Below are 57,671 nucleotides of genomic sequence, written 5' to 3' on the forward strand. Positions count from 1 at the left end.
GCGGCTGTCGCGGTGGGAACCCTGTCAGGTCCGGTACCCACCATCTCGGGAACCAAAACCGTGGGAAGTACCCTGACCGCAGTTTCCGGGAGGTGGGGTCCGGCGCCGGTTACGCTGGCGTATCAGTGGTACCGCGGCAGCACTGCCATCACCGGCGCCACCGGACCGACTTACAAGCTGGTGGCAGCGGACAAGGGAGCTGCCATCAAAATACGCGTGACCGGCACCAAAACGGCCTACACTGCCCTGGCCCGCTACTCAGCGGCCACCGCACTGATCGGCTGATCCGCCTGTCCGGGGCCACCTGGAACGGCATTGCGGTAACCACCGGCCCCCTTTCCTATCCCGGGAAGGGGGCCGGTGGCGTTAAGGGGCCAACGGGAAAGTACCCAGCCTGGCGGACTATATTGGGCCTGTCAGCCCATCAATTCGATTGCGGGAGTGTGCACGCATGGCCAAGGAAATCGCCACCCAACTTATTGAACAGCTGCAGGCTGCCGGAGTGCAGCGGATTTACGGGATTGTGGGCGACAGCCTGAACCCCATCGTGGACGCTGTCCGCAAGACCGGGGGCGCCAGCCAGGGCGGCATCGACTGGGTCCATGTGCGGCATGAGGAGGCCGCCGCTTTCGCAGCCGCGGCCGAAGCGCAACTGACCGGCAAACTCGCCGTTTGCGCCGGCTCCTGCGGCCCCGGAAACCTGCACCTGATCAACGGCCTTTACGATGCCAACCGGTCCGGCGCGCCCGTCCTGGCCATCGCCTCGCACATCCCCAGCAAGCAGATCGGCAGCAGCTTCTTCCAGGAGACCCACCCGGACCGGCTGTTCAATGAATGCTCCGTCTACTCGGAACTGGTCAGCACCGCCGAACAGGCACCGCGCGTAATGCACAGCGCCATCCAGCATGCCATGGGCCTGGGCGGCGTCGCCGTCGTCACCTTGCCCGGTGACGTGGCCGGGCTCGAAGCCACCACCCCCACGCCGCTGCCGGCAACTTTCCGGCGGGCCAGCCTGGCGCCGGATCCGGCCAGTGTGCAGGAACTCGCGGATGCCATTAACGACGCCGTGAAAGTCGCCATTTTCGCCGGCGCGGGGGTTGAGGGGGCCCACAGCGAGCTGATCGCCCTTGCCGAGCGTGTGCATGCGCCCATCGGCCACTCACTCCGCGGCAAGGACTTTGTCCAGTACAACAACCCCTATGACATCGGCATGACCGGGCTGCTGGGCTACGGCGCTGCGGCAGAAGGCATCGACGACGCGGACCTGCTGGTCCTCCTGGGCACCGACTTTCCCTACGATCAGTTCCTGCCCGGTACCCGGACCGCGCAGGTGGACCGGGCAGCGCACAAAATAGGCCGCAGGACCGACGTCGACATCGCCGTGCACGGCGACGTGCTGCCCACCCTGGCTGCCCTCCTGCCACTCCTGAAGCAGAAGAAGAGCCGCCGCTTCCTGGACCAGATGCTGAAAAAGCACGACCGGCTGATGAACAAAGCCGTGGGTGCCTACACCCGGAAGGTGGAGAAAAAACAGCCCATCCACCCCGAATACGCGGCATCGCTCCTGGACCAGCTGGCCGCTGAGGACGCCATCTTCACGGCCGATACCGGCATGTGCAACGTGTGGACGGCCCGGTACATCAACCCGCTGGGCACCCGCCGGCTGATCGGTTCGTACCTGCACGGCTCCATGGCCAACGCCCTCCCGCACGCCATCGGCGCGCAGGCCGCGTTCCCAGGACGGCAGGTCGTCTCCGTATCCGGCGACGGCGGCCTCTCCATGCTGATGGGTGAACTCATCACTGTTGCGGCGCACAAACTGCCGGTCAAGGTGGTGGTGTTCAACAACTCCACCCTGGGCATGGTCAAGCTGGAGATGCTGGTGGACGGGCTGCCGGACTTCGGTGTGGACGTCCCCGATGCGAACTACGCAGAGGTTGCCCGGGCCCTGGGGTTCCACTCCGAACGGGTCACGGACCCGGCCCGGATCGAGTCCGCCTACCGCGAAGCCTTTGCCCACCCAGGCCCGGCGTTGGTGGAGCTCATCACCGATCCGAACGCGCTGTCCATCCCGCCAAAGATCTCCGGCTCGCAGGTGCTGGGCTTCGCCACCGCCATGTCCAAGGTGGTCCTGAACCGCGGCGCCGGGGAAGCGGTGAGCATGGCCCGCAGCAACCTTAGGAACATCCCGCGCCGCTAGGGCCTGCATTCCCTGGCCGAGGAGATACCAACGCCCCCGCACCGATGTGCGGGGGCGTTGGAGTTTCCAGCCGGTGCGGCCTGGTTAGCGTGCGCCGCCCTGCCAGAGCGCGTCGAACGGCGCTCCGGAGGCAACCCGGTTTTTGATGCCGGCCGTGACGAAGGCTTTGGCCGTCCGAGCCGCTGCCAGGGGCGAGGCACCCTTGGCGAGTTCAGCGGTGACAGCTGCGGCCAGGGAGCAGCCGGCGCCGGACACCGCCACCTCACCGACTTTGGGGGCGCTGAGCACTTCGAGGGTGGAGCCGTCGTAGAAGACATCCACGGCGTCCGCACCGGCCAGGCGCACTCCGCCCTTGGCCAGGACTGCTGCGCCGCTGATTTCGTGGATGCGGATGGCGGCGGCCTTGAGGGACTCGACGTCGGTGATCACCAGACCGGACAGCGACTCCGCCTCGAAATGGTTGGGCGTCACAAACGTGGCCAGCGGCAGGATATGGGCCTTCAGCGCCTGGTCGGTGTCAAGCGCGTGTCCCGGCTCCTGGCCCTTGCAGATCAGCACCGGGTCCAGCACCACATGGCGGAAAGCGTTGGCCTTCAAGGCGCCGGCAACCGTGGCGATGGTGGCCGGGCTGCCCAGCATGCCGATCTTCACGCTGTCCAGCACAGACGGCGCGCCCGACGCCGGGCCGTACGCCGCCGTCGTCGCCTCCAGCTGGTCAGCAATCACCTGCTGGTCCACGGGCACAAAGCGGTGGTTCCAGTTGTCCGTCGGATCGAAGGAGACAATGCAGGTCAGGTTGGCGATGCCGAAGACGCCCAGTTCCTGGAAGGTCTTCAGGTCCGCCTGCGCGCCGGCGCCGCCGGTGGCTTCGGACCCTGCGATGGTCAGGACAACTGCGGGGGCAGCGGGCTGTGCTGCGTCAGCGGAAACGGAAGTCATGGCACCATCCTGCCATCCGGCGTCGTCCGTTTTCCTTGTGTTTCTGAACAGGGCACTCCGGTAGTATGTGTTCACCGTTACAATGGGCGGCAGCCGGGCGCGGCCAATGGGAGAATTGGGCGACAGTGCTAATACAGCCGGCCCGCGAAGCATCCGCGACCGAGCGAACCACTTTGAACGGACCTCCCATGCCTTCTGCCCCGGGCCCTGACGCCCTCCCCACCCACGCGCGCGGCGCAGCCCCAGGCGAGGCGGCCAGGTTCGCTTCGATCGGCTCGCCGTACTTCGGGATCCTGCTCGCAGCCATGGCGGTCATCCTGATCCTGTCCAACATTGGCGCGTCCAAGGGCGTGGCATTCGGCCCCATCATCACCGACGCCGGCTTTTTCCTTTTTCCGCTGGCCTACATCCTGGGCGATGTGATCAGTGAGGTCTACGGCTTCAAAGTGGCCCGCAAAGCCATCCTCACCACTTTCGCGCTGTCCGTCTTCGCATCGTTGAGCTACTGGGTGATCATCGCGCTGCCGGGATTCGACGACGACTTCGGCGCGTCCAAGCAGGCTGCGCTGGAAGGCGCGCTGGGACCCGTCCCGCAGATTGTGCTGGCCTCGCTGCTGGCGTTCCTGGCCGGGCAGACCATCAACTCATGGATCCTGGTCCGGATGAAGGCCCGCTCCGGCGAGAAGTCGCTGTGGGCCCGGCTGATGGGCTCCTCCGGCGCCGGCGAGTTCGTGGACACCCTGATCTTCTGCAGCATCGCGGCCTCGGTCATCGGCATCACGGACTTCGGCATGTTTGTGAATTACGTGGTGGTGGGGTTTGTCTACAAGACCCTGGTGGAATTCCTGTTTGTGCCGGTCACCGCCGTGGTGATCGGCTGGATCAAGAAACGCGAGCCCAGCTACCCGGCCTAGGCCCATGTAACCCGAAACGCTGGAACGGTGCGGGGACGCTGTTCCGGGTCAGCGTCCCCACACCGTTCCAGTGATTTCGACGCCGGGAGGCCGACCGGGCACGGAAACAGGACTAGCGTCTTAGGGCTGTGAGCACGCGTTGTTTGAACTCCTGCTCCCGGAACAGGTCCTTCCATTCCACCCGGACAAAGAACCAGCCGTCCTCGGTGAGCGCCTTTTCGCGGCGCCGCTCCTGGAACAGGACTTCGGCAGTGGGCTTGTAGTCGAAGTACTTGACCTTTCCGTCGAATTCGAGGGCCACTTTCTTGTCCTTCCAGGCGAAATCGAGCCGGTGCCAGCCCGCGCGGCTCCGGACCTCCACCTGGGCCTCGGGTTTGGGGAGCTGCAGGCGGGTGATGAGTTCGCGGGTCAGCGTTTCCCCGGCCGACTCGGCGCTGGCATCTGCGTTGGCCAAAGCCGCCCGGAGGTTGCGTATCCCGCGCTGCCCTGCCAGCCCGTCCGCCGCTGCCTGCATGAGGGAGGTATCCGCGCCGAGCCGCAGCGCGTTGTCCATAATGATCAGCGACTGGCGGTAGCTAAGCATCAAGGCGCAGTCCACCGTTGTGCGCTCAAGGGTGGTAACGCGGAGCGTGGCCCGGGTTATGACCTCTGCGTCCGAATACGGCCGGGTGTGGCCACGGATGTCCTTGCCGAGGCGCTCACAGGACGGCCGCACCCGGAACAGCAGGTGGATCAGGTCGTCAACATCCCAAAGGAAAAGGCCATGGAGCCTTGCAGCCGAGGTGTGGCTGTACACGAAGCCGCCAGTCGACGTCGTCAACGTCCCGTAAGCATGGGCATGGATCAGCTGCACACTGCGAAGCGAAGCGGACTGCTTCTCCCATAGAGCGCCCCGGATATAGCAGCCGTACCGGAGCCGGACCAGTCCGCCGCTGCTGACGAGCTGGCGTACGGCCCGGGAGTTCAGTCCCGCGGCCCGCAGCTGGCCGGTCCGCCAAAGGTTGCCTGCTGCGGGGAGCGGCGGGAGCTGTGTCATCCACCCAGCTTCGGATGGGCTCCGCGCGTGGGCCAGGTTCCGCCGTCGTTATGTGGAAAACAACCGGGACGCTGGAACGGTGCGGGGACGCTGTCCCGGTTCGGCGTCCCCGCACCGTTCCGGCGATTCCGACGGCGTCGGGCTCAGGAGTAGTACTGCCCCAGCGTCTCGGCTTTGAAGTCGAAGAAGGTGCCGGCCTCGATGGCCAGCCTGGCGTCGTCCACCATCTTCACCACAAAGCGCTCGTTGTGGATGGAGATCAGGGTTGCGGAGATCATTTCCTTGGCCTTGAACAGGTGGTGGATGTACGCGCGGGAGTAGTTGACGCAGGTGTAGCAGTCGCAGCCGTCCTGCAGCGGGCCGAAGTCGCGTTTGTATTTTGCGCCGGAGAGGTTGAACCGGCCCTGCGGTGTGTAGAAGGCGGAGTTGCGGGCCACCCGGGTGGGGGAGACGCAGTCAAAGGTGTCCGCGCCGTTCTCGATGGCCGTGAAGATGTCGTCCGGCTCGGAGATCCCCAGCAGGTGCCGTGGTTTGTCCTCCGGCAGCTCCTCATTGCACCAGCGGACAATCGTGCCCAGGTTCTCCTTCTCCAGCGCCCCGCCGATGCCGAATCCGTCAAAGGGCATGGCGCCCAGGTCGCGGCAGGCCTGGCGGCGGAGGTCCTCGTACTGCGCGCCCTGGATGACGCCGAACAGCGCCTGGTACGGTTTCCCGACGCGGGTGGAGGTGAGCCGGAAGTGCTCCTCGATGCAGCGCAGCGCCCACAGCCGGGTGCGTTCCAGCGACTCCACCTGGTAGCCACGGGAGTTCTGCAGGGTGGTGAGCTCGTCGAAGGCGAACATGATGTCCGCCCCGATCCGGTGCTGGACCTGCATGGAGATTTCCGGGGAGAACCGGTGCCGGTCGCCGTTGAGGTGGCTCTTGAACCAGACGCCGTCGTCGTCGATATGGGCGAGGCGTTCCTTGCCGGGCGCCACGGCGTCGTCAGGTCCGGAGGAATCAACGGACTTCATGTCGATGACCTTCTTGAAGCCAGAGCCCAGGCTCATGACCTGGAACCCGCCGGAATCGGTGAACGTGGGGCCGGGCCAGTTCATAAACGCGCCGAGGCCGCCCGCTTCGTCCAGGATGTCAGCGCCCGGTTGCAGGTAAAGGTGGTAGGCATTGGCCAGGAGCGCCTGCGCCCCAAGGTCCGCCATGGATTCGGGCAGGACGGCTTTGACCGTCGCCTTGGTTCCGACGGCGATGAACGCCGGCGTGCGGATCCCACCGTGCGGGGTGGAGATGCTGCCGGTGCGGCCCAGGAATTCACCGCCGTTTTCCGAGACCTGGGCGCCGGAAGGACTGCAGGAGTCCGACAGCCGGGTACCCACTTGGAAGCCGAACTCGGCCTGGACGGCAGGCTGCCCGGCCGTACCGTCAGTGGCGGCTTGCTGGGACGGGGCAGGGGCGGGGTTGGCTGGCACCGTACCAGTGTGCCAGCATTCCCCGCCGCTCCGTCAGCTGGCCGGTTCCGATGTGGGGTAGTTCTCAGCGCGCCAGTTGTCCCACCCCGTACGGATCGACTCCAGCCGGTGGGCGCCCAGCCCGTACGTTGAGGCAATCACCAGGGACCCGCCGTCGGGCCGGATGTCCTCGATGACCGGCTGGTCCGTGACCACCAGGAGGCCCTCGCCGTGGTCGGCGTAGTCATGGACCGTGAGCCCCACCTGGTGGTTGGACCGGTACCAGACCTTCCCGGAGATCTCCTCGCCGGTTCCCAGCGTGAGCCGGTAGTCCCCGCCCGGCGCCGGGACGTCGGCCAGGCCCAGCTTTTCGATGGCGGAGCCCGGACCGCCCGGGAGGTTCAGGAACAGTGTGTGGCGGGAGCCGCGGGGGTGGCGCTCCAGCACAAACCGGAGCTGCTCGAGGAACGTGAGCCAGCCCTGGGTGATGTCCTCATCCCAGGCAGCCCATTCGGAGTTGTGGTCCAGCGCGGCGCGGGTCACGCTGACCCGGGTCCCCGTGGGCACGGGGTGGAGCTCAAAGACGTCCCCGCCGTGAACAGTGAGGCTGGTGTGGTCCGGTGCTTCCTGCACGTCGTCGGAGAAGTAGATCTCCTTGATTTCGGCGTCCAGGTCCTCGGCCTGCCAGCCGTGCCACTGGGCAACCTTGGCGGGTTCGCGCAGCATGGTCCAGACCTGCGGCGCGTCGGCGTTGATCACTACGCTCAGATTGTTGGTCATGCCCCGAATGTACAACTCCCGCCCCGTCCCGGGTAGGGGGCAGTTGCCGGCCGGCGCTGTCCCGCGCCGGCCGGGTGGATTCTCAGGCGCGGACGGCCTCAAGTTCGTTGCTGATGCGCCGCTTAAGTTCGCTGCCGCCGATGGTTTCCGAACCGCCGTGCGCGCGCAGGAACAGCAGTGATTCGAGCCGCAGCAGCCGCCATTCCCGTTCGGCGTCGTGGTTGGAATTGTCGATGGCCCGGAAAATTTCCTTGTCGTACAGGTTGGGCTCATTGAGCGAACGCTGCCGCACCTTGGCCGCCATCCGGGCCTTGAACGGGTCGGTTTCCTGGTTCTCGGGAGTCCGGATCAGCTGCTCGTAGACGGCGGCCCGGCGGTCCTGGCCATCCTGCCGGCAGATGTAGCTGGCCAGGGCGAGGGCCGCTTCCACGGACGTCCAACGGCCGGGGTTGCCGTCAAAAGGCAGGACCGTGATGAGGTCCGCGACGAGGAGCGCGTTCTCGGCGTCCTTCAGGGCCACAAACAGTTCCTGGGCGAGGTCGCTGAGGTCCTTCAGGCAGCTGCCCGACTTGAAGTTCACGCCCTTGGCCAGCCGGTCCGCCAGCAGCATCACGCCGATGGCATCCGGGTGCGCCTCCGCCGCGGCTTCCACAACGGACTCCGGGGTGCCGGCGGCGGTGGGGATCAGGGCGAGTTCCTCGTCGCTGGGTCCCTTGAAGGCCGGTGGTACGGGCGGCAGCGGGGGAACCACGACGGCGGGCGCCGCTGCGGCGGGCGCAGCAGTTCCGGCGGGCTGCTGCTGCCGTGCTTCAGCTGGTTGTCCGGCCGCCTCGGGAAGGTGGGTGACGGCGTCGGCATGCTGGTCCACCACGGTGACTGTGGTGCCCACGGCGATGCGCAGGGTGCCGCCGCCGGAAAGGCTGGCGAGGACCAGGGCGGGCGCCCCGAAATCGTCGCGCTCCACCTCGATCTGATGGATTTCTGCGGTCCCCCGGCCGTCCGGCAGCAGGATGTGGTGTCCGCTGCCCAGAGATCCAGCCTGCTGTTCGCTGTGGCGCCGTGCGGCTGGTGTTTCGGTCATGGAAGTCCTTAAATTCTTGTGCGGTCCGCCCAACAGTCTACAAAGGCGGGCACCGGAAATCGGGGACCCGGCGGGTGGGGTGCGGGTGTCAGTAGCCCACGCCGGCGAAGGCCAGGGCCTGCCGGATGAGCCCGCCGCGGCCGCCGACGAACTCCAGCTGCACGCCGGGGCTGAGGACCTCGTCCGGGGTCATCCAGGTCAGTTCCAGGGCGTCCTGCCTCGGTTCGCACTCGCCCGTGACCGGGATGACGTACGCCAGGGACACCGCGTGTTGGCGTTCGTCGGTGAACCCCGTCTGCGACGGTGCGGGGAAGTATTCGGCCACGGTGAAGGGCACCGGGCTGATGGGCAGCTGCGGGAAGGCCAGCGGACCGAGGTCCTTTTCCATGTGCCGGAGCAGGGCGGCGCGGATGGTTTCGCGGTAGATGACGCGGCCCGATACAAGCGACCGGACCATGGTGCCGTCCTCGTCCGCTTGCAGGAGGGTCCCCACCTCGTTGACGAAGCCCAGCGGGTCCAGCCGAACGGGCACCGCCTCGACGTACACCATGGGCAGCCGCCCGCGGGCCTCAAAAAGGTCTTCTTCGGAAAGCCAGCCGGGATTCGGGTCAGGTGTGCGCACGTTCATGGTTAAGTTCTACCCCATGGGAGGGCGCCGGGTGATCCACAGCTCTCCGGGGGCAGGGGTGGCGGTTCCGTCGACGGCGCCGCCCGCCGTACTTTCGCCGGCCCCTTGTCCGGCTGTAGCATCCGTCCCGGGCGCGGCGTTCCCACCGGCGCCAGGCACGGTGCCCTTCCCGGTGCCAGGCCCGGCGTCCGGGTGTGGAACCCGCAGGAGGCTGCCCGGTCCGTCCGGTCCCTGGCCGGCCAGGGCAGCGGCGAAGCCGGCGGCCTGGAGCCGCCCGCACAGGGCGGCCAGGTCGCCGTCGTACTCAAAACCAAGGCCGGAGCGGGCCGGGCCGTGTCCCTGCCTGACCAGGATGACGCCGCCGTTTTTGGCCGTGAACGCAGAGGCGTCGGCGGCGGCATGACCGGTCCTGGGCCGGGCACCGATCCAGCCCAGGGTCCGGGCCGCTGCGGATGGGTCTTCCGTGAACCAGAGTCCCACAACGGCCAGAGCCGGATCCGCGCCCACTGTGGGTACGGCAGGGTTGGCGGTCGCCGCCAGGAAGGAAAAGCCGTCCGGGGCGCTGATGCCGCAGCTGGCGCCGTCGCCGGACATTACTGCCGGGATCCGGCCGTCGCCCTGGGCGTCGAGGTTGGTGCGGCGGGCAAACTCGGCCAGGACGCGCACCTCGAAGCCGAGCTCAGCCCGCCCGGCCAGGCCGGGGAGGGCAGGCTGCAGCGAGATCCTGCCGGATCCTGCGTCGAACGTGCGGCCGTTACCCGTGGCGGGGACCATGCCCAGGGCAACGAGCAACCGTTGCCACTCCAGGAGCCTGGCGGTGTGCTGAAAGGGCCGGACGCGGAGCATGGCGGATCCTTGGGGTGCTGGCGGATGGTGACGGGACGCCGTGCCCGGCTGGGCGGTGGGCCGGAGACCGGGCGGCAAAGCTCCCGGTGCCCCCAGCCATCCTGTCACGGGCGGGACGTGGCTGCGGCGGGTGGCGTTGATGGTGTCGCAGCGATGGTCTGCACGGCAGAATGGTGCCATGGCGATCGAACTCGAGGAACTGCTGGTGCCGGACGCTGCCGCCTGGCGGTCCTGGCTCGAGGCGAACCACGCTGACAGTCCCGGGGTGTGGCTGGTCCTGCACAAAAAGGGCGGGACGGTGACTGGGATCAACTACGCCGCGGCGTTGGATGAAGCCCTGTGTTTCGGCTGGATTGACGGCCAGGCCAGGAAGCGTGACGCCGAAAGTTCGTTCCAGCGGATGACACCCCGCGGCCGCCGCAGCGTCTGGTCCGCCCGGAACGTCACCTACGTGGCCCGGCTGGAGGAGGAAGGCAAAATGACCGGCGCAGGCAGGGCCGCCGTCGACGCCGCCAAAGCGGACGGCCGCTGGGCCGCTGCCTATGCCGGGCAGGCAACCGCGGAAGTTCCGGCTGACCTGGCCGCTGCGATCGCCGCCGTTCCCGCCGCCCAGGCCATGTTTGACGTCCTCACCAGGTCCAACCGGTTTGCCCTGATCAACCGCACCAACAGCGTTAAACTGGCCGCCACCCGCGAGCGGAAGATCGCTGGTTTTGTGGAGATGCTGGCCCGGAGCGAAGCGCCGTACCCGCAGAAGAAGCGCCCCGGCGACGCCTGAACGGCGCCCGGTCGCTTACGTGTCGGCCGGAAACGCGACGCCCTCGCCCACAACGCGCAGGCACAGTTCCATGCCGGGCCGGGCAATGGACGCGTTCCAGTGCCGGATGGTGATGACTTCGCCGCCGCCGGGATACCGGTGGTCGGACGTGCCTGCGAGCTCCGGCGGGACGGCCAGTTTCAGCCGGACGGTGGTTTCTGGGCCGAAGTAGTCGGTATCCACCACAACGCCGCGGATGGGACCGTCCTCGGCGATGCGGATCTGTTCCGGCCGCAGCATCAGCTGTACCCGGCCCTGGGCCGGCGGCCTGCGGACGGGGATCCCGCCGAGCGAGCAGGTGGCCAGGGAGCCTTCCAGCCAGGCGTCGAGGATCACGGCGTCGCCCAGGAACTCGGCGGTGGCCCGGTCTGCGGGCCGGGTGTAGACCACAAACGGGTTCCCGATCTGCGCCAGTTTCCCGCCGCGCATCACCGCCACCTGGTCGGCGAAGGACAGGGCCTCGGCCTGGTCGTGGGTGACCAGGATGGTGGTGACGCCGGCGTCGCCCAGCACCTTGGCCACGGCCCGGCGGGTGGCCACCCGGAGGCCCGCGTCCAGCGCGGAGAACGGTTCGTCCAGGAGCATCAGGCTGGGTTCGCGGGCCAGCGCCCGGGCCAGGGCAACTCGCTGCTGCTGGCCGCCGGAAAGCTGGTGCGGGCGCCGTTTGGCCATGGCCGGGTCCAGGGAAACCATCTCCAGGAGGTCGCTGACCCTTCCGGCCACCGCGGTCCGGCCGCCCTGCAGGCGGGCCGGGTCAAGGCCGAACGCCACGTTCCGGCCCACGCTGAGGTGCGGGAAGAGCGCACCATCCTGTGCCACGTAGCCCACGTGCCGTTTGTGCGCGGGAATCCAGACCCCGTCGCCGGCAACCTGGCTGCCGGCCAGCGTGATGCTGCCGGTGGCGGGGTGTTCGAAGCCGGCGATCAACCGCAGCAAAGTGGTCTTGCCGGATCCTGAGGGTCCCACAATCGCGGTGGTGCCGCCCCGGGCCACCGATAGGTTGACGCCCTTCAGGACCGCCTGGAACCCGAAGTTTTTGGTCACGTCCGACACCACCAGGTGGCTGTTGGTGCTGGATGCGACGGACGATGCGATCCGCGGTTCCGGCAACCGGGAGGGGGCTTGTTCTGTCACTGTCCGGCTACTTTCTTGGACTGCTGGAAGAGCAGGTAGGTCATCGGGGCGGAGAGCAGGATCATCAGCAGCGCGTAGGGGGCGGCGCCGGCGTAATCGATTTCGCTGCTTTTGCTCCAGAATTCGGTGGCGAGCGTCCGCGTGCCGTTGGGCGAGAGCAGGAGGGTTGCCGTGAGCTCGTTGGTGATGGCCAGGAACACCAGTGCGGCTCCACCGGCGGCGGCAGGGGCCATCAGCCGCAGCGTGACCTGGACAAAGGCCGTCAGCGGCGGCTTTCCCAGGGCCTGCGCCGCCTCATCCAGTTCCTTGGGGGCCTGGGCCAGTCCGGCGCGGAGGTTAACCAGCGCGCGGGGCAGGAACAGCAGGACGTAAGCCGCCACCAGCACCCCGGCGCTTTGGTACACGCCCGGCACCAGCCGGATGCTGACGGTGACGAAGGCCAGCCCCACCACAATGCCGGGCAAGGAACTGGTGATGTAGTTGGAAAGCTCCAGGGTCTTGCTGAACCAGCCCGGGTGCCGCACCGCGAGATAGGCCATGGGGAAGGCCACCACAATCGTGGCCGCGGCGCCGGCCAGGCCGTAGCCCAGCGTGGCAGCAAGGGCCGGAACAAATTCCGCGGCGGCCCAGACGGCCGGGCCGCCGGCCGCCACCCAGCGCAGCACCAGGAACAGCGGCAGGCCGAACGCCAGCACCGTCAGCGCCAGCAGGAAAAGCTGGGCCGGCAGCTGGTACCCGCGCAGCGGCAGGCGCAGGGCCCGCGCCTGGGCACCGGGACCAATCCGCGCGTAGCGGGCTGATCCCCGGGTCCGGACCTCCGCGAGCAGCAGGAGCAGGCAAAAGAACACCAGGACGCTGGCCAGCATGTTGCCGGCTGCACCGTTGAAGGTGGACTGGAACTGGACCATGATGGCGGTGGTGAACGTGTCGAACCGGATCATGGCGAACGCGCCGTATTCAGCCAGCAGGTGCAGGGCAACCAGCAGCCCGCCGCCAGTGAGGGCGATCCGCAGCTGGGGCAGAACCACCCGGAAGAAGGTGCGCCAGGCGCCCAGCCCCAGGGACGCCGCCGACTGTTCGATCGCCGGGTCCAGGCGGCTCAGCGCCGCAGCGGCCGGGATGTACACCAGCGGAAAGTAGGAGAGCGTGGCGATCAGGACGCCCGAGCCCAGGCCGGCCAGGGACGGGACGGCAGACACCCACGCGTAGCTGTTGACAAACGCCGGGATGGCCAGCGGCGCTGCCAGGAGCACCGCCCACGTCCTGCGCCCGCGCAGCGCCGTGCGCTCCACCAGCCAGGCGCCCGCCACCCCCAGCACCAGGCAGAGCGGAACGGTGATCACGGTCAGCAGGACGGTGTTCAGCAGCAGCTCGGCCACGCGGGGCCTGAAGATGAGCCCGACGGCGGTGTCCCACCCGGTTGCCACGCTCATGTAAAGCACGTACCCCAGCGGCACCAGGGAGAAAAGCGCAATCAGGACCGCCAGCACGGACACCGCGGAAACGCCGAAAGGCGGGCGGGGGCTGCTGCCCCGGCCCGCCGCCGTCGTGCGTCCCTTGGGGGAGGCCGAAAGTCCGGGTGTCACGGAAATTAGAGGAGTCCGGCCCCGGTCATCAGTTCGGTGACCTTTTCGGAGTTGAGCTTGGCCGGATCAACGGTGGGTGCCTGCAGGTCCGTGAGGGGGACCAGCTTCTCGTTGGCCGGGATGTCGGAGGCGATGGCGTACTCGAAGGAGGTGCCGTCCTTGAGGACTTCCTGGCCCTTTGCCCCGGTGACGAACTTCAGGAACGCCTGTGCCGCTGCGGCGTTCTTCGCGGTCTTCAACACGCCGCCGCCCGAAACGGAGACAAACGCGCCCGGGTCCTGGTTCTTGAAGTAGTACGGCGTGACGTTTTTGGAGTTTTCGCCGGTCTTGGCCTGGTCGCCGTAGTAGTAGTAGTGGTAGATCAGGGCAGCGTCCACTTCGCCGGCATTGACGGCTTTCATGGCTGTGCTGTTGCCCTTGTACGCGGTGAAGTTTTCCTTCATACCGGCCAGCCACTCCTTGGTGGCGTCCTCGCCCTTGAGCTCAAGGAGGGCTGAGACGATGGCCTGGAAGTCAGCGCCGGTGGGCGACGCTGCCCACTTGCCCTTCCACTCCGGCTTGGCCAGGTCCAGCATGGACTTGGGCAGCTGGTCCGCGGACAGCTTGTTCTGGTCATAAACCAGCACGGTGGAGCGCGCGGCAATGCCGGTCCACTTGCCGGTGGAGGGCCGGAATTCTTCGGGGACCTGCTCCTGGGTTGCTTTGTCCACGTCGGCGAAGAGGCCTGCGTTCTCCACCTGCGCCATGGCCGGGGAGTTTTCGGTGAGGAAAACGTCCGCCGGTGAGGCCTGGCCTTCCTGGACGATCTGGTTGGACAGCTCGGTGTCCGAGCCCTGCCGCAGGGTGACCTTGACGCCGGTTTCGGCGGTGAAGGCATCCACCCATTCCTGGGTCAGGCTCTCGTGCTGGGCGTTGTAGACCGTGATTTCGCCGGAGACCGGCTGGCCGGCGGCCGACGAGCCGGACGTGGTGGGGGCGGAACTGCCGCCGCAGGCGGACAGGCCGAGGGCTGCGGTGGCGGCAAGTGCGATGCCGGCCAGCGCGCGGGTGCGGATCTTCATGGCGGAACTGCTTTCTGGGGTAAGGCGGGGGAGCTGCCTATGGGCCGGGGATGCCCACCTGAGGAACTTTAGGCCAGCCAATCCTAACCAACAGTCGCGAAAACGGTTAAAGTGATGAGGCTCACACGTATTTGCCGGAGTGTTGCGCGCAGCCGCGGCCGCCGGCTCAGCTCCCCGCAGCCACGTCCGCCGCTGCCGCCAGGACCATCCAGGCCTGCAGTTGCGTGGAAAGTTCGACGGCGGTGCCCGGGGGATACGTCCCGGCTGCCGGTTGCGCGGCATGTTGGGAGAAGACGCTGGCGCCCGGGTGCCCGGCCGCGTCGTGGCCTGCTGCGCCGTTGCCTGCTGTGCTGTGGCCTGCTGCGCCGCGGCCCGGCACCGCGCTGCGGCCGGCCCAGAACGCGGCCGCAGTGTCGGTGACGAGCCGGGCTGCGGTGGTCCGGGCTTCCCCGGGCAGCCTGCCGTCCGTGGCTGCGAGGGCCAGGTAGCGGCACAGGATTCCGGTGAAGAGCCCGGCGTCGCCCGCTCCGTCGCACCGCAGCACTTTCGTCCCGTGGTTCGCGTCCGGCCCGCTGGGTGCGGCCGGAGCGCGGGTCAGCACCCGGTCCACGGCGGCTATCAGGACGGCCGCGCGGGCCAGGTTCGCGGTGCCGCCCAATTCCAGCAAGGCACCGAGGATGGGGCCCTGGTTGTAGGTGTAGATGTTCCGCTCCACCTGCACCGCACCGTCCGCACCCCGGCGGGCGCCGTCCAGGTACAGGCTCTGGCCGGCGTCGAAAAGGGTGCCGTCCAGCCAGTCCACCAGCCCCTGGGCTTTGGCGGGCTGGCCGGTCCTGGCGTAGAAGAGTGCCACGGGGGCCGTGGCAGGGGTGTTTTTGAAGTCCCGCTGCTTGCTCCAGAAGACGCCGCCGCCCAGGTCGTCGCTGCAGGCGGCATCAAACTGCCGGGACAGGGACTTCCGCACCCCGGCGTAACGTCGCCGCCCCGGCTTGCCGGTGTCTTCTGCCAGCCGGGCCAGCCTGAGGGTGGCCAGGGCCAGCCAGGCCATGTCGTCGTAGTAGTTGTTGACGAACGTAAAAGTGTTGCGGAGCCGGATGCCGCGGAGCAGCCGGGAGGCGAGCCTTCCGGCGCTGGCGTGGTCCGGGCCGTTGAAGCGGGCCGCAGGGGTGGCGCCGTCCGCCAACTCCTGGCGGCCGGCGTCCACCAGGCAGTCAAGGTAGTGGGCCTGCCACCAGTAGTGCCAGGGGTCCAGCAGGCTGCCGCGGAGGCGGCGCGCGGGGCCGGACAAGCCACGCCACAGGGCGCCGGAGCCGGGTCCTGCGCCCTGGCCGGGCCCGCCGTCCTGGGATGCAGCTCCGTCCGTATCCCTTGAATCGGGCAGGCCGGACCAGCTGACCGCGGCGAGGTGCGTGCCCGGAAGGTGCAGCAGCCGCCGGCCGAACAGCGCGGTGACGGAACGGGCCGCATGCGTGGCGCGCTGGTTCCAGTCCGGCAAGGCATCGTCCGCTGTGGTCATGGACTCCAGCTTAGGCGTGGGCTTGGCGCCGCGGGCAGACCGGCACCGGTGCGGGTGGTGCACGCGGCGGCAATTTCAGTTAACATTCACTAACTGATGAACCGCTGTCCTTCCGCGGTCCGCAGCACGCATCAAGGAGGATGTATGGACGTCAACGGCTCTGTTGCCCTGATTACCGGGGGCGCTTCCGGGCTGGGGGCCGCCACCGCCCGCCAGCTCTTCCGGGCAGGCGCCTCCGTGGTGCTGGTGGACCTTCCCTCCTCCGCGGGGGCCGCGTTTGCTGCGGAACTTGCCGGTACCGCCGAAGGCCAGTCCGCAGTCTTTGTCCCCGCTGACGTGACGGACGCGGCCCAGGTGCAGGCCGCCGTCGACACCGCCGTGGGACTGGGCCCGCTCCGGATCGTGGTCAACTGTGCCGGGATCGCCACCCCCGGAAAGGTGCTGGGGCGAACGGGGGTCCTCCCGCTGGCGGACTTCAACCGCGTCATCCAGGTCAACCTGATCGGCACATTCAACGTGCTCCGCCTGGCCGCCGCGGCCATGGTGGAAACCGAACCGGCGGAAACTCCGCTGGGTGGGCCGGAGCGTGGCGTTATCATCAACACTGCTTCGGTGGCCGCGTTCGACGGCCAGATCGGCCAGCCCGCCTACGCCGCCTCGAAGGGTGCTGTGGCGGCCATGACGCTGCCGCTGGCCCGGGAGCTGGCACGCTCGCTGGTCCGTGTGGTCACCATTGCCCCCGGCATCTTCGAAACACCCATGATGGCAGGGTTGCCGCAGGAGGCGCAGGATTCCCTCGGGGCGCAGGTTCCGCACCCTTCCCGGCTGGGTAAACCGGATGAGTACGCCAAGCTGGTGGCCCATATTGTGGACAACGCCATGCTCAACGGCGAAACCATCCGCCTGGACGGCGCCATCCGGATGGCACCGAAGTGACCGGCCCGGCCCCCGAACTGCCCACGGCAGACTTTTTCGGCTACGAATCACAGCTCAGCCGGCCCGAGCAGGCCAAGCTGGCCGAACTTCGGGATTTCCTGGCCGCGGAAATCGCCCCCTACGCGGGGGACTGGTGGAACAAGGCGGAATTCCCGGCGCATATCCTGCCCAAACTCGCAGCACTGGAGCTCAGCACGCCTGCCCAGCGGGGCTACAGCCACCTCTTCGCCGGGTTGGTCATCGCCGAGATGACCCGCGTGGACACGTCCATCGCCACGTTTTTCCTGGTCCACCACGACCTCTTTGTGGAATCCCTGTACTCCTTCGGCTCGGCGGAACAAAAGGAACGCTTCCTGGCGGCCGCGTCGGAACTGCGCATCACCGGGGCCTTCGCCCTGACCGAACCACAGCACGGTTCGGATGTGGCCGGTGGCATGGAAACCCGGGCCCGGCGGGTCCCGGCGCAGCCCGGGACAGGGGCGGGAACCCTGCAGGGAGCGGCCGGCGGCGGCGACACGTGGGTGCTCAACGGCGCCAAGCGCTGGATCGGCAACGGAACGTTCTGCGACTACATGCTGGTGTGGGCGCGGGATGAAGCCGACGGGGCTGTGCGCGGCTTTATTGTGGACGCCACCCTGCCGGGTGTCAGCCGCACCCGGATCGAGAACAAAATCGCCCTCCGCACCGTGCAGAACGCCGACATCGTGTTCCGGGACGTCCAGGTGGCGGAAGCTGACCGGTTTGCCGGCATCAACTCCTTCGAGGACACCAAGGAACTGCTGCGCGGGTCACGCATCATGGTGGCCTGGCAGGCCGTGGGCCAGCAGCTGGCGGCCTTCGACGTGGCCCGGCAATACGCGGTGGACCGACACCAGTTCGGCCGGCCGCTGGCACAGTTCCAGCTGATCCAGCAGCAGCTGGTCACCATGCTGGGCAACGCCGTGGCCAGCATGGCCATGATGGCCGGTCTGGCCCGGCTGCAGGACGACGGCGCCGCGGACATGGCGCGGGTGGCCCTGGCCAAGTCCTACCTCAGTGCCCGGATGCGCGAAACCGTGGCGATGGGCCGGTCCATCCTCGGCGGTAACGGCATCGTCACGGACTACCGCATGGCCCGGATCTTTTCCGACGCCGAGGCCATCTACACCTACGAGGGCTCCTTCGAGATCAATACCCTGATTGTGGGCCGCGCGGTGACGGGGATGTCCGCCATCGCCTGAGGCGCTGGCCTTAGGCTTCCCGGTCCTGGCCTTCCGGTTCGGCTGCGGCCGGTGCCGTGTCGGGCGGGAACGGCAGTTTCTCGCCGGCCTCCACCCGGACGTCGAGGCTGTTGTTGCGGACGGGCATGGGGCAGGTGCCGTACGGGCTGAAGGCGCTGGGGTAGTTGATGGCCCGGTTGAAGTCCAGGACCACGGTGGCTGTGCCATCAGCCCCGGGCCGTGGCCGGGGTGCGGACAGTTTCCGCCAGTCGTCCGTGGTGTCGCCGTTGGTGCCGTCGTGGAACGTCAGGGTGAGCGCCCCAAGCTGTTCCTCTTCAGCCTGCAGCCGGAACTCGTGGCCGCTTCCCGGAACCCGGAACACCACCTCGCCGGCAGTCCGGTGCACCCCGTCCACCAGCGGGTTGGCGGTGGCGATCGGCACATCCACTGGCTCGGGGTAGGGGTGGTAGGTCGCGGTGATTTCCCAGGCCTGGTTGTAGGCGTAGGTGGGAACGCCGCGGAAGCCGGTGAAAACCGGGGAGGCCGCGTCCCTGGTGCGGATGGCGTACTTCCCTGCCCGTTTCGCCAGCTCCACCACCACCTGGTCCCCGTTAGCGCCCCCGGACCTTACCCACAGGAGGGATTCCTCGTCGTCGAGCGTTGCCCTGATGGTCCCCGCCACCGGTTCACCGGAATCCACCAGCGACAGCCCGTCGGCGGGCACCGCGGTGAGTTCCGCCGTCGTGCCGTCCGCTGACCACAATCCCGGGGCCAGGTCGACGGCGGCGGGGGAGTCCGCCAGCCACTGGAAGGATGTCAGGGTGAGCCAGCCGTGCGGGGCCGCGAGGGCTGTGTCGCGGTTGGCGCGGAAACGCTGCCAGCGTTCCAGTTTGGCGGCGGGGGTGGTGGCCATGGTTCCTTCCGATGGTGCCTGCCACGGTACAACGGTGGCAGGCGGGGTTTTCATCCCGCCGGGAACCCGGCATCCCGGGCTGCGGGGTCCTATTGGAAGCGACACTATCTGAGACGGATTGCCACGTCCCGCCGCGCTGCGGGTAGCATCTATAGGCAGTAACGTGGCTCACAGTATCCAGCGCAGTGTACGAGCCAAGTCCGAACCCTCGAAAGATACGCTTCCATGGCTCACACTGCAGCACATCCCGAATCCGATCTTGCCTCCGAACTCAGGGCAGACGTCCGCCGGGTGTCCACCCTCCTGGGCGAATCGCTGGTCCGCCAGCACGGCCCCGAGCTCCTCGACCTCGTGGAGCAGGTCCGCCTGCTGACCAAGGAATCCAAGGAAGCGGCCCGCGGCGGAGCCGACGCCACCGGCCCGTGGAGCGCCCATGACGTGGTGGCCCAGGTCCGCGAACTCCTGGGCTCGCTGCCCATTGAGCAGGCCACCGACCTGGTGCGCGCCTTCGCGTTCTACTTCCACCTGGCCAACGCCGCCGAGCAGGTCCACCGCGTCCGCGGCCTCCGGACTCGGGCGGAAAAGGACGGCTGGCTCGCCAAGGCCGTCAATGACATCGCCGGCCAGGCCGGTCCGGAGGTACTGCAGGACGTGGTGAACGGGCTGGATGTCCGCCCCATCTTCACCGCCCACCCCACCGAAGCGTCCCGGCGCTCGGTCCTGGACAAGATCCGCAAGCTGTCGGACGTGCTGGCCGAGCACACCACCGAGGGCACCACGGCACGCCGGCGGCAGGACCGCCAACTGGCAGAGGTGATCGACCAGATGTGGCAGACCGATGAGCTCCGCCAGGTCCGGCCCACCCCCGTGGACGAAGCCCGCAACGCCATCTATTACCTGGGCAGCATCCTGACGGACGCCATGCCCGAAATGCTGACCGAATTCTCGGAGCTGCTGGGCGAGCACGGCGTCAGCCTTGCCGCCAAGGACGCCCCCATCCGCTTCGGCTCCTGGATTGGCGGTGACCGGGACGGCAACCCCAACGTCACCGCCGGGGTGACCCGGGAAATCCTCCAGATCCAGAACCAGCATGCGGTCCGGATCAGCATCGGCATGATCGACGAGCTGATCTCCATCCTTTCCAACTCCACGGCGCTGGCCGGGGCGGACAAGGAACTCCTGGATTCCATCGACGCGGACCTCGCGAAGCTGCCCGGCCTGGACAAGCGGGTCCTGGAACTGAACGCCCAGGAGCCTTACCGGCTCAAGCTGACCTGCATCAAAGCCAAGCTGATAAACACCGGCAAGCGGGTTGCGGCCGGGTCGAACCACGAACACGGCCGGGACTACAGCGGTACCGACGAGCTCCTGGCGGACCTTGACCTGCTGGAACTCTCGCTCCGGAACCACTCGGCCACCCTTGCCGCTGACGGTGCCCTGGCCCGCGTCCGCCGCGCCATTGCCTCCTTCGGCCTGCACCTGGCCACCTTGGACATCCGCGAACACGCAGACCACCACCACGACGCCGTGGGCCAGCTGATGGACCGGCTGGGCGGGCCCGGGGTCCGGTACGCCGAACTGAGCCGCGAAGAGCGGTTCGAGGTGCTCGGCTCCGAGCTGGCGTCCCGCCGGCCGCTGTCGGGTCACCCGATCAAGCTCGACGGCGCCGCCGACGGGACCTACGACGTCTTCCGCGAGGTCCGTCGCGCGCTGAAGACCTACGGGCCCGACGTCATCGAGACCTACATCATCTCCATGACCCGGGGCGCTGACGATGTCCTGGCCGCCGCAGTCCTGGCCCGGGAAGCCGGCCTGGTGAACCTTTTCGGGGAGAATCCGTACGCCAAGATCGGCTTCGCCCCGCTGCTGGAGACCGTTGAGGAACTGCGGGCCTCCGCCGAGATCATCGACCAGCTGCTCTCCGTCCCCTCCTACCGCGACCTGGTGCGGCTGCGCGGCGACGTGCAGGAAGTCATGCTGGGCTACTCGGACTCCAACAAGGAATCCGGCGTCATGACCAGCCAGTGGGAGATCCACAAGACCCAGCGGAAGCTGCGCGACATTGCCGCCAAGCACGGGGTGCGGGTCCGCCTGTTCCACGGCCGCGGCGGATCAGTGGGCCGCGGCGGCGGGCCCACCTATGATGCCATCCTGGCCCAGCCCAACGGCGTCCTGGAAGGCGAAATCAAGTTCACCGAACAGGGTGAGGTCATCGCGGACAAGTACTCCCTGCCCGAGCTGGCCCGGGAAAACCTGGAACTGTCCCTCGCCGCGGTGCTCCAGGGTTCGGCCCTGCACCGGGATCCCCGGACGTCCGCCGGGCAACGCGAACGCTACGGCCAGGTGATGGAAACCGTCTCCGACGCAGCGTTCGAACGGTACCGGAAGCTTGTGGACCACCCGGACCTGCCCGCCTACTTCATGGCCTCCACCCCCGTGGAGCAGCTGGGTTCCCTGAACATCGGCTCCCGCCCGTCCAAGCGGCCCGACTCCGGCGCCGGCCTGGGTGGCCTCCGCGCCATCCCGTGGGTGTTCGGCTGGACCCAGTCCCGGCAGATTGTGCCCGGCTGGTTCGGGGTGGGCTCCGGCCTCAAAGCTGCCCGGGAGGCAGGAAATGCCGGGCACCTGGTGGAAATGATGGAGCACTGGCACTTCTTCCGTTCAGTGCTGTCGAACGTGGAGATGACCCTGGCCAAGACGGACCTGGACATCGCCGGCTACTACGTGGCCACCCTGGTTCCGGAAGAGCTGCACCACATCTTCCGCACCATCCGGGAGGAATACGAGCTCACGGTGGCCGAGATCCAGATCCTCACCGGCGAGCACCTGCTCCTGGACGCCCAGCCCACGCTCAAGCGCTCCCTCGAGATCCGGGACCAGTACCTGGACCCCATCAGCTACCTGCAGGTGGAACTGCTGCGCCGAGTCCGGGCCGAAGCCGGCACCATCAGCGGCGCGGAAATCGACGAACGCCTCCAGCGGGCCATGCTCATCACCGTCAACGGTGTTGCAGCGGGCCTGCGCAACACGGGCTAACGCTAACCCCCCACCCCTCCCGTTGCGCTATCACCCATGGTCCCCATCCGGGTCGGATAGGGACCGTAGGTGATAGCGCAACGGGGGTTGGATAGGGTTGGGGCATGCCTTCCTTCCAGACCCGCCTCAAGATCACCGGGCTCCGGCCAGGGAACCCGCCGGAGTCCGTGATGGACGCCGCCGTGGAGGCGCTGGGCACCCGCCACCACGTGGAATCGCACCAGCTGCAATTGGCCGGAGGCGTTCCGCAGCTGCACCTGCGGTTCCTGGTGGAGCCCACCGAATACAGCGGCGAGAACCAGCAGGCGCTGCAGTCGGCCGCCATGATGCGCGACGCCGTCGAACGCGTGGCGCTGACCGGTGCGCTGCTGGTGCTCCGGCGCAACCGCGGCCGCTGGGCGCCCGTCTGACGCGCCGCCCGGATCAGGCCAGGGGGCCGGTTTCCTCCACGGGGGAGCGGTCGCCGCGCCGCCGGGTCACAATGATGCCGACGACGGCGCCGATCACCAGGCCCAGCGCTACACCGATCAGCGAACTTGCCCAGAACGGCAGGCGCGTGGCCGAACCCGTGAAATAGCCCAGGCCCACCAGCCAGAACGCCCACACGATGGCGCCCAGGCCTGCGCACAGGCTGAAGCCCCGCAGCGACACGTTGGCGATGCCTGCCGCCGCGCACGTGGCCAGCCTGCCGCCAGGGAGGAACCTGGCGCCGATGATGGTGCCGTAGGTGGAGGACCGGCCGGCTTTCGCCAGGCCCTGGTGGATGCCGCGGTGGACCTTCCGGCCCCACTTCCAGCGGTCCAGGATGTGGCTGAGCCGCTGGCGGAACAGCTGGAACACCACCATGTCGCCCACCCAGGATGCCAGGGCGGACAGGGCGGTAATCAGGAAGAAGTTGGCGCGGCCGTCAGCCGAGAGGGCACCGGCGGTGATCACCACCATCTCGGAAGGGATGGGCGGGAAGATGGCGTCGCCAAGCACCGCGGGGATGATCCAGAAGTAGATCGCCGCCCCCCAGCTGTCAGCGCTGCCGAAGTCCATTGCCACAAGGTACCGCACTTTGGCGGACTGCCTCGCTGAGTTCGCGGCCGCTGCGGTATTCCACGGCTTTGGCGGTGATGGGATCCACGAACCTGATGCCGCGGGCCAGGAGCTGCAGGGGCCGGGAGTAGTCATCCGGCGCCTTGTCCAGCAGGTCAGGGTAGAAGGAGTCGTTCACGATGCCCAGTCCCAGTGAGGCCATATGGACCCGGAGTTGGTGGGTCTTTCCGGTGTGCGGCTCGAGCCGGTATCTGGCCAGCGGCGCACTTCCGGGGGTGCCGCCGTCGAACGTTTCCAGCTTTTCGATGCGGGTTTCGGCGTTCGGTTCGCCGTCAACAACCTCGGCCAGGAGGTAGCTGCGGGACTTGGTCATCCGGTTGCGGACCACCACGGGAAAGTCGACGGCAGGATGGCCCGGCGCCGGCTGGGCCGCGGACACACACTCGTAGTCTTTCTGCACCTGCCGCTTTTCGAAGAGGACCTGGTATTTGCCGCGGGTGTCCGGGTTGGTGGAAAAGAGCAGCACGCCGGCGGTCATCCGGTCCAGCCGGTGCATGGGGATCAGGTCCGGCAGGTCCAGCTGGTTCCGCAGGCGCACCAGCGCCGACTCCTGGATGTAGGTGCCGCCGGGGGTGGTGGGGAGGAAATGCGGCTTGTCCACCACCAGCAGGTGCCCATCCTGGTGCAGGATGTCCAGCTCCACAGGAATCCGGGTCTCCGGCGGGAGCGTGCGGTAGTACCAGATGAAGGTGTGGTCCCGAAGCGGCGTGGTCCGGTCCAGCGGAACGCCCCCCTCGCCGACGATTTCGCCGGCGTCGAACCTGTCCTCGATGCCCTGCGGGTCGATGTGGCCCCACCGGTGCATCATGTAGTCCATGGCGGTCTCCCACGGGCCCCCGTCCGGGAGGCGCAGGCGGGTCGCGTTGACGCCGTCGCGCACGGGGAGGGGGGATTGCATCACCTGTCCATTCTACCGGCGGGCCAGGCCGTTACCGAACAGAAAAAAGTTCTTGACAATAAAAGTTGTCGGAAGGCATGCTGGAACCATGTTGGACATAGCAGTGATCGAGGACCCGGCAACCGCCGAAGTGTCACTGGACCCCATCCGGACGCGGATCCTCCATGAGCTGGCCGAGCCGGGCTCCGCCACGCAGCTGGCCGGCAAGGTGGGGCTGCCCCGGCAGAAGGTCAACTACCACCTCAAGGCCCTGGAGCGGCACGGGCTGGTGGAGCTCGTGGCGGAGCGGCGCAAGGGCAATGTGACCGAGCGGGTATTCCAGGCCACGGCCGCCTCATACCTGATCTCGCCCCAGGCGCTGGCCGCCGTGGCCCCGGATCCGCGGCGTTTCACCGACCACTTCTCGGCGTTCTGGCTCCTGGCGCTCGCCGGGCGGATGGTTGAGGAGACCGGCAAGCTGATCGCCGGCGCCGCCGCCGCCCGCCAGGCCCTGCCAACCTTCGCGATCGACGGCGAGATCACCTTCCGGTCCGCCGCCGACCGTGCCGCCTTCGCGGCGGACCTCGGGGTGGCGGTCACCGCGCTGGTGGACAAATACCACGACGGCGGGACCTCGCCGCGGGGGCGCCGGCACCGGCTGGTGGTGGCCCTCCATCCGGCACTCAAGACAACTGAAAACCCAGGCAAGGAGCCGAACAATGACTGATGACCGCAGCTTTGAAATTATCCAGGATACTGAACTTCCCGGCACGCCGGAGCGGGTCTGGGAAGCCGTGACCGCAGGGACGTCTGCTTGGATGTTCCCCACAGAGCAGTGGCCGGCGGTAAAAACGGTTGAGGAGCATCCCACCCGACTGGTGTCCCGCATGGACGGGCCGGATGGCTGGTTCAACCAGCTGGAACACGTCCTGGCGCCGCTGGCGGGCGGCCGCGCCAGCCTGCACTACGTCCACAGCGGCATCTTCGCCGACAACTGGGATGAGCAGTATGACGGCGCCAGCCGCCATACGGAGTTCTACCTCCACACCCTGGGCCAGTACCTGAAGCACTTCGACGGCAGGGCCGTGGTGTTCACGGACATCCAGGGCCCGGCGGAGTCCATCACCCCGGACGGCTTTGAGCGGCTGCGCTCGGCGCTCGGAGTGGACGCCGCCGGACCAGGTGGGCGCGTGGACGTGGAGCTCGACGGCGTCGGCCGGCTTTCTGCGGAGGTGGACTTTGCCAATGAGCATTTCCTGGGCCTGCGGACGTCCGACGCGTTGTACCGGTTCTTCGGCCGCAACGCCTGGGGTGCCCCGGTGGGCATGACGGTGCATGACTTCAGCGGGAGCGCGGACACCGGGGCCACCGCGGCGGTTTGGGGCAAGTTCCTGGCGACGGTTTACGCCTGAAAGGCGCGGCTGGCACTAGGTCCGCTCTTGGCCGCTCCGGACTAGGCGATGGCCACCCGGGGCGGCTCCGGCAGGGCCCGCCGCAGCTGCGGGGCAGCCTCCAATTGGTTCTGGGCTGACCGCAGCGCCCGGACAGCGGTTTCGAGGCTTCCGGGGTCAAGTGTGTAAGGGATCCGGACGTAGTGTTCGAAGGCCCCGCCAACTCCGAAGCGTGGTCCGGCGGCCAGGCGGACGCCGAACCCGGGTGCAATGACGGTCAAGGCCGTGCTGATGGGTGCCGGCAGCCGGCACCAAAGGGTCAGTCCGCCGTCGGGCGCCGCAGCCTGCCAGGTGGGCAGGTGCTCCGCCAGCAGCTCCTGAAGGGTGCCCCGCTGATCCCGGAGTGCTGCCAGCCGGGCCGGCAGTGGCTCCTCGAAATGCGCCATCAGATGCGCCGCGGCCAGTTGCTCGGTCAGGGGACCGCCCAGGTCCAGGGTGGTCCGTTGGGCGGCGTACCGCCGGATCTGCTCCCTGCCGGCACGGATCCACCCTGTCCGGAGGCCGGCCCAGTGCGACTTGCTGAGCGAACCGACGGATACGCAGGAGCCGAACGCTGCCACATGCTGCGAGTCCAGGCCGTTGAGGTTCAAATCGCGCAGCGTTTCATCGATGACCAGGACGGTTCCGGCGGCGGCAGCGGCCCGCACCAGGCGGCGCCGCTGCGGATCCGGCATCAGTTTGCCGGTGGGGTTGTGAAAGTCGGGCACCAGGTAGGCGACGGCGGGACGGTGCTGCTGCAGCGTTGCCTCCACGGCGTCCAGGTCCCAATGCGGCTGGCCGGGTCCGCCCACGGCGACGGGCAGCGCCCGCGCACCCGACCCGGCAATGGCGTCCAGCGCGTTCGGATAGCTGGGGTGCTCCACCAGGACTTTGGCAGGCCTGCCATGCCGGGGTCCGGCTTCAGCCCGGAGGATGATGTTCAGCGCGTGCTGCGCTCCGGAAGTAATCAGGATCTGGTCCGCTGTGGTGGGTACCCCGGCCGCGGTGTACCGGGCTGCCACTGCTTCGCGCAGGACGGGCAGGCCCAGGACCTCGTAGCCGAAGCCGGGCAGCAGCGCGGGCAGGTCGTTTAAGGCGGCCGAAAAAGCCCTGTGTACCACTTCGCCGCTCGCCGGCAGCGACGCGTAGGCCAGGTCCAGGAGACCGTCCGGGGCGGACATGCCCGGTGCTGCCACCCCGGCGGCAGACCGGGGCAGCCGGGTGCGGCCCTTGGCGCCCTGTCCGCTGCTGAGGAACCCCTGCTCCCGCAGCAGGGCGTAGGCGGCGGTGACGGTGGTGCGGGACATGCCCAGGGTCTCCGACAGCGAGCGTTCGCTGGGCAGGGGTGTGTCCAGGGGCAGGCGGCCATCAAGGACCAGCAGCCGGACAACGTCCGCCAGTTCGCGGTAGGCGGGGCCGGCGGCGCTCTGCCAGGGGCCCATCAACCGGGCAAGGGCGGCGGGATTCATGGCTCCTGGCATCAGGCCAGTATCGCAGACTGGCTATGGAATACAAGGCCAGTGCCAGGCGAGGATGGGTCAATGATGATTCGCAGACTCCTTCAACTCTTTATCGGCCTGGCCATGTACGGCTTCTCTCTGGCCCTGTTTATCCGCTCAGCCCTGGGCACTGCGCCGTGGGATGTGCTGCATCAGGGCCTGGCCGCCAGGACCGGGCTCAGCCTGGGAGCCGTGGTGATCATTGTCAGTTTTGCCGTGCTGCTGCTGTGGATCCCGCTCAAGCAGTGGCCCGGTTTTGGTACGCTGTGCAACGCCATCCTGGTGGGTGTCTTCGCTGATCTCGGGTTGGCCCTTGTTCCGCAGTTCTCCCACCTCGGCGGTCAGACTGCGGTGCTTGCCGGGGCGGTTCTCCTGAATGCCGTGGCCTCGGCCTGCTACATCGGGGCCCGCTTCGGACCCGGCGCCCGCGACGGGCTGATGACGGGCCTCGCCCGGCGGACCGGGTGGTCCGTGCGTGTGTCCCGGACCCTCATCGAAGTGGTGGTCCTGGCCGCCGGTTGGCTTCTGGGCGGCGCGGCAGGTGTGGGCACTGCCGTGTACGCGCTGGCCATCGGCCCGCTGGTGCAACTCATGATGCCGTTCTTCACCGTTCCCGAAAAGACACCCGCGAGTGTGACCCTTGCCGGGCATACCGCAGCGTCACCCGGCGCGCTGCCCCCGGCCGAACCCGGATCCGGCACACCGGCGACGGCACACCAGGCGCACGGGTGAACCAGGGTCAGGGTATTGCCGGTCCCGGGTCGGGGCCGGCAACGGGCGCAGACTGGCACTTGGGGCAGAAGTAGATGTCCCGTTCCTCGTCGCCGTTGAGTTTGCCCAGGACAGCGTGTTCGATGGGGGTGCGGCACTTGAGGCAGGGCTGGTGCTCACGCCGGTACACCCAGTAGCCGGGCCGGCCTGCGGCGCGGCCCACCGGGACGCCGCGTGCGTTGAGGATGGTGACGCGCCGGCCGGGGCCCAGGTTGGCCTCCAGCAGGATTTTGGCGCTGGCCATCATTTCCCGCAGGGAGACCAAGGCAGGCACGTCGCCGGCGCGGACCGTGGGATGCACGCCGGCCAGGAACAGGGTTTCGCAGCGGTAGATGTTGCCGATGCCTGCCAGGTTCCGCTGGTCCAGAAGGGCAACACCGATGGGGACATCCGGCGCGCTGAGGATGCGGCGTTCGGCTTCGTCCGGATCCCACCCTGGCCCCAGCAGGTCCGGGCCCAGGTGCCCCACCACCGAGTCCTCGTCCTCGGTTTTGACCACATCCAGCACCCCCAGGGAGAACCCCACGGCATCAGCCGAGGCGGTCCGCAGGACGCAGCGGGCCGTGAAGCCGGGTTTCCGCCAGCGGCCGCCCGGAGGATAGACCTGCCAACTGCCTTCCATCTTCAGGTGCGAGTGGATGGTCAGTCCCCGCCCCTCCGGGCTGACCACCCGGATCAGCAGGTGTTTTCCGCGCGGCACTACCTCGCTGACCGTCCAGCCCGTGACGTTGAGCGTGGCAAAACGCGGCACGCGGAAGTCGGAGGCCGTGAGGACCTGGCCTGCCAGGGCGGCATGCAGCTGCGCGGTGGCCCGGAACACCGAATCACCCTCAGGCACGGATCCTCAACCCCTTCGGTGTGGAATAGGCGCCAGCGGCACTGAGCGCGGCAGCGACGGGTGTGTCCAGGATTCCATGCCCGTTGACCTTCTCCATGATGAGTTTGTCCACCGCGCCCCGGGTCACCACCCCCACCAGGGCGGCTCCCGCCGCGGCCAGGACGGTTTCATCGGCGCTGAAAACCAGTAGGGTCTTGCCACCCCGCTCGACATAAAGGACCAGCGCGCCGTCCACCAGCACCACCAGGGCCCCGGCTTTCCGCCCCGGCCGGTGACCGGTGCCGGCGTCGTCGTTCACGCCGGGCCAGGACAGCGCCGCCCCGTAGGGGTTGGCGGGGTCCGTTGCGGCCAGCGCCAGGGCCACGGGCTCGAGTTTGGCCAGCTGGGAGTCCTCGGAGAAGGACCGCAACCGGTCCACCGTGGCCGGCACGGCGAACTGGGCCGCGCCGAGGTGTTCGATGAAATACCCGCGTCGGCAGCGGCCGGCCTCTTCCAGCCGGGCCAGTACCTTATACATCAGCCCGAAGCCGCCCAGGATCTGTTCGGCCATCACCGAGCCGCGGGTCACCACGCCGTATCGGTCCAGCAGAAGCTCCGCGGTGGCCCGCGCGTGGATGGTGGCGTCCAGTTCGGGAGCGGGCAGCGCGGACCAGCGCCCGGCAGCCATGGGCGGCGTGGCGACGGCGCCGGAGGTGCCGTACCGGCCGCCACCGGCCGCCCCGATCAGGCCGCTGCCGGAACGGCCCAGCCTGCTCAGCCGGGGCGCCCGGGCCCTTGGGGTCCGAGCCACTTGCCGGTGGGCGGTGTGGCCGCCCGCGATCAGCGACCGCACCGGCGCGAAGGTATCGCCCGTGATCCGGCCGGCCCAAACAAGGTCCCACAGGGCGGACACCACATCCTGGTCGCCCAGGACTGCGTCCATGCCGCCGGCGATGTCCGTCAGCTGCCGGAAGAAGTACCCGCCGCCGTTGGTGCGCAGGTGGTCCAGGAGCCGCAGCTGGGCGTCGCCGGGTTCGTAGTCGACGGCGGGATTCAGGGTCAGTTCCGCGGAATCGGCCAGGTGCAGGCTGATCCAGCCGTCGTTGCCGGGGAGCGAGCCGGCACCGGACCACAGGACTTCACCGGCGGCCATAAGTTCGTCGAGCATGGCCGGCCGGTAGTCGGACACCCGGCTGGCCAGGATGAGCGGCTCCCAGGCGGAGGCCGGGATGGGGACGCCGGAGAGCTGGTCCACGGCGGTGATGATGCCGTCCAGCCCTCGGAGCGACGGCTGCCCGCGGCCCCCGCCCGGGACCCGGACGTGCTGCCAGGCCGGCAGGAAACGCCCGTAGGCGGAGGCGTCCACGGGTTCGACTTCGGCGCGCAGGGCTGCCAGCGAGCGGCGCCGCAGCTTGCGGAGGACCTCGGCGTCACACCATTCGCTGGTTGCCGGCTGCGGAGCCGCCACCCCGGCCGGGCCGGCAGCCTGGGCGCGCGCCGCGGCATCCGCCCTGGCAGCCTGCGCCTCCGGATCGGCGTCCTCGGCCACGTTCCCATCGTCGTCCAGCTCTGCGACGTCCGCGGGATCGGTGTCATCGTCGTCCGGACCGGCCGGCAGCAGGGCCTCGTCCGGCCCGCTGCCGTTGGGAGTTAGCGACTGCGCCGCGTCGCCGCCGGCGTGCGGGCGGAACTCACCCTCCACCACACGGCCATCGGCGGCGAGCCGCTTCAGCGCCGTGCCCACCACCGCCACGCCCAGGCCCAGCCGGGCAGCGGCCTCCGCGGACGTGAACGGCCCGTGCGTCCGGGCGTACCGGGATACCAGGTCGCCCAGCGGATCGGCCACGGGTTCAATGAACGCCAGCGGCACACCCATGGGCAGCGGCACCCCGATGGCGTCCCGGAGCCTGGCGGCGTCCTCCACCGCGGCAAACCGCTCCCCCCCGCCGATGTTGACTTTGATGGCGCGGTTGGCCCGCTGCAGGGCCTGGAGGTGGCCGGCGGCGGATGCCACACTGGCGGCGTCCTGCTCGGGATCGGGTTCGCCCTGGAGGCGCGCCGCGGCCTCGTCCGGCGTCAGCGGTCCCAGCAGCCGGAGCAGGTCCGCTGTCCCTTCCAGGCCGCGGGCCCGGCGGTCCGGCAGCAGCCGCTGCAGTTCCCGTTCGGTGGACTCGATGACCTTGGGGTCCAGGAGTTCGCGCAGTTCCACCCGGCCCAGCAGCTCGTTCAGGAGTGTGGAGTCCAGGGCCAGCGCCGCGGCCCGGCGCTCGGCCAGCGGTGAGTCGCCCTCGTACAGGAACTGGGCCACATAGCCGAACAGGAGGGACTTGGCGAACGGTGAGGGCTGGCTGGTGGTGGTTTCCACCACCCGCAGCTCGCGGCGTTCCACGGACGCTGCAATGTCTTTCAACGCGGGAAGGTCGTAGACATCCTGCAGGCATTCACGCACCGTCTCCAGCACGATGGGGAATGTAGGGTACTTCCGGGCAACGTCCAGCAGCTGCGCTGACCGCTGCCGCTGCTGCCACAGCGGCTGGCGTTTCCCGGGGGTCTGGCGGGGGAGCAGCAGGGCGCGGGCCGCGCATTCACGGAACCGCGAGGCGAACAGGGCGCTGCCGCCCACTTCGGCGGTGACAATCTGTTCCAGTTCCTCCGGATCGAACAGGAACAGCTCCGCCCCCGGTGGTTCGTCTTCCATCATGGGAACCCGGAGCACAATGCCGTCGTCAGCGGCCATCGCCGAGCCGTCCAGCCCATACCGCTGGTGCAGCCGTTGCCCCACGGCCAGGGCCCAAGGGGCGTGCACCGGCATCCCGAACGGGCTGTGCAGGATCACCCGCCAGTCGCCCAGCTCGTCGTGGAACCGTTCCACCACCAGCGTGGTGTCGCTGGGGACCACTTCGGTGGCCTGTTTTTGTTCCCGGATGTACTGGATCAGGTTGTTGGCGGCGAAGTCGTCCAAACCGCTGGCTTTGCACCGTTCCAGGGCGGGACCGGAATCGGACGCTGCCAGTTCGCGGACGAACGCCCCCAGGGCCCGGCCCAGGTCCACTGGCCGTCCCAGCGAGTCGCCCTTCCAGAACGGCAGCTTTCCGGGCTGGCCAAACGCGGGCGAGACCAGGACGCGGTCGTGGGTGATGTCCTCGATCTTCCAGCTGGTGGCGCCGAGCGCGAACACATCGCCCACCCGGGATTCGTAGACCATTTCCTCGTCCAGTTCGCCCACCCGCCGGCCGCCCTTGGGCGCGGGGGAGGGCTTTCCGTCCGCAGCCGGGGACGCAGAGCCTTCCGTTTCGGTGCCGATGATGTACACGCCGAACAGGCCGCGGTCCGGGATGGTGCCGCCGGAGGTGACGGCGAGGCGCTGCGCTCCGGGGCGGCCTTCGATGGTCCCCGCGTTGCGGTCCCAGATGATCCGGGGGCGCAGCTCTGCGAACTCGTCCGACGGGTACCGGCCGGCCAGCAGGTCCAGAGTGGCTTCGAACGCCGAGCGGGGGAGCGACGCGAACGGGGCGGAGCGCCGGACCGTGGCAAACCACTCCTCCACATCGATGCTGCCCAGGGCCGCGGCGGCGACGGTCTGCTGGGCCAGGATGTCCAGCGGGTTGGCCGGCACGTACAGGCGCTCGATTTTGCCGTCCAGCATCCGTTCCACGGTGATGGCGGTGTGCACCAGGTCCGCACGGTGTTTCGGGAACAGGACACCCTGGGAGACTTCGCCCACCTGGTGCCCGGCGCGGCCCACGCGCTGCAGCCCGCTGGCCACCGACGGCGGCGATTCCACCTGGACCACCAAATCCACGGCGCCCATGTCGATGCCCAGTTCCAGCGAGGACGTGGCCACCACGCACCGCAGCCGTCCCGATTTGAGGTCGTCCTCGATCAGGGCGCGCTGGTCCTTGGACACGGATCCGTGGTGCGCCCGCGCCAGCACCGGGTCCGCGCCGGCGGAACTGCCGGCCTGCGCCATCATCTGGGCGGGGGTTGAGGCGGGAAGGCCCGACGACGGCCCGCCCGGACGGCGGTCAGGTCCAGGTGCGCCGTCCCCCTCCGCGGCCGGGGTTCCGTCCCAGCCGCCGCCCACCGCAACCAGCTGGCGCTCCGCGTAGATTTCGTTCAACCGGGCCGTGAGCCGCTCCGAAAGCCGCCGGGAATTGGCGAAGACGATGGTGGACTGGTTGGCCAGCACCAGGTCCACGATCTTTTCCTCAACATGCGGCCAGATGGAAGCCTGGGGCTGGAGCCCCGAGGCCGGGCCGGAGTCGAACGCGCCGGCCGCGCCCTGCAGGTCCGACATGTCCTCCACAGGCACTGAAACGGTGAGGTCCCAGGTCTTGGACGCCGGCGGGGCAACGATCTCCACCGGCGCCGAACCGGCCAGAAACTGGGCCACCAGCTCCTTGGGCTCCACGGTGGCTGAGAGCCCGATCCGCTGGGCGGGCTTGGGCAGCAGGGCGTCCAGCCGTTCGAGCGAGACGGCGAGGTGGGCGCCGCGCTTGGTCCCGGCCACGGCATGGACCTCATCGATGATGATGGTGTCCACCTCCGCCAGGGTCTCGCGGGCCTTCGAGGTCAGCATCAGGAACAGGGATTCCGGGGTGGTGATGAGGATATCGGGCGGAGTGGTCAGCAAAGACCTGCGGTCCGCGGTGGTGGTGTCCCCGGACCGGACACCCACGGTGATCAAGGGCGCCGGCAGGTCAAGGCGCTTGGCGGTCTGGGTGATGCCGATCAGCGGGGCGCGGAGGTTCCGTTCCACGTCCACCCCCAGGGCCTTCAGGGGCGAGATGTAGAGGACCCGGGTTTTCCGCTTGGGGGCGCGCGGGCGCCTGCCCTTGCCCGCGGCCTGGCCGGTGACCTTGCCCGTGGATCCGGCCCCAACACCCGGGAGCGTGTCCTGGCCTGCGACGGGATCCGCGGCATCGGGCCCGGGGGTGGAGGTCAGGAGCCGGTCCAGGGCCCAGAGGAAGGCCGCCAGCGTCTTTCCGGAGCCGGTGGGGGCCACCACCAAGGCATGCGAGCCGGAGGAAATGGCGTTCCAGGCCCCGGCCTGGGCAGGGGTGGGGCCGCTGAAGGCACCCAGGAACCAGTCGCGGGTGGGCCGGCTGAACTGGCCCATGGGTGCCGCTGCACCGGAATCCTTGGCGCCCGCGACGGGCTGTTCCTGCGTCATGCCTCCATCATGCCGCACCCCACCGACAGGACAGCTGACCGCGGCCTACGATGGTTGGAAAGCGCCGATGCTCAGCAGGTTGATGCCGGCGTTGCTGCAGGCGTTGGTGGGGTCGGGCAGGAAAAGCGATGCGGTGTCCTCCGGCGGGTACACGCGGTAGCCGCCGGCCCGCACCTGGGCGCAGTCGGGGAAATTGCCGGCCTGGACGTAGCGCAGCACCGCCGTCCCGGTCTCCCCTGGGGCAAGCAGGACCTCCGTTTCGGGTGTTGTGACGTCCCGGGCGGCAGCGGCGCCGATGGGGTCGCCGGCAGCATCGGCGGTCAGCGACACGCCGGCGTAACCCTTGAGCAGGCAAGGCTCGGTGCCGGTGTTGGTGAGGTTCAGCTTCATGTAAACGCTGCCGGCAGCACCGCCACCGGAAGGGTCGGTTTCCGCAACGAGCCCCGACGCCTTGCAGAGGGCGGTGGCAGCCGGTGTGGTAGCCGGTGCCGACGTGGCGGGCGCCGTGGTGGCCGGCGCACTGGGCGTGGGCGACGCCGATGCGCTGGCCGGTGCCGACGTTGCTGAACCGGAGTTGGACGCCGACGTCGTGGGTTCCGCCTGCGGATCGCCTCCACCGCACGCGGTGAGCAGCAGGGCAGCCGCAGCGGCCGCCGTCGTAATGGTAAACGCCTGGGAAATTCGCTGAGACCTCATCGCACCACCTTTACGCCAGAGGTTGCCCGCGTCAACAAAGCCACCAGCCCGGAAGGCAACTGATGCCCGGATCGTGATGATCCGGGCATCAGGCGTGCAGGCTATTTCGCGTCAGCTGCGGCCTTGCGCCGGGCGCCGCTGCGTACCAGTGCCGCCGCGCCGAGGGCCAGGCCGCCGACGCCCGCCACCAGGCCGGCCCAGCTCCGTGCGTCGGCGCCGCTGTCCGTTACTGCCGCCACCTGCTCGGTGGCCGCTGTTTCGGCGTGACCGTCCCCGTGGCCCTCGGCGGCCACGTCAGTGATGGTGATCGACGGCGCCGGGGCATCGAGGGAATGCGGGTCCTGGCCTTCCTTGGCGATTTCGGACCAGTCAGTCTGCCCGGTTTCACAGGTCTGCAGGGTGGGGAAGTTCAGCGTGGTGCCGGCAAGGTCCGGCAGTTTCACGGACAGGACCAGGGTGTCCCGGAGTTCGTGCTCCAGCGGGGTCTTGGCGGTGTACACGATCTGGCTGGTCCGCTTGGTGATGGCGGTGCCGTCAGCCAGCTTCCGGGGTTCGGCCAGCTGCTCGGTGACCTTTTCGACGGTCCAGTTGGGGTTGACGGTGGGCTGCGCGTCGTTGAGTTCCTGCGGCAGCGTGATGGCAACCTTGGTGGTGTTCGACTCCTCGCAGCCATGCGGCACGGCGAAGGTCAGGAGCGCGTACGAGTTGGCTGACGTTTTGTCCGGGGTGACGCCCACGTGGGCGGAGGCGCCGACGGCTCCGGAGAGCAGGAGCGCGGCTGCGCCGCCCGTGGCAGCTGCGGTGGTGAGGGTGCGGCGAAGGAGGGTGCTGGTCATGGGATTGCCTTTCTGGCGCACCCCAAACAAGGGGGTGCAGGGTGTATGGGACCCGGCGCCGGAAAGGATTGTCCGGTTCGCCGGTCAGGCGGGATTCACGACGGCGGAAGGCGGGCCGCGCCGGCTGTCCCACCGGAGGTTCCGCCACGGCTGCCGGGCAGGCCGGGCAGGCCGGCTTTCCGCCGGCACCGACGGAACGGTGTGGAGGGCGGCGGCCCGGGGCAGGCCGGCCAGCGGCCGGAGCCAGCCGGCGAGGGCCCACAAGGCAGCCTCGCCCCTGGCCAGCAGGAGCGCGCAGCCTACGGTGGCCAACGCATGAGCGGCAAGCATCAGGGGACCGCTGGCGCCGGGCTGGTGCAGGTGCCCGGCCAGCGGGGCCAGGCCGGCATAGGCCTGGAGTTCCGCGGCAGGATCGTGGTGGTGCCCAGCGGGCGCAACGTTTGCCGCCGCGGTGACGGTGCCGCTGAAGGCGTTGAACAGTCCGTGGAGCACCACCTGCCCGCCGCCCAGCAGCGCGGCCATGGCGGGAAAGCCCAGGCGCAGGCGTGTGGCGGTGGTGCTGGCCAGTACGGTCAGGGCCAGAACCGCCAGCATGATGCCCGGCGCGGGAAGCTCGCCGCCACCGGCAAGGTGGGCCCCTGCTGCGAGCGCGAGGATGCCGGTTGCCACTGCCGAGGATCGGAGCACGTGGAAAGGAGTGTGTGGGTGTGCTGGCACAGCTCCTCCTTTCCGGTCCCGCATGGCGGTCTAGATTCTACCGGTGATTCGAGGCATGGTTGGCCCCGGATGGGCGGCGGCCGTGCCGGATCAGGGTGCGCCGGCAAGCAGTTCGGCGAGGACCTCAGCGGCGGTGCCATGGCGCAGCAGCGGGGCGGCCTGTCCGGCCCACAAGGACATCAGGTCCGTGTTGCCCGCAGCAGCAGCCTGGGGCCGGAATTTCCCGGTCAGCCAGTTCTGGATGGGGAAGGGGGCCACGAGGGCCGCATCCTCGAGTTCGGCCGTGACCCGGTTGGGGAGGCCCCGCGCCAGCCGGCCGCTCATGGCCCGGGTCAGGACGGTGGTCCCGGCGGCAGGACTGCGCAGCAATGACCGGTAGGCGGGCACGGCAGCCGATTCCCCGGTGGCCAGGAACGCGGTGCCCACCTGCACGCCGTCGGCGCCCAGCGCGAAGGCGGCGGCCACCCCGCGGCGGTCCGCGATGCCGCCGGCAGCGATCACCGGAATGTGGATGGCGTCCGCCACCTGAGGCACCAGCGCAAACGTGCCCACCAGGGATTCGCCGGCCGGCGCCAAAAAGGACACCCGGTGGCCGCCGGACTCCATTCCGCTGGCCACCACGGCATCCACGCCGCCGGCCTCCAGCGCCACGGCTTCGGCCACGGTGGTTGCGGTCCCCAGGACCTTGATGCCCAGCCGGTGCGCCGCCTCCACCACCTCAGGCGCAGGGACGCCGAAGACAAAGCTCACGACGGCGGGACGGGCCGCCAGGGTTGCCGCCACCTGCTCGCCATAGTCCGGTAGGTACCGGTCCGGCATGTCCGGCAGCGGCAGGTCCAGTTGGTCAAAGTAGGGCTTGAGGATCCCAACATAGCGCTGGAAATCCGCCACCGGCAGGTCCGTCGGCTCGGTTCCCGTGGGGACCCAGAGGTTCAGGGCAAAGGGCCGGGCGGTGGCCGCCCGCAGGGCAGCTGCCGTCTTTTCGATGGCAGCCGCATCGAACCCGTACAGCCCGAACGAACCCAGCCCGCCGCCGTCGCTCACTGCTGCCGTCAGCGCCACCGACGAGACGCCGCCGAAGGGTCCCAGGACCACGGGGGCCTCGATTTCCAGCAGGTCCGTAAGGCGGGCGGTCCCGGCCTGGCCGGTGCGCGGGTGGTTCATGGCGGTCTCCTGGGTCCGGGAAATGCTGGCCCGGCCAGTCTTTCAGGCCCGGCGCCCGGGCCCAAGAACCCGTTCCGGAAAGGGGCCCGGCAACGGCAGTATCGGCCGGAACAGCCGGGCGTTAGACTGCGGAGACAATCTTCTGCGACGTAAGGAGCTGTTCATGGAATACACCGGAGCGCAGTCAGAGCGGGCCGTCCCGGCAGGCGAGCTGGACCGCAGCCACATCGGCCAGACGGTCAGTTTCCAGCCCAATGAATTCACTGTGGTGTTCGGCCGGATCGCGGGGATCGCGCGCACCGAAGCCATGGTCTACCTGTCCCTGGACGGGGTCGCCGGCGGGACGCACCTGAAGGACGAGTACGACCTTCCGTCCAACCATGGGGTGTACCTGCAGGTGGACGTGATCACCAACGCCGAGTCCACCATCAAGGACCTGTTCGGCAAGGTCCAGGACAATTTGCGCGGTTCCGGGCACAGGGGTGAGGACCGCACCGACCGGTTGTAGCAACAAAAATGGTACGCCTGACGGCGGCCAACCAGGCATGCCGCACCACAGGATCCAAGGTGATGGAGTGGAAGACCTTTTCGTAGGACCGCCAGGTGTCTTGCCCGCGGGCGTGTCCTTGGGTCAGGCCAGGTACGGACCGCTCACGGACGGGCAATCTGGTCAGGTCAGGCATGTGGGCGGCTATGCCGTGTTCGCCCGGTACTGCGAAGCTGCGGGCGCCGTCCCGGCGGAGCTGGCCGCTGATCCCGCTGCGCTCGCCGGCTTCCTCCAGGCGCACGGGCCAACCATCAGGGCCAATTCGGACAGGCTGGCTGCCGCCGCGGTTTTTACAGGTAACACCATTGCAGGCCTGCGGCCGGATGCATCGTGGACCGTCGGCCCAGGTGGCGCCGAGGTGGGGAACCATGAGGCGCGGTTCGTGGTCCGGGCTGTGGTTGAGGGGCTCTGCGGCGCAGGCGACGAAATGGTACAGGCGTTTGCGGCCAAGCTGCGGGGATGGGCCCAGGAGGACCTTGGCGGGCCCGCGGGGCCCCTGCCGGTACCGGCTTCGGGGCACCCCGTCTACATCCGTCCCAGCCTGCCGGACGTTCGTTACTTTTCCGGTGCGGATGCCAGACGGTACGGCGGGCGTTGGGATGGCGGCGGTCCGCCGCAGGAAGCCTATGAAGTGGTCAGCAATCCGGGCCGGTTCGCCGGCCTCCACGCCATTGCCGATGCTTTGATCAGCCACCTGGAAGGAACCTACGCCATCGATGTCCGGGAGGATCCGGCCCTGGCCGGGGACCTCCTGCTGCCCCACCCGGATGTCCGGCGGGCCGTCAGGCTTACCCCGCACCACGCCGGGGCCGCGCCCCTCACCTTCGTCTTTACGGGCTTTCCCGGCGTCATCGTCCACGCCGGGGTGCTGCACGATTTCCCGTTTCCGGCCTGCGGATGCGACGCGTGCGACGAAACGTCGGAATCAACGGCAGACCGCCTGGAAATGCTCGTTCTCGGCGTGGCCGCGGGCGGGTACGCCGAACGCTACCCCGTAGGCAGGCGACACCAGCTTGAGTACGTGCTTGCCGCGGCCGATGGTTCAGGCTCGGAAAGCGGATGCGGTGAGCCTGGACCCATTGACGGCGGACGCCTGGGTGAAGCTGCGGCCAGGCTGCGGGATGTCGCCGTCGGCTGGGGCGCTTGGCCGTTACGGAAGGCGGGGCGGATGGTTACCTAGCAGCGGCAGCAGCAGCGGACGACGGCGGCGGGACATTCCGTTGCCTCCGCCCACCGGGCTTGCCACGCGGGCATTGCTGCCGGTGCCCCGCAGTGCCATTCTGGGGTTATCCGCAGTTTGGCCGCGACGGACAGGACAGGTCAATGCCGCTCTATCTCTCAAAATTCAGCTACACGCCGGAAACCTGGGCCAGGCTGATCAGCCACCCGGAGGACAGGCGCAAGGCGGCGCAGCAGTACATCGAATCGGTGGGGGGAAAGCTGCACGGATTCTGGTACGGATTCGGCGCCCACGACGGCTACAACCTGTGGGAGGCGCCGGACAACGTATCCATGGCCGCGGTGGCGCTCGCCATCAGCGGCGGCGGGGCCCTGGCCTCGTTTGAGACAACTGTGCTGCTCACGGTCGAGGAAACCCTGGACGCCCTCCGGACTGCCGGCGAAATTGCCTACCGCAGCCCGGGCGCCGAATAAGCCGCAGCGTCCGGACAGGCCGCGGGGCCCGGCCCCCGGCTCTCCTATGCTTGGGGAATGGATCCTGCCAAGACCCGCCGCGAAGCTGCACTGCCTCCGGTGGCCAGCCCCTTTAACCATCGGCCCCTGGCCGTGGCCGTCCTGGACATCTCCTTCGAAGTGCGCCGGAAAAGCCACGAGGGGACGGGTGTGCTGCCGCTGTCCAGCGGGGTGCTGGACGTCATCCGCGTCATCGAACGGCATCCCGGGATCACGGTGGCCGAGGTGGCAGCCAGGCTCGGCAGGCAACTAAGCAACGTCAGCGCGCAACTGCGGGAACTGGTGGCACTGGGCCTGGTCACCCGCACCCGGGACGCGGCGGACAAGCGTTATGTGGCACTCCACGCCACCGCCGAGTCGCGCCGGATCAAGTCCCTGCTTGAAGGAGCCTGGGCCGGTGCCCTCGCCACGGCCACCGACAAGCTGACCGCGGATGACCTGGCGCGCCTCGCGGCGGCGCTGCCCGCATTGGAACGGCTTGCCGCCATCCTCCACGAACCCGACGCCTGAGCCTGAACATGGCCCGTTTGGTGCCTGCCGGATAGATACTTATACTTATGTAAGTATTACTTTTGAAGAAGCGGAGATTTTGGTGGCAACACAAACAGCAACCCCGGCGGTTTTGGCGGAGCGCGCGGAGGGGCGGGCAAGCGGCGGCAAGTGGTGGGCGCTGGTCTTCCTGGCGCTCGCCCAGTTCATGGTGGTCCTCGATGGCACCATCGTGAACCTGGCCCTGCCCCGGCTGCAGGTGGAGATGGGCATTAGCGACTCCGCCCGGGCGTGGGTGGTCACCGCCTACGCCCTGGCGCTGGGCGCGTTCCTCCTCCTGGGCGGCCGCATCGCGGATTTCTGGGGCCGCAAGCGTGCGTTTATGACGGCGGCCACGGGGTTCGCCGTGGCGTCGCTGCTGGGCGGCCTGGCCCAGGCGCCGTGGGAACTGATCGGAGCCCGGGCCCTGCAGGGATTGTTCGCAGCCTTGCTGGCACCCGCCGCGCTGGCGCTGCTGACAGTGTCCTTCCCGGGTGGCCGGGAACGCGGCACGGCGTTCGCGGTGTTCGGCTCCATCAGCGGCGTGGGCGCCGCGGTGGGGGTGCTGCTGGGCGGCTTCCTGACGGACTACGTTTCGTGGCGCTGGTGTTTCCTCGTTAACGTGCCCATCGCCGTCGTCGCCCTGCTGGGTGTCTGGAAGCGGGTTGCGGAAAGCAAGGCAGGCGGCGTTCCCCGGTACGACTGGCCCGGTGTGGTCCTTGCGGCCCTGGGTCTTGGCGCCCTGGTTTACGGCTTCACCAATGCCGAATACGGCTGGGCCACTCCCGGCGCGTGGGGCTTTATCCTGGCCGGCGTGGTGCTGATCGCGTTGTTCATCGCCGTCGAAAAGCGTGTGGCCCACCCCCTGCTTCCCTTGCGGGTGGCCACCGAACGCAACCGGGCGGCAGCCTTCCTGGCGTCCTTCCTGGCCGGTGCCGTGCTGATCGGCGGCATCCTGTTCATCAACTTCTACATCCAGATTGTGCTGGGCTTCGCGCCGTTTATTGCCGGGTTGGCCTCGCTGCCCATGACGGTGGTCCTCATCATCACGGCTGCGATCGTGGCCAAAAACCTGCCCACCCTTGGCGCCCGCATCCCCACCGCAGTGGGCCCGGTGTTTATGGCGGCCGCCATGCTGTGGCTCACGCAGGTGACTCCTGACGGCAATTACGCCGTGGTTATGCTGCCGGCACTGATCCTGCTGGGCATCGGCCTGGGCATGGTGTTTGTGCCCATGCAGAACCTGGCGCTCTTTGGCGTGGACAAGGACGACGCCGGCGTGGCAAGTGCCCTGGTCAACGCCTCACAGCAGATCGGCGGCTCCCTCGGAATCGCGTTGTTCAGCACCATCGCCGCTGCTGCCACGGCAACGGCCGGCGGGGCACCCCTGGCAGCGCTGTCCAGCGGATACGCAGCTGTTTTCTGGTGGGCTGCAGGCGTGGCGATCCTGATCGCCCCCATCGCACTGGTGCTGATCGACATCAGCCGGAAGACGTTCAGCGGCGCCGCGCCGGACGCTCCGGCTGTCCACCTGTAGGCTGCCGGGCTGATCCTGCCCCCCTCCCAACTGACTCGCAGTTGTTGTCGTTTTCGACCCTCAAAACGACAACAACTGCGAGTCAGTTGGGAGGGGCGTCGTTAGGATGAAGCCGTGACTGAACCCAACCCCAAGGACCCCGCCGCGATCCCTGATGCTGCCAAAAGGCCGGGGCGGGACGGCAAATCGAATGCCACCATCTATGACATCGCCAAGTTGGCCGGTGTGAACCCCTCCACGGTGTCCCGGGCGCTCAGCAAGCCGGGCAGGGTCAGCGCCAAGACGCAGAAACTCATCGAGGACGCCGCCGCGGAGCTGCGCTACCAGGTCAATCCGTTTGCCCGGGCCCTGCCCACCGGGCGGACCAACACCATCGGCCTGATCGTCGCCGACATCACCAACCCCACCTTCTTCGACATCATCCGCGGCGCCCAGGCCACCGGCACGCTTCGGGACTACACCCTGGTGCTGGCCGAGTCCGCCGAATCCGGCGTCACCGAGCTCACCGCCGCGCGGCGCATGATGGCCACCGCCGACGGCCTGATCCTGGCCAGCCCGCGCATGGACGACAACGACATTCGCGCACTGGCAGCAGATAAGCCCGTGGTGGTCATCAACCGCGAGGTCGACGGCGTGCCCTGCGTCATCCCGGACGTCGGCAAGGGCATCAGCGAAGCAGTCCGGTCGCTGGCCGCCAACGGCCACCGCAAACTGGCGTTTGTGGCGGGCCCGCCCCAGTCCTGGATGTCGGCGCGCCGCTGGGAAGGAGTCCAGGCGGCCTGCGAATGGTCGCGGGTCACTCCTGTGCGGCTGGAATCCAGCAGGCCAACGGTCGAAGGCGGCCGGCAGGTGGCGCGCGAGGTCCTGGCCAGCGGGGCAACCGCCGTTATGACCTACAACGACCTCCTGGCCATCGGCCTGATGCAGGAACTGCAGGCCGGCGGCATGGCCGTACCGGACCGGATCAGCATTGTGGGCTTCGATGACATCTTCGGTGCCGATTTCACCACGCCGCCGCTGACCACTGTCCGGTCGCCGCTGGGGGAGTGTGGCACCGCCGCAACCACCCGGCTCCTGGACCTGCTGGTCGGCGAGGGCGGGGACGCCGGCACCCTCCGCGTGGAGACGGAGCTGGTGCTGCGCGGCTCCAGCGGGCGGGTCGTGCGGCAGGGCTGATAAATGCGGGTCAGCAGCCAATGGCAACTTTTGGCAACCGGTTGACAAGATGGCTGACGGACCCGGACCATTGACTTATGTCACAGTCGATTGCCGTTAACCCGGACAGGCTCCTGCCCGGCGATCCCGGAACCCGCAGGATTGCCAGGGATCTTTTTCAGCGAGTCAAGGACCTGCCCATCATTTCCCCGCACGGCCACGTTGATGCCGCGGTCATTGAACACAACACGCCGTTTCCGGACCCTGCGGTGCTGCTGGTCAGTCCGGACCACTACGTCACCCGGCTGATCCACTCCGCGGGCGTGGACCAGAACCTCCTGCGGCCCCAGGCCGGCAGCCACGGCAACCCCGGCGCCGCCCCGGATTCCCGCACCGTATGGCGCGAGTTCTGCAAGGCCTGGCCCCTGTTCGAAGGGACCGCGTCCGGCTACTGGCTGCGCAACCAGTTCCAGAGCGTGTTCGGCCTGCACAGCGAGCCCTCCGCAACCGAACCGGATGCCAGCTTCGACGCCATCAGCGCCCGGCTCCAGGAACCCGGCTTCCGGCCCCGCCAGCTCTTCAAGGACTTCAACATCGAGGTCCTCGCCACCACCGATGACCCCCTGGATGACCTGGCCAGCCACAAGGCCATCGCCGGGGACCCCACCTTCCACGGCCGCGTCCTGCCGACCTTCCGGCCGGACCAGTACCTGAACATCGCGCACCCGGAGTGGGCCGGTAACGTGGAGCGCCTGATTGCAGCAGCGGGCGACGGCGGCACGGGCTACGCGGGCTACCTCACCGCGCTGGAAAACCGGCGGCAGTACTTCATTGAGCACGGCGCCGTCTCCGCAGACCATGGCGTGCGGACGCCCCGCACGCTCAAGCTCGAGGCCGCCGACGCGGCCAGGCTGTTTGACCGCGCCAGGGCCGGCCAGGCCAGCGCCGCGGACCGCGAGGACTTCGAAGCGCACATGATGTACCTGATGGCTCGGATGTCAGTGGCGGATGGCCTGGTCATGACCATCCACCCCGGCTCCTACCGGAACCATCACGAACCCACGTTCAACACCTTCGGGGCGGACAGCGGGCACGACATTCCGTTCGCCATCGACTACACCGAAAGCATCCGTCCCGTCCTGCAGGACTTCGGCAACGCCAAGGACTTCCACCTGGTGCTGTTCACCATGGACGAGACAGTCTTTTCCCGCGAACTGGCGCCTTTGGCCGGCTTCTACCCGGCCGTCTACCTTGGCGCCCCGTGGTGGTTCCTGGACGCCCCGGACGCCATGCTGCGGTTCCGTTCCGCCGTCACCGAAACCGCCGGCTTCTCCCGGTCCTCGGGGTTCATCGACGACACCAGGGCCTTCTGCTCCATCCCGGCCCGGCACGATGCCTCCCGCCGGATCGAGGCGTCCTTCCTGGCCCGCCTTGTGGCCGAGCACCGCGTCTCCGAGGACAGGGCCCACGAGCTCATCGTGGACCTGGTGGACGGCTCCCCGCGCCGGGTCTTCAAGCTGTGAGCGCCGGCCTGCAGGACAGAGCCCAAGGCAAAGAGTCCGCCGCCGGACTGCCCCGGCTTACCCGGGAGCTCCGGAATGCGCCCAAGGCGCCGGTACGGATGGTCCACCTGGGCCTGGGCGCCTTCCACCGCTCGCACCAGGCCTGGTATACCCAGCAGGCCGGCGATGCGGCGCAATGGGGAATCGCCGCGTTCACGGGCAGGCGTCCGGACGCAGCCCTCGCGCTGGCAGCCCAGGACGGCCTCTTCACCGTGGTGGAGCGGGCCGACGCGGGTGACTCGTTCAGCGTGGTTGGCAGCATCATCGAAGCGGTGGACGGTGCCGACGTCGACCGGCTTGCCGCGCTGCTGGCCGCGCGGGCAACGGCCGTGGTCACGCTCACCATCACCGAAGCCGGGTACCTGGCCACCGCCGATGGCGGGTTCGACGCTGCCGCGCCGGACGTGGCCGCGGACCTCGCGGCCCTGCGCGGTACGGGCCGGCCGGTGACGCCGCTGGGCCGCCTGGTCCTTGGCCTCGCCGCCCGCCGGGCAGCGGCGGCGGGACCCCTGGCAGTGGTCTGCTGCGACAACCTTTCGCACAACGGGACCGTGGCCCGCAACGCCGTCCTGGGCATGGCCGGTGCCTGGGAGCCGGCGCTGGCGGAGTGGATCCGTGACGCAGTCAGCTTCGTCAGCACGTCCGTGGACCGGATCACGCCCCGGACCACGGCAGCGGACCTTGAAGCTGTGGCATCCGCCTGCGGCTACCGGGACTCCTCTCCGGTGGTGGCCGAACCCTTCTCCAGCTGGGTCCTGAGCGGGGAATTCCCCGCGGGCAGGCCGCGCTGGGAAGACGCCGGAGCGCTCTTTGTCGAAGACATCGAACCTTATGAGAACCGGAAGCTCTGGCTGCTGAACGGCGCCCACTCGCTGCTGGCCTATGCCGGCCAGGTCCGCGGACACGCCACCGTGGCCCAGGCCCTGGCCGACCCCGCATGCCGGCACGCCGTGGAGGCGTTCTGGGATGAAGCGGAGGCCAACCTGCCCGCCGAAGGCCTGGACGTACCCGCCTACCGGGCTGCCTTGCTGGCGCGGTTCGGCAACGCCAGGATCGCCCACCATCTGGCGCAGATCGCCATGGACGGGACCACCAAGCTCAGGATGCGCGCCGTCCCCGTCCTGCGCGCCGAGCGGGCGGCCGGCAGGACCGGTGCCGCGGCCGCCCTGATGATTGCTGCCTGGCTGGAATGCACGGCCCAGTTGCCGCCTGCCCAGGATCCATTGGCGGCCGGAGTCGAGGCGGCCAATGCCCTGGCTGGAACCGAACGGCTCCGCGCCTTGCTTGAACTGGTGGACGCGGACCTCGCGGCGGATGCCGCCGTTGTGGAGCTGATCGGGGGCCTCACCGGGAGGGTGGCCGCATCCCCGGCCCCCGGCTGACACGTGCCAAAACCGTCCGGTCACCCCGGTTTCCGCTGGCCTTCCCATCCACTCCCGAACCACCCCCAACTGCCCCGTCCGCCTGAAAGGACCAGCTGTGAAAATCATTGCCGCCGAAGTCTTCGTGACAAGCCCCTCGCGCAACTTCGTGACCCTGCGCATCACCACCGAGGACGGAGTCACCGGCATCGGCGACGCCACCCTCAACGGCCGCGAACTCGCGGTGGCCGCCTACCTCAAGGAGCATGTGGCGCAACTGCTGATCGGAAAGGACCCGCACCGGATTGAGGACACCTGGCAGTTCCTTTACCGGTCCTCGTATTGGCGGCGCGGGCCGGTGACGATGGCCGCGATCGCCGCAGTGGACATGGCCCTGTGGGACATCAAGGGCAAACTGGCCGGCATGCCCGTGTACCAGCTGTTGGGCGGCGCCTCGCGGAACGGGCTGCGCGCCTACGGCCACGCCTCCGGCGCGGACATCCCTTCGCTGTTTGATTCGGTCCGCGAGCACCTGGAACTGGGCTACAAATCGGTGCGGATCCAGACCGCGGTCCCCGGCATCAAGGCTGTCTACGGGGTAGCCGCCCAGGCCCAGGCCTCGGGTGAACGCTACGACTACGAGCCCGCCGGCCGGGGCGCGTTCCCTGTGGAGGAAGACTGGGACACCCGCGCGTACCTGCGCCACCTGCCCACCGTGTTCGAAGCCGTGCGCAACGAGTTCGGCCCGGAACTGCCGCTGCTCCACGACGGGCACCACCGGATGACACCCATCCAGGCCGCCAAGCTGGGCAAGGCCCTGGAGCCTTACGACCTCTTCTGGCTTGAGGACTGCACCCCGGCGGAGAACCAGGAAGCGCTCCGCCTGGTCCGCCAGCACACCACCACGCCGCTGGCAATCGGCGAAATCTTCAACACCGTGTACGACTACCAGACCATCATCAAGGAACAGCTGATCGACTACGTCCGGGCCGCCTCCACCCACTTCGGCGGCATTTCCCCGCTGAAGAAGGTGATGGACTTCGCCGCGCAGTACCAGATCAAGTCCGGCTTCCACGGCCCTACGGACATTTCCCCGGTGGGCTTCGCCGCACAGCTGCACGTGGGCCTGGCCATCCATAACTACGGGATCCAGGAATACATGCAGCACTCGGACAAGACCAACGAGGTCTTCCAGCAGTCCATGACATTCAAGGACGGCTACCTGCACCCGGGCAACGAGCCAGGCATCGGCGTCGAATTCAACGAGGAGGCCGCCGCCGCGTTCCCGTACCAGCAGGCCTACCTGCCGTACAACCGCCTGGTGGACGGTACCGTCCATGACTGGTAAACAAGCCCCGGCCCACATTGTGGTGATGGGCGTGACCAGCTGCGGCAAAAGCACTGTGGGCGCGGCCCTCGCCGAACGCCTTGGCGCAATCTTCGTCGACGGCGATTCGCTGCATCCGCAGTCAAACATCGACAAAATGGCTGCCGGAACTCCATTGGACGACGCCGACCGCGCACCGTGGCTGGCTGAAATCGGCAGCCGCTTCTCGGCGTCGGACGCGGGCCTGGTGATTGCGTGCAGCGCGCTCAAACGCCGCTACCGCGACCTGATCCGCAGCGGCGACGCGTCCGTGGTGTTTGTCCACCTGCACGGCGGCCGGGACCTCCTGGCCGGCCGGATGGCGGCCCGGCCGGGACACTTTATGCCCCTGTCGCTGCTGGACTCCCAGCTGGACACGCTCGAGGAGCTGCAGCCGGATGAGGCGGGTGTGGTGGTGGACATCGCCTTGCCGGTGGACCAACAGGTGGACCGGGCGCTGGCCGCCCTGGGGCCGGCCGGTGCCGGACGGCGGCAGTTCGACGTGGACCTCACCGCGGCGCCGTTCACGCTCGACGCCGAGGCCATCGCCTGGGTGGAGGGCACCCTCTCCGCGATGACGCTGGAGGAGAAGATCGGCCAGCTGTTCATCAACCACAACAACAGCTACGCCCCCCGGTACCTGGACGAGGTCCTGGACACCTACCACGTGGGCGGCATGCGCTACCGGCCGGGCCCCTCGGCAGCCGTCCAGGAACACATCCGGTACGCCCAGTCGCGGTCGCGGATTCCGCTGCTGGTGGCCTCAAACCCGGAAATGGGTGGCGCCGGCAGCTGCGACGACGGAACCTTCGTGAGCACGCACCTGCAGGCCGGCTCCCATCCGGACAAAGGGATTGCCCGGCGGATGGGCCAGGTGGCAGGCGTGGAAACGGCGGCCCTGGGGTGCAACTGGGCTTTCGCACCCATCGTGGACATCCACTACAACTGGCGGAACACCGTGGTCTCCACCCGGTCCTTCGGCAATACGCCGGAGATCGTGGTGGAGCGGGCCAAGGAGTACTTCGACGGCATCAGCGAATCGCCCACCGTCTGCGCCATGAAGCACTTCCCGGGCGACGGCATGGACGAACGGGACCAGCACGTGGTCACGTCGTACAACACCCTGGGCTACGGGGACTGGAACCGGACCTACGGGCACGTCTACCGGGAGCTGATTGGGCACGGCGTGCAGTCCATCATGGCCGGGCACATCGGGGCGCCGGAACTGTCACGGCATTTCCGGCCGGGAATCGCGGACCGCGACATCCTGCCGGCCACGCTGGCACCGGAACTGCTGCAGGACCTGCTCCGCGGCGAACTGGGCTTCAACGGGCTCATCCTGACCGACGCATCGTTGATGGTGGGACTTACGCAGGCCATGAAGCGCAGCGACCTGGTCCCCGCCACCATCGCCGCAGGCTGCGACATGTTCCTCTTCTTCCGCAACCCGGCAGAGGATTTCGGCTACATGCTGGAGGGGTACAAGTCGGGGGTCCTCACCGAGCAACGGCTGCACGATGCCCTGCGCCGGATCCTCGGCCTGAAGGCCAGCCTCGGCCTGCACCGCAGGAACGCGACGGACCTGGTGCCGCCGGCAGCCGCTCTCGAAGTGATCGGCGGCGAGGCGCACCGCGCCATTGCCGCGGACATCGCGGACAAAACGGTCACCCTGGTCAAGGACACCGCCGGCAACCTGCCCATCACACCCGCGACGCATAAGCGGATCCGCCTGTACGGCGTTTCCGGCGGTGCGGACTTCACCCGCGCCGATCCGCTGGCCTACCTCGATACCGTCCGCGAGGAGCTCGAAGCCGCCGGATTCGAGGTGCACCTGTTCCGGACCGCGGAGCAGCGGGAGGCCGCGGGCGAGGAAGACGTGAACTTCATGTCTGTGCTGGCCGAGGAAGCCACGGACGACTATCCCGCCAGATACGACGCCGCCTTTGTGTTTGCCAACGTGAAGGGCTTCGCACAGGAGGCCGCCATCCGGATCAAGTGGTCCAGCCCCATGGCCGCAGAGATCCCGTGGTACAGCACCGAGGTTCCCACGGTGTTTGTGTCCCTCAACCAGCCCAACCACCTGATTGACGTGCCCATGGTCCGGACTGCCATCCATGCCCACGCCGGCAGTCGCGAGGCGATCCGTGCCGCGGTGCAGAAGATCCAGGGCAAGTCGGAATTCACCGGCACGTTCAACGAGAACGTGTTTTGCGGGTCCTTCGACACCAGGCTCTAGCCTGGGCTTTACCCACAAGAAACGGCGCCATTCCAGCCGGAGAAATTCCGGCGGGAATGGCGTTTTTCTTTGGCCAAAGCAGACAGGGGACGTCCCATCTCCTGTATACTAGGAGAAGAGAAAAGGCCGCCACCCGACGGCTGCCTAAGGAGATATCGTGACCACAGCGCCTGCAGGAGTTTCGCCAGCCCGATTCAGTGCCCAGCTCCGCTCCCAGGCCCTGCAGACACGGATCATGGATCTTATCCTAGAGCGCGGACTGGACGTGGGCGATGCACTGCCCACCGAGAGCGAGTTGTCAACGGAACTCGGCGTTGGCCGGAACACGGTCCGGGAGTCCCTCAAGGTGCTCCAGGCCCTGGGCGTCATCGAGATCCGGCACGGCTTCGGCATGTTTGTGGCTCCGAACAACTTCACGGCGTTGGTGGCTGGACTGACCTTCCGTGGCCGCCTCTCGCTGCGCCACAAGGGCGAAGAGGCCATGGAGCTGGTGGACGTGCGCCAGGCCCTGGAATCCGGCCTGATCGGCTCGGCCATCGATGTGCTGACCGAGGAACACCTCGCAGAGCTTAAGGCCGTGATGCAGGGCATGCAGGAAGCTGCCAGCCGCGGCGAAATGCTGGTGGAGCACGACGCCGAATTCCACCGCCGCCTGTACGCGCCCCTCAACAACGAGCTGCTGACCAGCCTGGTCGACGTGTTCTGGCAGGTGTACCGCCAGATCCACCTGGCGCTCGGCACCGGAACCGTCAACCTGGAGCAGCAGGCCCAGGACCACTGGGACATCTACGACGCCGTGGCCAACCGGGACAAGGCCCTGGCCGCCGAGCGCCTGCAAAGGCACTTCGACGGCATCAGGCTCAAGCTCAAGGACGTTGCGGGGGAGTAGGCCGCCCCTGCCGCGAGGCAGGTCAGGCGTCCAGGGCGCCTTTGAACCAGCCGGTGATGCTGGCCGGATGCGTGATGGCAGTCCCCACCACAACCGCAAACGCACCGGCATTTAGGGCCTGCCTGGCCTGCGCCGGAGTGTGGATCCGGCCCTCGGCGATCAAGGGTGCGGCGAGCCCGGCGGCAGCAATCAGGCCCAGGAGTTCCAGGTCCGGGCCGGCAGTTTTTGGCCGCTCCCCGGAATAGCCGGACAGGGTGGTGCCGATCAGGTCCGCGCCGGCATCGGCGGCGGCCAGCGCATCGTCGAGGGAGCCGCAGTCGGCCATGACCAGGGCATGTGATCCGGCGTGGATCCCGGCGACGGTGGCTGCGAAGCTCAGGCCGTCCGGGCGGGCCCGGCGCGTGCCGTCGATGGCCACCACGTGGGCGCCGGCGTTCGCCACGGCCAGGGCGTGCCGCAGGGTCGGGGTGATGAAGACGCCGTCGTGGCCGTCTTTCCAGAGCCCAATGACGGGAACGTCGACGGCGGTCCTGGTGAACTCGATATCAGCCAGGCCCTGGACGCGGATCGCCGCAGCCCCGCCGATCACCGCTGATGCAGCGACCTGGCCGGTGGTGCGTGGATCGCGCATGGGCTCGCCGGGGTACGCCTGGCAGGAAACGATCAATTGGGAGCGGAGGGCCTCAAGGCCTTCGGGAGTGAGGATCATGGGTTCTCCAGGAAGTGGTTCAGCATGGGTTCAGAACGAGTTTCGCGGCGCCCACAATGGCGGCTGTGTTGCCCAGGGCTGCCCGCAGCACCGGCACGTCCGCCAGCGGGGCCAGGAGTTCGGCCCTCAGCGCGCGTTCCATCGGGCGCCACCAGAGGTCGCCGGCATCGGCCAGTCCACCGGAAACCACCACCACGGCAGGGTCCAGGATGTTGGCCAGGCCGCCCACGACCTGGCCCGCCGCACCCGCGCCGATGCCGATCGCCTTGATGGCGGCAGCGTCGCCGTCGTGCGCCAGGGAAAAGACGGCCCGGGTGTCCCGGACCTGGGGTGGGCCGCCGAAGCGGCGGAAGGATTCGAGGATGGCCGGTCCGGAGGCGATGGCCTCGACGTGGCCCGTGTGGCCGCAGACGCAGGGTAGCGCGGCACCGTTGTGGTAGGCATAGGGCGAGGCGACGTGGCCCACGTGCCCGCCCACGTGGCGATGGCCCAGGACGGGAGTGCCGGCCAGGACAAAGCTGCCGCCGACGCCCGTACCGAACGCCACCAGGAGCGAACTCGCCGTTCCGGCGGCGGAGCCGGTCCAGGCCTCGCCGAGCGCATGGGCGTGGACGTCGTTTACGGCCCGCACGGACGACGGCGGCAACCCCAGCCGCGAGGCCAGCCCGGCAGTCAGTTCCGTCCCGGCCCAGCCGAGGATCGCGTCGGTAGCCGAAACCACCACCCCGCGCGATGCATCGATCACCCCGGCAGAACCAGCCCCGACGCGGTCGACGGTGATCCCGGCAGCAACGGCCCGGGAAATGAGCCCCGAAACCAGCGCAGCAGTAGCATCGAGGATCGCCGCGCCGCCGCCGCGGTTCAGCGTAGGAATGGTCTCCGAAAACAGGACCTCCCCGGCTCCGGAAACAACCCCGGCAGCAGTCTTGGTGCCACCCAGGTCAACACCGATCGCGTACATCAATTTCTTCCTCACAGGGGATCGCGGGGGAGCCGGACTACGGGAGGCGGCGTTGGACGCCCATCTTTTGCGTAGGTTGCGTCAAAGCGCGAGGAACGAGCGCAGCAACCGGCAAAAGATGGGTGCCCAACACCCCAGTAGAACCTAGACCAGGCCGTTACGCGCCAGGATCAGCTTGATGGCGGCGGTCTCGGAGTCGTTCAGTGCCGGCATGGGCACGCTCATGGTGTTGGACTCGATGACGCCCATGATCTGCAGCGCGGTCTTGAACGCACCCAGTCCCGCAGCGCCCCCGGAGACCCGGCCGTTGGGGGTGAAGACGATTTCGAAGACGTCAGCCAGGCGGTCCTGCTCGCGGCGTGCGCCGGCCCAGTCGCCGGCCTGGGAAGCATCGAACAGGCGGCGGTAGCCGGCCGGGTCAACGTTGCCGAGGCCCGGGACCACGCCGTGCGCCCCGCCCAGGAGGGCGCCGTCCACCACCACCTCGTGGCCGGTGAAGATGCTCAGCCCGGGGTTGTCCTTGGTGGCCAGCAGCAGCTGGCGGAAGCCAACATCGTCGCCGGAGGAGTCCTTGACGCCGGTGATGACGCCGTCGCGGCCCAGCCGTGCCAGCAGGTCAACGGGGAGCTTGAAGTGCGTCCGGACGGGAACGTCGTAGGCGAAGATGGGCTTGTCGACGGCGGCGTGGACGGCCCGGAAGTGCGTCTCGGTCTCGGCGGCGTTGCCAATGGCGTAATACATGGAGGTGACAACGATCGCGTCAGCGCCCAGGTCGATGACCTTCCTGGCCTCTTCGATCACACGGTTGGTGGTTTGTTCGTTGGCGCCCACAATCAGCGGGACGGCGCCGGCATTGGCCTCCGCGATGGTGCTGACCACCAGGGCGCGCTCGGCATCCGTCATGTAGGGCACCTCAGCGGAGGAGCCGAGGACAAACAGACCGGAGACGCCGCCGTCGAGCAGATGCTTGGTGACGTTCTTCAGGGAATCTGTGTCGATGCTGCCATCGGTGTGGCGGGGAGTGACGACGGGCGGGATGACGCCGGAAAACTGGGGCATGGGGTAACTCCAATGGTTGAAAAGCGAAGCGGGAAAATTCAGGTGTGCAGCAGGCTGGGAGCGGCGCCCAGCAGCTTGCGGGTGTAGTCGTTGCTGGGGGTGTCGAAGACCTGCGCGGCGGGGCCCTGTTCAACGATGTTGCCGAAGTACATAACGCAGATGCGGTCCGAGACATAGCGGACGGTCTGGATATCGTGCGAGATGAACACCAGGCCCAGGTTCAGCCGGGTCTTCAGGTCGGAGAGCAGGTTCAGCACCTGGGCCCGCACCGAAACATCCAGCGCGGAGGTGGGCTCGTCCGCCACAATGATGTCCGGGTCCAGGGCCAGTGCCCGGGCGATTGCCACGCGCTGGCGCTGGCCGCCCGAAACCTGCGACGGCGTGACCCCGGCTGCAGAGGCCGGCAGGCCAACCAGCGCCAGCAGTTCGTCCACCTTTGCAGCGCGGGACGCTGCGGTGCCGATCCCGTGGATCTGGAGCGGGTCCGTCAGGATATCCGCGATGGTCATCCGGGGATTCAAGGCCGTTGCCGGGTCCTGGAAGACCACCGAAACGGAGCGGCCAAATTCCTTGCGCATGGCGGCGTTCCGCTTGATGGCGGGCTTGCCGTGGAACAGTACCTCACCGGATGTGGGCGGCTGCAGGCCCACCAGCACGGCGGCCAGGGTGGACTTGCCGCAACCGGATTCACCCACGATGCCGACGGTTTCACCACGGCTGATGCTGAAGTCCACGCCATCCACGGCCTTGACGATGGTGGGCTTGAAGAGCGATCCGGAGCGGGCCCGGTGGTGGACTTTGACGTCCCTGAGTTCAATGACGGGGGTGCCGGTGGCGGCGTTCATTTCGCGTCCTCCTTGAGGTGGCTGGCCCAGAAGTGTTCTGCATCCGAAGCCCCGGTGGAGGTGGCAGGTTCGGCAGCAGCCGGGGAACCGGCAGGAACCCTTGAACCGGCGGACACCGGGGTGAGGACCAGGCGTTGGTTGGGATCGGCGTCGGCCCGCAGGGACCGGGGCGCGAAACGGTCGCCGGGGGCGAAGTCCTGCGGGGAGGGGACCGTGCCGGGGATCTGGTGCAGCCGGGTGGCGTCCGCCTCGATGGAGAGGACAGCGCCCAGGAGGCCGCGGGTGTACTCATGGCGTGGATCCTGCAGCAGCGCGGAGGTCTGCGCAGATTCCACCACCTGGCCCGCGTACATAACGGTGACCCGGTGTGCCAGCGAAGCCACCAGGGCCAGGTCGTGGCTGACGAACACCATGGCGAAGCCAAGCTCTTCGCGGAGGTCGTTGAGCAGGTCAACCACCTGTTTCTGCACGGTGACGTCCAGGGCGGTGGTGGGCTCATCGGCCACCACGATCCTGGGCGAACGGGACAGGGCCATGGCGATCAGGACGCGCTGGCGTTGCCCGCCGGACAGCTCATGCGGGTAGCTTGCCAGCGTCCGGACCGGGTCCAGCTTGACCATTTCCAGCAGCTCGGTGGGCGTCTTCCGACCGCCCCGCCGGGTCAACTGGGTCATCTGGTCCCTGATCTTCATGGACGGGTTCAGCGAGCTCAACGCGTCCTGGTAGACCATGGCGATCTGCTCCCCGCGAAGGCCCTGGTAAGCCTTGATGCTGCTGTGCTTGCGGGCGGGATCCAGCAGTTCCTTGCCGTCGAAGGTGATGGAGCCGGTGATCTCCGCCGTTTTGGCCAACAACCCCATGATGGCCAGGGAGGTGATGGACTTTCCGCAACCGGATTCGCCCACCAGCGCCATGGTTTCGCCTTCCTTCACGGTGAAGGAGACGTTGTCCACGATGGCCGTGGCGCCGAACCGGCCCGGGAATTTGATGGACAGGTTGGTCACCTCGAGCACTGTGCGCGCATCGGCCGGAACCTGGGGCAGCCGGTCGGTCCGGGTGGCTTCCACTGCGGCCAGGCGCAGGAGTTCTTCGTCCAGCCGGGCGTTCGGGTTCGCCGAGATCACGGCGGCGCCGTGATCCGGCATGCCGGCACCTGCTCCCATGCCGTCGTCGGACAGGCTGTGCCGCGGCGCGGCCTGCACCGCGTCGAGTTCGTGTTGCTCCACGACGGAGCCCTGGGCAACTGAGGTGCCCACCACGGCGTCGACGGCGGTGAGGGCGGCAGCGCCGTCGTCGTCTTTTACCGCCGGTGCGCGCCGCAGCTTGGGGTTGACCATGGCATCCGTTAGGCCTTCGGCGAGGATGTTCAGGGCCAGCACCGTGAGCAGGATGGTGAGGCCGGCGAAGGTAGTGGCCCACCAGCCGCCGGAGAGCACCAGATTGCGGCCATAGGAGATCACGTTGCCCCAGGACGGTGCCGGATCCTGGACGCCGGCGCCGAGGAAGGACAGCGACGCTTCGAGGATGATGGCGTCAGCCACCATGACCGTGGCGAACACCAGCACCGGGGCGGCGGTGTTGCGGACAATGTGCTTGAGCAGGATGTAGAAGCGGCTGGCGCCGATGACCCGCTCGGCACGGACGTAATCCTCGCCGTACTGCGAGAGCACGTTGGCGCGGACCACCCGGGCCAGTTGCGGTGTGTAGATGATGGCGATCGCCAGGATGATGGTGGGCACGGAGTTGCCGAATGCTGCCAGCAGCACAGCGGCCAAAGCGATGCCGGGGAAGGCCATCAGGATGTCCATGATGCGCATGATCAGTTCATTGACGGTCTTGCTGGACGTGGCTGCCAGGGATCCCAGCAGCGCTCCCACCAGGACAGCGAGGGCCACGGCGCCGAGGCCGATCAGCAGCGAGGACTGCGAACCGAACAGCAGCCGGGAGAAGATGTCGCGGCCCAGCCGGTCGGTGCCGAAGAGGTGCTCGCCGCCGGGAGGGGTGGCCGGGGTGAAGGATTCCAGGGGATCGTGCGGCGCAAGAACGGGGGCGAAGATGGCGGCCGCGGCAATGATCACAAGGAAGACGAGGGCCAGGCGGGAGCTCCAGGGCAGGGCCTTGAAGCGGAGTCCGGGGGCGCTCAGGCGTTCAGCGAGTTTGCTGCGCATGGGTCACACGGTCCTGATTCGGGGGTTGATGAGCAGGTAGAGAAGGTCCACGGCGATGTTCACCAGGACGAATGTGACGGAAATGGTGAGCACCACGCCCTGCACCAGGTTGACGTCCAGGTTGGTGATGCCGTTGAGGATCAGCTGACCCATGCCCGGCAGCGCGAAGATCATTTCGATCACGACGGCGCCGCCCAGCAGGTAGCCAACGCGCAGGCCCAGCACGGTTACCGGAGTCACCAGGGCGTTGCGCAGGACGTTCTTGGAGACCACTTCGCGGTACGGCACGCCGTTGCCGACGGCCGTCCGGACGTAGTCGCGGTCCAGTTCCTCCACCATCGAAGTGCGAACCACCCGGATGAGGGAAGCGGAGACCGGGATGCCCAGTGCCAGGGCCGGCAGGGCCATGGAGTTGAGCCAGCCGCCAAAGCCGGATTCGGGCGTCGCGATTCCACCGGACGGGAAGAGCGGGTTGCTGCCCAGGGCGAACCACTGGATCAGCAGGATACCCAGCCAGAACGACGGTGTTGCTACCGCCGCGATGGAGAAGACACGAACCACCTGGTCCTGCCACTTATCCCGGTACAGGGCGCCGATGATGCCGAAGACCAGCGAGACCACCACGGCGATGATGACGCCGAGGAAGGTCAGCTGCAGCGTCAGGGGAAACGCCGTGGCGATCATGCCGGCAACCGGTTTGGCCGGGGGAGTGGTGACGCCAAGGTCGAACTGCAGGAGCCTGCCCAGGAAACTGATGTACTGCAGGGGCAAAGGGTCGTTGAGCCCGTTGGACTCCCGGTACTGTTCCTTGGCCTCTTCGCTGGCACCTTCGCCCAGGGCACTGCTGGCCTGGTCGCCCGGTGCTGCCTGCAGGACCAGGAACACCAGCAGCGTGATGCCCAGGATCATGAGGGGCAACGCTGCGAGCCGTCTGCCCAGCAGTCGCAATATGGTGGTCAATGTCTTCTCCGTTGATCAGATCAGGATGTGCGGCCCACACCAACGAAGGAAACTCCGGTGGTGGGGAGGGGCGCGAAGCCGCTGAGCCTGGTGGAATCCCAGGCGCTGGGGAGCTGGCGGTGGAACATCGGGTAGAGGGGAACTTCCTCGGAAACCAGGTCAACGATCTGGCCGGTCAGTGCCTTGGCTTCCGACGACGACGCGCGGCCGGCTTTGGACATCAGGTCCACCAGGGCGGCGCGCTCCGGAGTGGTGGCCCAGAAGGCGCGGTTCTTCATCCACGTGTCACCGGCGTAGAACCAGCTGAGGAGCAGGTCAGCGTCGTTGCCGAAGACGGACGGATCGCCGGGGGCGGCAACCACTGTGTAGTCACCCTTTGCCACGCGGTCTGAATACAACGCACCGGACTGGAGGTTCTTCAAGGTGACCTTGACGCCGGGGATCTTGTTCCAGGACTCGAGCATCAGCGGAGCTACGTCCTTGACCCAGGCGGTGTCGGTGGTGAGGAGCTCGAACTCGAGGCTGGTGACGCCGGCCTCCTTGAGCAGGTCGGCCGCCTTCTGGGCGTCGTAGCCGTAGACGTTCTTGGCCTTGACGTAGTCCGGGTGGCCTTCCTGGAAGTACGACGATGCCGGCTTGGCGTTGCCGAACAGGGCCTTCTTGATGATGGCGTCCTTGTCCAGGCCGTAGTGCAGTGCCTGGCGCACTTTTTTGTTGTCGAACGGGGCAGCGGAGCAGTTGAACATCAGGAACATCAGGCCAAAGGACTGCACCGACTCCACGCTGGACTTGGCTTTCAGGCCATCAACGTCCAGGTAGGGGACGTCTTCAATGGCCTGCACGCGGCCTGACTGCATGGCGGTCACGCGGGCCGCGGCGTCGGAGAGCAGGAGCCAGGTCATGCCCTTGGCGAGTGCCGGCATGGGGCCGTTGTAGGCGCTGTTGGCT

49 protein-coding genes and 1 pseudogene (1 of these 50 running past the window's edge) are annotated in these 57,671 nt (G+C 68.2%); 22 read left to right on the top strand and 28 right to left on the bottom strand.

Features of this window, described 5'->3' with window-relative positions:
- Together ACU18_RS19865 and ACU18_RS05240 are read left to right on the top strand one after the other, a co-directional pair.
- A pseudogene (locus ACU18_RS19865) lies at positions 1-285 on the top strand (hypothetical protein); the annotation flags it as partial.
- 166 nt (positions 286-451) lie between these two features.
- Positions 452-2,200: a pyruvate dehydrogenase gene (locus ACU18_RS05240; RefSeq protein WP_050684480.1), complete on the top strand. Its 1,749-nt coding sequence runs from the start codon at positions 452-454 to the stop codon at positions 2,198-2,200.
- Positions 2,201-2,284: 84 nt separating this feature from the next.
- Here the strand turns inward: ACU18_RS05240 and ACU18_RS05245 are convergent, their stop codons facing one another.
- The gene (locus ACU18_RS05245; RefSeq protein ID WP_050684481.1) at positions 2,285-3,139 is read right to left on the bottom strand and encodes a hydroxymethylpyrimidine/phosphomethylpyrimidine kinase; all 855 of its coding nucleotides are present in this window, start codon (positions 3,137-3,139) and stop codon (positions 2,285-2,287) included.
- Between the two features lie 188 nt (positions 3,140-3,327).
- Between ACU18_RS05245 and ACU18_RS05250 the strand changes: the two genes are divergently transcribed.
- Positions 3,328-4,053, top strand: coding sequence for a queuosine precursor transporter (locus ACU18_RS05250; RefSeq protein WP_082178195.1), 726 nt, complete (start codon positions 3,328-3,330; stop codon positions 4,051-4,053).
- A gap of 112 nt (positions 4,054-4,165) precedes the next feature.
- Here the strand turns inward: ACU18_RS05250 and ACU18_RS05255 are convergent, their stop codons facing one another.
- From ACU18_RS05255 to ACU18_RS05280, 6 genes are all read right to left on the bottom strand, one after another.
- Positions 4,166-5,089, bottom strand: coding sequence for a type IV toxin-antitoxin system AbiEi family antitoxin domain-containing protein (locus ACU18_RS05255; RefSeq protein WP_050684482.1), 924 nt, complete (start codon positions 5,087-5,089; stop codon positions 4,166-4,168).
- Positions 5,090-5,232: 143 nt separating this feature from the next.
- Positions 5,233-6,555 carry a tRNA guanosine(34) transglycosylase Tgt gene (tgt, locus tag ACU18_RS05260; protein WP_050684483.1) on the bottom strand — a complete coding sequence of 441 codons (1,323 nt, stop codon included), beginning with the start codon at positions 6,553-6,555 and terminating at the stop codon, positions 5,233-5,235.
- A 33-nt stretch (positions 6,556-6,588) separates the two neighbouring features.
- Positions 6,589-7,314 (bottom strand): SRPBCC family protein, encoded by a 726-nt coding sequence (locus tag ACU18_RS05265; RefSeq protein ID WP_050684484.1) that lies wholly within the window; start codon positions 7,312-7,314, stop codon positions 6,589-6,591.
- Positions 7,315-7,396: 82 nt separating this feature from the next.
- Positions 7,397-8,395, bottom strand: coding sequence for a DUF6707 family protein (locus ACU18_RS05270; protein WP_050684485.1), 999 nt, complete (start codon positions 8,393-8,395; stop codon positions 7,397-7,399).
- An 88-nt stretch (positions 8,396-8,483) separates the two neighbouring features.
- Positions 8,484-9,023, bottom strand: coding sequence for an NUDIX hydrolase family protein (locus ACU18_RS05275; RefSeq protein ID WP_050684486.1), 540 nt, complete (start codon positions 9,021-9,023; stop codon positions 8,484-8,486).
- A gap of 9 nt (positions 9,024-9,032) precedes the next feature.
- Positions 9,033-9,869, bottom strand: coding sequence for a VOC family protein (locus ACU18_RS05280; protein WP_197273521.1), 837 nt, complete (start codon positions 9,867-9,869; stop codon positions 9,033-9,035).
- A 178-nt stretch (positions 9,870-10,047) separates the two neighbouring features.
- On the opposite strand from ACU18_RS05280, the gene ACU18_RS05285 reads away from it, so the two are divergent.
- A complete protein-coding gene (locus ACU18_RS05285) occupies positions 10,048-10,647 on the top strand; it encodes a YdeI/OmpD-associated family protein (protein WP_050684487.1) in 600 nt (199 codons plus the stop codon).
- Between the two features lie 15 nt (positions 10,648-10,662).
- On the opposite strand, the gene ACU18_RS05290 is transcribed toward ACU18_RS05285, so the two are convergent.
- From ACU18_RS05290 to ACU18_RS05305, 4 genes are all read right to left on the bottom strand, one after another.
- On the bottom strand, positions 10,663-11,820 hold the full coding sequence (locus ACU18_RS05290; protein ID WP_082178196.1) for an ABC transporter ATP-binding protein: 1,158 nt from the start codon (positions 11,818-11,820) through the stop codon (positions 10,663-10,665).
- Complete coding sequence (locus ACU18_RS05295) at positions 11,817-13,406, bottom strand: ABC transporter permease (protein WP_197273522.1); 1,590 nt, start codon at positions 13,404-13,406, stop codon at positions 11,817-11,819. Before ACU18_RS05295 ends, ACU18_RS05290 begins: the two co-directional genes overlap by 4 nt.
- Positions 13,407-13,411: 5 nt before the next feature.
- Positions 13,412-14,467: an iron ABC transporter substrate-binding protein gene (locus tag ACU18_RS05300; protein WP_050684488.1), complete on the bottom strand. Its 1,056-nt coding sequence runs from the start codon at positions 14,465-14,467 to the stop codon at positions 13,412-13,414.
- A 166-nt stretch (positions 14,468-14,633) separates the two neighbouring features.
- Positions 14,634-15,983, bottom strand: coding sequence for a glycoside hydrolase family 76 protein (locus ACU18_RS05305; RefSeq protein WP_050684489.1), 1,350 nt, complete (start codon positions 15,981-15,983; stop codon positions 14,634-14,636).
- Positions 15,984-16,127: 144 nt separating this feature from the next.
- Here ACU18_RS05305 and ACU18_RS05310 point away from each other — a divergent pair, with 144 nt between their 5' ends.
- Both ACU18_RS05310 and ACU18_RS05315 read left to right on the top strand, forming a co-directional pair.
- A complete protein-coding gene (locus ACU18_RS05310; RefSeq protein WP_050684490.1) occupies positions 16,128-16,919 on the top strand; it encodes an SDR family NAD(P)-dependent oxidoreductase in 792 nt (263 codons plus the stop codon).
- Positions 16,916-18,139: an acyl-CoA dehydrogenase family protein gene (locus ACU18_RS05315; RefSeq protein WP_050684491.1), complete on the top strand. Its 1,224-nt coding sequence runs from the start codon at positions 16,916-16,918 to the stop codon at positions 18,137-18,139. The genes ACU18_RS05310 and ACU18_RS05315 overlap by 4 nt, the downstream gene beginning before the upstream one ends.
- A gap of 10 nt (positions 18,140-18,149) precedes the next feature.
- On the opposite strand, the gene ACU18_RS05320 is transcribed toward ACU18_RS05315, so the two are convergent.
- A complete protein-coding gene (locus tag ACU18_RS05320; protein ID WP_050684534.1) occupies positions 18,150-19,031 on the bottom strand; it encodes a DUF1684 domain-containing protein in 882 nt (293 codons plus the stop codon).
- 225 nt (positions 19,032-19,256) lie between these two features.
- Between ACU18_RS05320 and ppc the strand changes: the two genes are divergently transcribed.
- Positions 19,257-22,067, top strand: coding sequence for a phosphoenolpyruvate carboxylase (ppc, locus tag ACU18_RS05325; protein WP_050684492.1), 2,811 nt, complete (start codon positions 19,257-19,259; stop codon positions 22,065-22,067).
- A 104-nt stretch (positions 22,068-22,171) separates the two neighbouring features.
- Positions 22,172-22,477, top strand: a complete 306-nt coding sequence (locus ACU18_RS05330; protein ID WP_050684493.1) for a hypothetical protein — start codon at positions 22,172-22,174, stop codon at positions 22,475-22,477.
- A gap of 13 nt (positions 22,478-22,490) precedes the next feature.
- Here ACU18_RS05330 and ACU18_RS05335 read toward each other — a convergent pair whose 3' ends face one another.
- Both ACU18_RS05335 and ACU18_RS05340 read right to left on the bottom strand, forming a co-directional pair.
- On the bottom strand, positions 22,491-23,108 hold the full coding sequence (locus ACU18_RS05335; RefSeq protein ID WP_050684494.1) for a DedA family protein: 618 nt from the start codon (positions 23,106-23,108) through the stop codon (positions 22,491-22,493).
- Positions 23,089-24,066, bottom strand: coding sequence for an RluA family pseudouridine synthase (locus tag ACU18_RS05340; protein ID WP_050684495.1), 978 nt, complete (start codon positions 24,064-24,066; stop codon positions 23,089-23,091). The genes ACU18_RS05335 and ACU18_RS05340 overlap by 20 nt, the downstream gene beginning before the upstream one ends.
- Before the next feature lie 88 nt (positions 24,067-24,154).
- Here ACU18_RS05340 and ACU18_RS05345 point away from each other — a divergent pair, with 88 nt between their 5' ends.
- Positions 24,155-24,772, top strand: a complete 618-nt coding sequence (locus ACU18_RS05345; RefSeq protein ID WP_050684496.1) for an ArsR/SmtB family transcription factor — start codon at positions 24,155-24,157, stop codon at positions 24,770-24,772.
- On the top strand, positions 24,765-25,457 hold the full coding sequence (locus ACU18_RS05350; protein WP_050684497.1) for an SRPBCC family protein: 693 nt from the start codon (positions 24,765-24,767) through the stop codon (positions 25,455-25,457). Before ACU18_RS05345 ends, ACU18_RS05350 begins: the two co-directional genes overlap by 8 nt.
- A 41-nt stretch (positions 25,458-25,498) precedes the next feature.
- Here the strand turns inward: ACU18_RS05350 and yczR are convergent, their stop codons facing one another.
- Positions 25,499-26,956, bottom strand: coding sequence for a MocR-like transcription factor YczR (gene yczR, locus ACU18_RS05355; protein WP_050684498.1), 1,458 nt, complete (start codon positions 26,954-26,956; stop codon positions 25,499-25,501).
- A gap of 60 nt (positions 26,957-27,016) precedes the next feature.
- Between yczR and yczE the strand changes: the two genes are divergently transcribed.
- Positions 27,017-27,706 carry a membrane protein YczE gene (gene yczE / locus ACU18_RS05360; protein ID WP_082178197.1) on the top strand — a complete coding sequence of 230 codons (690 nt, stop codon included), beginning with the start codon at positions 27,017-27,019 and terminating at the stop codon, positions 27,704-27,706.
- Positions 27,707-27,713: 7 nt separating this feature from the next.
- Here yczE and ACU18_RS05365 read toward each other — a convergent pair whose 3' ends face one another.
- The 6 genes from ACU18_RS05365 to ACU18_RS05395 all read right to left on the bottom strand — a co-directional run bounded on the left by ACU18_RS05365 (position 27,714) and on the right by ACU18_RS05395 (position 37,148).
- Positions 27,714-28,583, bottom strand: coding sequence for an Fpg/Nei family DNA glycosylase (locus ACU18_RS05365; RefSeq protein ID WP_050684499.1), 870 nt, complete (start codon positions 28,581-28,583; stop codon positions 27,714-27,716).
- Positions 28,576-33,735 carry an ATP-dependent helicase gene (locus ACU18_RS05370; RefSeq protein ID WP_050684500.1) on the bottom strand — a complete coding sequence of 1,720 codons (5,160 nt, stop codon included), beginning with the start codon at positions 33,733-33,735 and terminating at the stop codon, positions 28,576-28,578. Before ACU18_RS05370 ends, ACU18_RS05365 begins: the two co-directional genes overlap by 8 nt.
- Positions 33,736-33,780: 45 nt before the next feature.
- On the bottom strand, positions 33,781-34,431 hold the full coding sequence (locus ACU18_RS19245; RefSeq protein ID WP_082178198.1) for a DUF4232 domain-containing protein: 651 nt from the start codon (positions 34,429-34,431) through the stop codon (positions 33,781-33,783).
- A 101-nt stretch (positions 34,432-34,532) separates the two neighbouring features.
- Positions 34,533-35,267 (bottom strand): YcnI family copper-binding membrane protein, encoded by a 735-nt coding sequence (locus tag ACU18_RS05385; RefSeq protein ID WP_050684503.1) that lies wholly within the window; start codon positions 35,265-35,267, stop codon positions 34,533-34,535.
- An 84-nt stretch (positions 35,268-35,351) separates the two neighbouring features.
- A complete protein-coding gene (locus ACU18_RS05390) occupies positions 35,352-35,984 on the bottom strand; it encodes a hypothetical protein (RefSeq protein ID WP_197273523.1) in 633 nt (210 codons plus the stop codon).
- Positions 35,985-36,074: 90 nt separating this feature from the next.
- Positions 36,075-37,148, bottom strand: a complete 1,074-nt coding sequence (locus ACU18_RS05395) for an NAD(P)H-dependent flavin oxidoreductase (RefSeq protein ID WP_050684505.1) — start codon at positions 37,146-37,148, stop codon at positions 36,075-36,077.
- 163 nt (positions 37,149-37,311) lie between these two features.
- Here ACU18_RS05395 and ACU18_RS05400 point away from each other — a divergent pair, with 163 nt between their 5' ends.
- From ACU18_RS05400 to ACU18_RS05450, 11 genes are all read left to right on the top strand, one after another.
- A complete protein-coding gene (locus tag ACU18_RS05400; protein WP_050684506.1) occupies positions 37,312-37,656 on the top strand; it encodes a hypothetical protein in 345 nt (114 codons plus the stop codon).
- Between the two features lie 175 nt (positions 37,657-37,831).
- Entirely contained in the window at positions 37,832-38,875 is a 1,044-nt protein-coding gene (locus tag ACU18_RS05405) for a DUF6226 family protein (protein ID WP_050684507.1), read from the top strand.
- Positions 38,876-39,018: 143 nt separating this feature from the next.
- Entirely contained in the window at positions 39,019-39,348 is a 330-nt protein-coding gene (locus tag ACU18_RS05410; RefSeq protein ID WP_050684508.1) for a GYD domain-containing protein, read from the top strand.
- 57 nt (positions 39,349-39,405) lie between these two features.
- Positions 39,406-39,897, top strand: a complete 492-nt coding sequence (locus tag ACU18_RS05415; protein ID WP_050684509.1) for a MarR family winged helix-turn-helix transcriptional regulator — start codon at positions 39,406-39,408, stop codon at positions 39,895-39,897.
- Positions 39,898-39,979: 82 nt separating this feature from the next.
- On the top strand, positions 39,980-41,452 hold the full coding sequence (locus tag ACU18_RS05420) for an MFS transporter (RefSeq protein WP_082178201.1): 1,473 nt from the start codon (positions 39,980-39,982) through the stop codon (positions 41,450-41,452).
- Positions 41,453-41,566: 114 nt separating this feature from the next.
- Positions 41,567-42,628, top strand: coding sequence for a LacI family DNA-binding transcriptional regulator (locus tag ACU18_RS05425; RefSeq protein ID WP_050684510.1), 1,062 nt, complete (start codon positions 41,567-41,569; stop codon positions 42,626-42,628).
- A gap of 77 nt (positions 42,629-42,705) precedes the next feature.
- Complete coding sequence (gene uxaC, locus ACU18_RS05430; RefSeq protein ID WP_050684511.1) at positions 42,706-44,130, top strand: glucuronate isomerase; 1,425 nt, start codon at positions 42,706-42,708, stop codon at positions 44,128-44,130.
- The gene (locus ACU18_RS05435; RefSeq protein WP_442853702.1) at positions 44,127-45,551 is read left to right on the top strand and encodes a mannitol dehydrogenase family protein; all 1,425 of its coding nucleotides are present in this window, start codon (positions 44,127-44,129) and stop codon (positions 45,549-45,551) included. The genes uxaC and ACU18_RS05435 overlap by 4 nt, the downstream gene beginning before the upstream one ends.
- Before the next feature lie 97 nt (positions 45,552-45,648).
- Entirely contained in the window at positions 45,649-46,878 is a 1,230-nt protein-coding gene (gene manD / locus ACU18_RS05440; RefSeq protein WP_050684512.1) for a D-mannonate dehydratase ManD, read from the top strand.
- A complete protein-coding gene (locus ACU18_RS05445) occupies positions 46,868-49,132 on the top strand; it encodes a gluconokinase, GntK/IdnK-type (RefSeq protein ID WP_050684513.1) in 2,265 nt (754 codons plus the stop codon). Before manD ends, ACU18_RS05445 begins: the two co-directional genes overlap by 11 nt.
- 157 nt (positions 49,133-49,289) lie before the next feature.
- Positions 49,290-50,021: a FadR/GntR family transcriptional regulator gene (locus tag ACU18_RS05450; protein WP_050684514.1), complete on the top strand. Its 732-nt coding sequence runs from the start codon at positions 49,290-49,292 to the stop codon at positions 50,019-50,021.
- 22 nt (positions 50,022-50,043) lie between these two features.
- On the opposite strand, the gene ACU18_RS05455 is transcribed toward ACU18_RS05450, so the two are convergent.
- The 7 genes from ACU18_RS05455 to ACU18_RS05485 form a co-directional block, all read right to left on the bottom strand.
- On the bottom strand, positions 50,044-50,730 hold the full coding sequence (locus ACU18_RS05455) for an N-acetylmannosamine-6-phosphate 2-epimerase (RefSeq protein ID WP_050684515.1): 687 nt from the start codon (positions 50,728-50,730) through the stop codon (positions 50,044-50,046).
- 19 nt (positions 50,731-50,749) lie between these two features.
- A complete protein-coding gene (locus ACU18_RS05460; RefSeq protein ID WP_082178199.1) occupies positions 50,750-51,694 on the bottom strand; it encodes an ROK family protein in 945 nt (314 codons plus the stop codon).
- Between the two features lie 141 nt (positions 51,695-51,835).
- A complete protein-coding gene (locus ACU18_RS05465; RefSeq protein ID WP_050684517.1) occupies positions 51,836-52,750 on the bottom strand; it encodes a dihydrodipicolinate synthase family protein in 915 nt (304 codons plus the stop codon).
- A gap of 38 nt (positions 52,751-52,788) precedes the next feature.
- Positions 52,789-53,595: an ATP-binding cassette domain-containing protein gene (locus ACU18_RS05470; protein ID WP_050684518.1), complete on the bottom strand. Its 807-nt coding sequence runs from the start codon at positions 53,593-53,595 to the stop codon at positions 52,789-52,791.
- Positions 53,592-55,763, bottom strand: a complete 2,172-nt coding sequence (locus tag ACU18_RS05475) for a dipeptide/oligopeptide/nickel ABC transporter permease/ATP-binding protein (protein WP_050684519.1) — start codon at positions 55,761-55,763, stop codon at positions 53,592-53,594. The genes ACU18_RS05470 and ACU18_RS05475 overlap by 4 nt, the downstream gene beginning before the upstream one ends.
- A 3-nt stretch (positions 55,764-55,766) precedes the next feature.
- On the bottom strand, positions 55,767-56,723 hold the full coding sequence (locus ACU18_RS05480) for an ABC transporter permease (RefSeq protein ID WP_124091717.1): 957 nt from the start codon (positions 56,721-56,723) through the stop codon (positions 55,767-55,769).
- 20 nt (positions 56,724-56,743) lie between these two features.
- Positions 56,744-57,671 carry the 3' portion of an ABC transporter substrate-binding protein gene (locus ACU18_RS05485; protein ID WP_050684521.1) on the bottom strand. Its footprint extends 713 nt past the window's final position, so the window shows 928 of its 1,641 coding nt (coding positions 714-1,641); its start codon lies beyond the right edge, outside the window; its stop codon occupies positions 56,744-56,746.

The organism is Arthrobacter sp. ZBG10, assembly GCF_001238605.1.
In the GTDB taxonomy this organism is placed as follows: Bacteria; Actinomycetota; Actinomycetes; order Actinomycetales; family Micrococcaceae; genus Arthrobacter.

What these genes read in the sequence shown, in the direction of transcription:
- ACU18_RS05285 (WP_050684487.1), top strand. Translation starts at nt 10,048, where the DNA reads ATGGCGATCGAACTCGAGGAACTGCTGGTGCCGGACGCTGCCGCCTGG.
- ppc (WP_050684492.1), top strand. Translation starts at nt 19,257, where the DNA reads ATGGCTCACACTGCAGCACATCCCGAATCCGATCTTGCCTCCGAACTC.
- ACU18_RS05400 (WP_050684506.1), top strand. Translation starts at nt 37,312, where the DNA reads ATGGAATACACCGGAGCGCAGTCAGAGCGGGCCGTCCCGGCAGGCGAG.
- ACU18_RS05470 (WP_050684518.1), bottom strand. Translation starts at nt 53,595, where the DNA reads ATGAACGCCGCCACCGGCACCCCCGTCATTGAACTCAGGGACGTCAAA.
- ACU18_RS05255 (WP_050684482.1), bottom strand. Translation starts at nt 5,089, where the DNA reads ATGACACAGCTCCCGCCGCTCCCCGCAGCAGGCAACCTTTGGCGGACC.
- ACU18_RS05250 (WP_082178195.1), top strand. Translation starts at nt 3,328, where the DNA reads ATGCCTTCTGCCCCGGGCCCTGACGCCCTCCCCACCCACGCGCGCGGC.
- ACU18_RS05275 (WP_050684486.1), bottom strand. Translation starts at nt 9,023, where the DNA reads ATGAACGTGCGCACACCTGACCCGAATCCCGGCTGGCTTTCCGAAGAA.
- ACU18_RS19245 (WP_082178198.1), bottom strand. Translation starts at nt 34,431, where the DNA reads ATGAGGTCTCAGCGAATTTCCCAGGCGTTTACCATTACGACGGCGGCC.
- ACU18_RS05280 (WP_197273521.1), bottom strand. Translation starts at nt 9,869, where the DNA reads ATGCTCCGCGTCCGGCCCTTTCAGCACACCGCCAGGCTCCTGGAGTGG.
- ACU18_RS05475 (WP_050684519.1), bottom strand. Translation starts at nt 55,763, where the DNA reads ATGCGCAGCAAACTCGCTGAACGCCTGAGCGCCCCCGGACTCCGCTTC.
- ACU18_RS05270 (WP_050684485.1), bottom strand. Translation starts at nt 8,395, where the DNA reads ATGACCGAAACACCAGCCGCACGGCGCCACAGCGAACAGCAGGCTGGA.
- ACU18_RS05305 (WP_050684489.1), bottom strand. Translation starts at nt 15,983, where the DNA reads ATGACCACAGCGGACGATGCCTTGCCGGACTGGAACCAGCGCGCCACG.
- ACU18_RS05350 (WP_050684497.1), top strand. Translation starts at nt 24,765, where the DNA reads ATGACTGATGACCGCAGCTTTGAAATTATCCAGGATACTGAACTTCCC.
- ACU18_RS05300 (WP_050684488.1), bottom strand. Translation starts at nt 14,467, where the DNA reads ATGAAGATCCGCACCCGCGCGCTGGCCGGCATCGCACTTGCCGCCACC.
- ACU18_RS05385 (WP_050684503.1), bottom strand. Translation starts at nt 35,267, where the DNA reads ATGACCAGCACCCTCCTTCGCCGCACCCTCACCACCGCAGCTGCCACG.
- ACU18_RS05395 (WP_050684505.1), bottom strand. Translation starts at nt 37,148, where the DNA reads ATGAACCACCCGCGCACCGGCCAGGCCGGGACCGCCCGCCTTACGGAC.
- yczE (WP_082178197.1), top strand. Translation starts at nt 27,017, where the DNA reads ATGATGATTCGCAGACTCCTTCAACTCTTTATCGGCCTGGCCATGTAC.
- ACU18_RS05345 (WP_050684496.1), top strand. Translation starts at nt 24,155, where the DNA reads ATGTTGGACATAGCAGTGATCGAGGACCCGGCAACCGCCGAAGTGTCA.
- ACU18_RS05445 (WP_050684513.1), top strand. Translation starts at nt 46,868, where the DNA reads ATGACTGGTAAACAAGCCCCGGCCCACATTGTGGTGATGGGCGTGACC.
- ACU18_RS05370 (WP_050684500.1), bottom strand. Translation starts at nt 33,735, where the DNA reads ATGACGCAGGAACAGCCCGTCGCGGGCGCCAAGGATTCCGGTGCAGCG.
- ACU18_RS05330 (WP_050684493.1), top strand. Translation starts at nt 22,172, where the DNA reads ATGCCTTCCTTCCAGACCCGCCTCAAGATCACCGGGCTCCGGCCAGGG.
- ACU18_RS05265 (WP_050684484.1), bottom strand. Translation starts at nt 7,314, where the DNA reads ATGACCAACAATCTGAGCGTAGTGATCAACGCCGACGCGCCGCAGGTC.
- ACU18_RS05340 (WP_050684495.1), bottom strand. Translation starts at nt 24,066, where the DNA reads ATGCAATCCCCCCTCCCCGTGCGCGACGGCGTCAACGCGACCCGCCTG.
- ACU18_RS05245 (WP_050684481.1), bottom strand. Translation starts at nt 3,139, where the DNA reads ATGACTTCCGTTTCCGCTGACGCAGCACAGCCCGCTGCCCCCGCAGTT.
- yczR (WP_050684498.1), bottom strand. Translation starts at nt 26,956, where the DNA reads ATGCCAGGAGCCATGAATCCCGCCGCCCTTGCCCGGTTGATGGGCCCC.
- ACU18_RS05310 (WP_050684490.1), top strand. Translation starts at nt 16,128, where the DNA reads ATGGACGTCAACGGCTCTGTTGCCCTGATTACCGGGGGCGCTTCCGGG.
- uxaC (WP_050684511.1), top strand. Translation starts at nt 42,706, where the DNA reads ATGTCACAGTCGATTGCCGTTAACCCGGACAGGCTCCTGCCCGGCGAT.
- ACU18_RS05410 (WP_050684508.1), top strand. Translation starts at nt 39,019, where the DNA reads ATGCCGCTCTATCTCTCAAAATTCAGCTACACGCCGGAAACCTGGGCC.
- ACU18_RS05335 (WP_050684494.1), bottom strand. Translation starts at nt 23,108, where the DNA reads ATGGACTTCGGCAGCGCTGACAGCTGGGGGGCGGCGATCTACTTCTGG.
- ACU18_RS05320 (WP_050684534.1), bottom strand. Translation starts at nt 19,031, where the DNA reads ATGGCCACCACCCCCGCCGCCAAACTGGAACGCTGGCAGCGTTTCCGC.
- ACU18_RS05415 (WP_050684509.1), top strand. Translation starts at nt 39,406, where the DNA reads ATGGATCCTGCCAAGACCCGCCGCGAAGCTGCACTGCCTCCGGTGGCC.
- ACU18_RS05455 (WP_050684515.1), bottom strand. Translation starts at nt 50,730, where the DNA reads ATGATCCTCACTCCCGAAGGCCTTGAGGCCCTCCGCTCCCAATTGATC.
- ACU18_RS05465 (WP_050684517.1), bottom strand. Translation starts at nt 52,750, where the DNA reads ATGCCCCAGTTTTCCGGCGTCATCCCGCCCGTCGTCACTCCCCGCCAC.
- ACU18_RS05240 (WP_050684480.1), top strand. Translation starts at nt 452, where the DNA reads ATGGCCAAGGAAATCGCCACCCAACTTATTGAACAGCTGCAGGCTGCC.